We start from the raw sequence: 57,671 nt of genomic DNA, 5'->3' as shown, positions 1-57,671 counted from the left end.
CTCACCGCAGCATCTTGTACTTTGAGTCTGAAGTTATGGATTTTTTTATTCTTTTATCGCTTGGTAAAATTCTTTTTTTCTCAAAAGAAAAATAAGTCTCTTCTTAAAGAAAAAACCAAAAATGATGGCTAAAACGATACCCCCAAATACGCTCAAGCACTTTACTTCTCCCCCATATCCATTGATGCAACCACAGCAACTTTTCTTAAAAACATTCTGCTTAGATAAAAGCATAAAAACACACCAACCCCCATGTGCCCTTCATGAATATACCAAAGGCCACCCATTTCACTGCTCTCTTACGCACAAGTCAAAGCCCACTTCTTCACTTTTCTCTCTCATTTTCATGAATAAGAATGAGTGGGGCTTTTTTCTGTTCAATTTCTTCTTCCAGTTGTAGGATCATTTTCTTCAATTGACGATTTACAATAAAAAGAAGAATAAAAACAATTTGTTAAGAATAAAAAAGCACAGGCAAGAATCCAAGCCAATGGCTCTAATACAGCCGCAGAAAAAAGTCTTTCCTTCTCCATACCTTAACGATAATCGTTATAATTGTCGGCAATGTTACCATGACAGTTGAAAAATAGAATATTCTTTTATAGTCGGCCCAAGTAAGCGAAAACCCAAGTAAGCGAAAGCTTTTTTATCTCAAAGAGCGAAGGGGTTTTTTTCATTTTTGGGTAATCTGTTTTAAGGCGCTATCGCGTTCATGCAGCACACATTTCAGTTCTTTTTTCACGCGACAATAGAGCCTTGCACGCTTGATAAACAGATAATAAATGGTAAAAATCGGCACCCATATTAAAACACTTAAAAACGTAAAAAACAGAAAAGAAAAGGCTGTTAATGTTATCAGACTACTGGTCATTTAGTCCCCCCTGCTCTTTTTGATTTCGCGCATTTTTCATACGGATTGCCTGATCGCGCTGTTCTATTGCTTCATCTAATTGTTGAAGCATTTTCTTTAATTTTCGCGTTAATTTTATGCCCATTATGGCAATGATCGGAAAAATAAGAAAAATCCCTAGCCATATAAGGCTATAAATAATGCTCATCCTTGAAAACGGCGTTATAACGCTGATCACATGATATTTCCACCATACTAATTTTGCGATAGAAAAAGCAAATTGTAGAAGAGAAATAAGAATAAAGATACAAAGGATTATCTTACATTCTTTTGGATAAAGAGGCAGAGATTCTTTGAAATTAAGCAAGCGTATCTTGGCATCCAAGGTTTCACGCACAAGATTTTGTCTTTTCATTTCTTCCGGATCATTACGCAATTGTTGTATGGTACCCTTTTGTTGCGTTGTACTCTTTTTCAATTCTTGCGCAAGCTTAAAGGACAAGCCCATATGCTTGACCAACAGGTAAGGAAGCCTGATCATGACCATCAACATTAAAATGACAATAATGATGCCCCCTAAAACAGCCAAATATTCTATCATAACGCTCTCTTTGTCCCCTAATCATTTGGATATGAAATCATCATTTTTATTCTTCTTCTCAAACCAATGTTTCTAATCTCTTGACTGTTTTTTTCACGCCATAATGAAGGAAACTATGGAGAATTAAAATGACCGGTAAAGTGAAGACACTAAAAAGCAAAATAAGCGCAAACGGCAGCCCACCAATAGCAAGAAAAGCCAATGCACCATTCTGTGGAACCGTGGTATATTTTGTAAGAAGAGATAACAACAGCGCACCACATGCGAAAAGAGCAATCACAATGAAAGTTATCCAAGAGATTATTTTATACTCTTTTCTTGAGAGGAACAAAGATTCTTTAAAAGAAAGGGCATTAAACTGTGTTGCAAGAACGATATTGGCCCCCCTGTTCTCTGCCTGATAATGGCGCAAATTCTGCGTTGCACTTTTTTTGAGTTTTCGCCGCATCTTCCATAACAAGATTGTCCGTTTTATCAAAGAAAAATAAAGTGCCAAAATAACCTTCACGGTAGAAAAGAGCACCATGACCCATGCGGCATAAATAAAGAGACCTATCCCGAAGGAGATCAATAATAAAATTATTAAAAAATTGCTCACTTTTCCCCCCTATCGTATTTTGTCAAGAGATTGCTTGCCGGAGTGTTGTTTCTCTGAAACTGTTTCCCATTGCAGCATCATTTCCTTCACATCCCGTTTCAATATGGCGTAAAAGAAAGAAAAGAGTGGAAAGAGCACCAAAAGCCCCCCTAAAATGACCTGCGGTAAAAAACAGAAAAAAGCCCAAACACTGTTCCACCCAACATTACGAAGAAATTCGATCGCAGGATTGTTTTGAAAGGACCGCATAAGACTTTCTTGCATCAGCTCTTCAAAACTTTGTTGCTTCATTGCTTGCAGCTGTTCTTTGGATATAAAGTAAAAAGAATCCCAAACCTTCATATAGACAGTCGCCGCAACAATCACCAACAAAAGGATAGCCAAGCCACAAATGATGACATAATCTTTTGTTGAAAAAAACATTCCTTTTTTGAAAGCGGACAATTGATCCAACATTGACTGTGAGATAGTAGGCTGTGAGATAAAAGCCTTATTTCCCTCATGGGCAGATTGGCTTTGTGTTTTATCTTTGATCATATGAATACCCCCCACTTAATTAAAACGCCCGTAAAATACCCGCCTGTCATATTTGATAACACGCAAACCAGCGCGACGAAATCGCTTAGCATTCTTTTCACCATGAAGCAAGCGCTAATAATCCCTTGAAATATTTTCTTAAATTCTTCAACACGTTCAAAACCCTTTCACGCTGACAAGCGACAAGGTGCCCCCCTTTCCCCCTCAAGGTCGATGACATGAACCTCAAGGAACTGGAGGCTTTTTACATCATCCATAACAGCCTAAAAGTTTTTAAATAAAAAACATCTCCTGCATAAAATATCATGCATCAAATTGTACCGGTTCACCTTCCCCAAACCGTATGAGATAACCCCGATCATTTTCAACAATGCCGGTTTACCCTCACCCAATCCTTTAAAGAGACAGCATCAAGACATAAAAAGAAGAGTAAGGAAACGAAAAAAACATCCCCAGAACAAACAGCCCCCCATCACAAAAGCCCCTTGCATTGTTACCATTCCACACACCAAAATTGCGCCACCAACAAAGCTTTGACTTCAAAGCTTTGGCCTCCGCCCTTCCCCATGGAACAGAGGCTCTCCATACCGCTCTCATACGTCTCAAAAACCACCCTCTCCTGCTTTTCTCAAAACAGATCGGATCTGCCGCTCCCACCCCCTTTGCTGATGAGTTGGATGCCATTCCGCACACCAAAATTGCACCCCCAACAAATCTTTGACCACAAAGCTTTGGCCTCCGCCCTTCCCCATGGAACAGAGGCTCTCCACACCGCTCTCATAGTCTGGACACCACCCTCTCCTGCTTTTCTCAAAGCAGATCGCTATTCCATACCTCTTTGCTTATGGTTTTTACTGGGATTTATGATTACCGCATCTCCAAGGCATCTCAAAGGAGCAATGGATGAACGGCGACAGAAGGCTTCTATAAGCAAGATAGGGCCTGAAGGTTTACCCCCATAGGCCCCACTAACCATAGGCCCCACTAAAAAACATCTTATGTGGAAAATAAAGACATCTCATGAAACAAATATAAGAGAGGCTTATATCTCAGTGTCTTAAACGATACCTCTTTCCAACATATGTTTTACAGTATTTAAAGCATATGTTTTATGGCACAAGTTTTACTGCGCAGGGGATTTTCCCGCACATTTACCACACAGTAGAAATTTGATTTTATATTACCTTTCAAGCTCTTCTCTCAATTTCTGATCTAAGCTGTAATAGGCTTTTACCCGTTTGTAAAAAAAGTAATAAACACCCACAAGAACCATACTGTTTAAAACAGCAATGATAATAAGTCCAAAAAAAGCAAGAATGCCTAATAATATTGTAAAAGCAATCATTTATTCCCCCTATTTTGTTTGTGTACGAACAAGTTCATCTTGCTGGTTCGGTGTTTTTTCCAAATTTTGGATTATTTTTTTTAAACGACGATCCAATAGGAAGTGCAAGACCAAAATGATCGGTAAAAATATGATCGAAAGTTCCCAAATAAAAGTTGGTAAGAACAGAATAAAATCTGTAAAACTATCTCCCCCGCCATAAATGCCGCCAGCAAACAAATACAAGATTGACATTGGCAAATAGGCTATACGAAAAGCACCTAAGATTAACAAAACGATAGAGATACAAAAAATGATTTTATAATCTCTTATACAAAGCACCATAGATTTTTTTAAGGAAAAGAGCTGCGATTTTTTATCGGAATCTAAATGAGATATAGTCTCTGTATCTTTCTGCATCTGCGCAGATTGGTGTTGTGAATTATCTGTTGTCATGCCAGCATTACCCCGCTTTCTTATTTAAAAACTGCCCATCTTAAAAGGCGCGCTTAAAGCGCCTCTTGTCTTTCACATATCACTCATGTATTAGAAAAAAAATTCCCCCATAAAATCATATGCTTGTTACACAAACAAAAGGCTACCCCAAAATGCATAGCCCCTCTTTGCACTGCCCCCTTTACCTTGATAAATCAACCAAATACGATTCACATCCAAATACAATGCACCTGGAGACCTGAGGCACCTGGAGACCTGAGCTACTTTTAGCATTATAGAAACCTATAGTAATCTTTACAAAAATTTTCAACCTATTCTTTAAATTTTTTTAATAAAAAATAAATATATTATCTCTTAACCGAAATTCTCCCGCCTTGATACCTTCCTTTCCCCCTATCAAAATAACTGCTGTTGAGAGAAAATCTCTTTGACTTTAGATGACATTTCAGCCTCTTTTCGTTTTGCCTCTTTATCATGAATAAGATCCATAAAAACAGCAACAGAGTTTTTATTTTCTATATTTTATTCTCTATAAAGGATAGATAAAGAAAGATTCCAAACCAGATCACCAAACAACATCACCGACCAGATCATTAACCCTATCACCAACCAGATCAGCCTGACCGCTTCCCCTTTATTTTAAGCCAACACACGATATTTTATTTGAAAATAAAGCCTATCTTATGTTACAATAAGGAAAGTGGATAAATTTGTTTTTTACAGCTCTTAACCACGAAACATGCAGATAAAATACCACGCAGCGCCTGCAGATAAAGTCCTTTTATAAAGGGATAAAATCCTCTATAAAGGAGAGAGGTTATAAAGGAAAAGTTATAAAAGAGAGTAACATGCTGAACAGTCTGATGTGGAGCAGACTTCTTGCTCCAGCACGTAAGAATGAAGAATAAGACAACAAAATAAGAAGAAAAACAAGACAACAGGGAAAAAAGAGAAAAGAAGAAAAAACAAGAATAAAGTTCCCCTACAAAAATATCCTCCTACAAGAGCATTCAAGAATACCCCCCAAATAACCCCTAAGAACAAAACAATATCTTTTCAAAGGAGAAGTAAAAATCAAAGGAGAAATTGAAAAATTTCTACAAAGTACGCGTAAAAAAGGCGCGTAAAAAAGGGTGCGTATAAATAAAGCCTAATGCTCCATAATCTCCCCTAATCATTCCTTCTAATAGTTTCCCCAATAACTCTATGAAAAAAAACACCACAAAAGATAAGGAAAGCTCCATGAAACTTTATTTTTTACATTTGACAAACATTTCTTTTCACTTTTTCCAGCAAGGTTTGAGAAATTTTTAGAAAGCGAATAATTGGCAATCAATAAAAAGTAAGCAGAATAGAGGAAAAATAATTCCAGATAACATCAAAAAAAGGGGGGCTTCTTAAAAAATGTTTTTTTACTCCACAGCGTTGCTGTTCCCGACAACCTTCCACTTCCCGATAACGTTACACGTCCCATAACCTTCTACTTGCCGATAACGTTTCACTTCCCATAATATTTCACCTCATTGTGCTTAAAGACTTCATTTATTTTTTGCTCTGCAACGGCTTACATCCCCCCCAGTACTTTCTCCTCCCTAGTATGCTTCCCCAGTATTGTTCCCCCTAATATTTTCTTCAGTGCTTTTTACATTCCCTGTCCCCCAACAACAGACAGTTTATTTTTCATTCAAATGGTTTAAGTTCATGAAAATAAGTAAAAAACGCGGTAGACCGAAAATAACAGGTAAACTTAGAGAACCCAATGGCCGTATTTCGCGTGCCAAAAGCCCTCGCAACTCTGCGTCTCAATCAGCCCATCAATCAGCTATTGAAATGCGTGCAAAACACTTTGGTTTAAGCTTCGAAGAAGCCAAAAACCCGCTTGTGGGAACCTATATTGGGCGTCTTTGTTTGCTTGGTTATAAAGAAGATTCATCCGGTATCAGTAAAGAGCAATATGACACAGCACAACAATACTTACAAATCAGAAACGACTATTTATGTGCCAAAGGTTTACCAAACGGCTATTATGACGGCTTTAAGCACAGTAGCTGTGATGAGAAAGCCAAAAAGCAATGGGTTGAAAGAGCAACACAACACTATGAAGAGATGCAAGCAGCAATTAAGGAAGCTCAGTATCAGCATCGTCAACACAACTTTCATGCGGCATTACAATATCTTGTGATAGAAGATCAACCCCTGCCAACGCTTGTTGGTTCACTGCGCATTATTCTTGATGCCCTTTATAAACATTTTGACTGTTCTAACAAAAAGAGCCTTTCTAACAAAAAGAAGCTTCGCTAAAAACACGCACTGTCCCCCCCCTTTCAAAGGCTAGAACATCTCAAAACCACACCCGTAAACAAACAAATCTAGACACTTGAGTTCCACAAAGAGCCTCCCTTCTCATCCATTTTACAGATAAAAAACCCCACACCACAAACAAGCCTAAAGACAAGCCCCCGCTCTTCAAAAACACCGTCAACCGGTCAAAGCAGCCACCCTCAAAAAAAAACTTTATGGCATGAACAAGACGAGTTCCCTCTCTGCAAACAGCCAACATTCCCCCTATCGCCCTACTCCCTATCGCCTCTATTGCAACACACGACATCTATCATACATGTTTTCCCTCAATGAAGCGATCGCCATAACCTAAACACTTGAGTTCCACAAAGAACCTCCCCTCTCATCCATTTTACAGATAAAAAACCCCACACCACAAACAAGCCTAAAGACAAGCCCCCGCTCTTAAAAACACCATTAACCGGTCAAAGCAGCCACCCTCAAAAAATAAAAAGACAATACGAGCATGAATAAAAGATAACACATTCATTTATGATGCCAATCTAACGTTATTCAGGTTGAATGAGAGCGCTGAGTATCGTAAGTTTTTCTCATTTCAAATCTGTTGATCTTAAAAACAAGCAAAATCATATCGCTTGCACACCACAAGTAGGGCTCATGTGTGGGTAACATTGACCCAAAAAACATACATTTTATGAAAAGTCGAGCAGTTCCAGAGGAAACATAACATTGGGGACAAAGATGTATGATGGTATCAGCTTGCTCTTTTTATGATGCGTAAAGAGGGGAAACGCTATAGACTTTATAGTATTTATAGAGGCATTCCCGTCCATGCATGCTTGGCGCCATAAAATTCGTCTATTGATGATCAGTGCCATGAAATAGATTTGGTGTCTTTTAAAACAAGCTCGTGAATGTGCAACATACCTATATTTCATGGGAGGCATTCTATTTTACATGCAAGGTGTGGTCCTCCCAAAAGATACGTGAAAAAAAGTGTGAGACCATACACTCTCTTTATTGATGTAAAGGACATAGGCTCTAAAGACTTTTACAAACTGTAAAGCTAACTTTAAAAATGATCGTAAATTTGATCTTTAAAACTTTATATTCTTCCAAAATTCAAGCTTTCTGCCCGTTTCAGAAATTATCCAAACAGACCCTATCCCTCGTCAAACATTCTCCCTATCGCCTCTATTGCAACACACCACCTTTATCATACATGTTTTCCCAATAATAAGGTTTCCACAACCTTAACATTTAAGACAGTTCCTTATAGGCCTTTTGAATCTTTGCTTATACAATTTTAATATAGATTTCTTTCTCTTAAAGGACGGACAAAAAACATGGCTGTGATTACAGCATAGATTTTCAATGAAAAGTTTTTACGATATTTGGTTTTTTCATTATAAATGAAGAAAAAAGTTATTATAACACCCTGCAGTTTTTATAAAATGACAAGCATGATCTTTTAAACCAAAGAAAACACCATCACCTTACCCCCCAGCCATACCGCCCCATACCGCCCCATACCACCCCATACCAACATTGACAAACCAACCCCATCACGCCCCCGTTCACACGATAGCCATCCCAGCACCAGTTGCCAACACAACCGCATAATCTACGCCTTGGCAATCACCCCAACATCTGTCATCCCCACAATACCTGCCAACCAAAGGTTTCATGTCCTCCATAAAAGGAAACCACCCGGTAGCGTTTCACCACCCTATATCATCCCCCACCTCTTGTGCCTCCCTCTTTTCACAAAAGAAAAAATGTCCTTTACCGCATTTAAAAAACATTCCCCTGTAAGACAGTATATTGTGCTGCACAGTCAATAAATGAGCTTTAAATGAGCTTTTTTCTGGCAATTTTTTTTCCGCGATAAGAAGGAAAAATTACTGTTTTTTGTTGACAGAATATGAAAAATCGTATTTAATAATAGGTGCGGTAAAGGGGTATTTGTGTCTTCATTTCATCATTAAATAAGCCTTAAGCTTGTCATCACAGAAATCTTAAATCTATTCACGTAAATCTTAAACGTATAATGCCTCCTAAAGGCTTAGCTTTTGCACTCAAAGCAATGCTCGAAAACGACATGAAATCTTTGAGATCAATCGTTAACGTATAAGATAACTATTGGATATTGTTGATCAGTTTTTGTATTGTTACAAACTTAAGCAAAGCCTGATATTGTGGTAAAATCTGTTATAAAACAGTGTGTTTTGCAAGAATATATGGAATTGTACAACAATATATACCATTATACAGCAATCAATATATGAAGGTGTATAGCAATATATGCGCATGTACGAAATATATGGGTGTATGAAATTTTATTGTTTTAAGGGGCCTTTTGCTTGTTTTAAGTTGTTTTTCTTTTATGTCACTAACCACCATATAATTGTAAAATATTTAGAAGAAACAATCTTCAATAGAAGCTCCCATACCCCAGCACCACCATAAAATATCCCCATAAAATACTGTTACCATACATCACAGAAGCGGTAAACAATACATGCTCAGAAATAAGATCGCTCTCTCGTGTTGACACGTAGCATATTTTAGCCTGCACCCCATCCCTCTAAGGAAAAGGATTTTTAACCGATATCATGAAAAAGGGATGTCTCAAGGTGCACTAACAATCCACAAACCTTTCCCCCCTTAGCGTTTTCTCATGATAAGCATTTACTAAAAACAAGCCAAACACAATCCACCACATCATAAAAAACACTTCAATATATCAAAAAAGACAGCTCCCTCAAAGGACAGTACAAGCATGAACAAAACAGCCCTCTCTTCAAAATACCCCTCTGTTATACCACACCGCCGCCCCCACCACACACGTTGCCTCCAATAGGTAATGTCGCAGACAACCTGAACATTGCACTCTACATAAAGCCTACCCTTTCACCAGACTTGCAAACTTAAAACACCTATCAATAAGCCTAAACACGACCCCCTCACACCGTCTCCACAATAACCACACTCATCCCCCTAGCAACAGCTCTATTGGCAAAAATCTTATCCGTCACACCAGCTTATACGACAGCCCCCCAATCACCAGGTCTCAAAACCAATCACTCATCATCTCGTAGAAGCCCTCTCGAACAATCCCTATTCCCCTGCAAAACACTTAACTCTTTCGCACCACAGCCCCTTTTTTCAAAAGAGAATATGACACACAACAAAACCTTTAGGAGAAGGTTTTATAGACAGCAGCCAATCAACAGCCATGCGACAAACAACAATACCTTTTAAAATATTAAAAACATTTCAAAGAGGCTTGCCTTATATCATAACTAAAAGAACAATATTTGACGGTATCAATAGGATGATTTGATACCCTATGATGAAACATCTTTAAAAAAAATCAAAAGAAGCTTTTAAAAAAGAGGCATCATTATATATCCCTGCTGTTCTGTATGATGTTCTTTTTTCACACGAATAACGATCAAAAATAGGGAATTATTGAAAATAGACTGTTGTCTTCCCATTGAAATGCGCCATGCCATAAAAGCAACTGAAACCATAAAGATACCGTCAATGCATCCAGACTTTTTACCGCCTTGAAAGATTTTACAGCCGTAAAAAAACACACGGATTTTTAAAACTCAAAAATTTCTCCATGGGGTATAAAAATGAGCTCTTCTTATAAAAATGACGAACAGAGACCTTGTTCCTTTCAAACGACAAAGGCTTTTTTTCAAAACATTGTTTAGCCAAAATGTAAGAAAATAATATTGTCTCTCCATTGTAACCAAGGAGGTTCATATCATGAAAGAACAAGATTCAAAAAACCTGTCCTCTCATTCACCACTCCCCGAAGGAGCAAGCGCCCCAGAAGGAGCAAGTGCCCCAGAAGCTGCAAAGACACCAGAAGAGACGCATACCAATGACCCCTTAGAAAGCCTTGCAGCACATTTAGAACGGCTTAACATCGAGAAAATACAAAATACCCCTTTCAATCGTAGGGAATTAAAAGATATTATTGCAGGCTTAGAACAGCATAATGCCGATGGAAGTTGGATCAAAAACTATTATGATGTTTTAGATCTTTACATGATGCCCGCTTTGGTCGACCAGGCAAATCGTAAATATCCAGAGATGAATCTTAAACTTACCACCCCCCCTGATGGTTTTGCTCTTGCACTTAAAGATACCCTTGAGAGCGGTGTAAAATCGTCCAGATTGATCGTTAATGCGTACGATAACGGTATCCATTTTGCGGTTGTTGATCATCAAACGATTGATGGTCAAACATCTTTGATCTTTTTAGAACCAACCTTACTGCGTGACACCCTTCCCCGATCACTCGCATTAAGGACACAACAAGCCCTTGAATATTATCAAGGGCCTCCTATTCATTTTGCCATGGCCGAAATGAATATTCAACGAAGCTCTTCTGAATGTGGAATGTTTAGCTTAAGCCTTGCCAAAAAGCTGTATCTCGAAGCTGAAAAATTAGAAAGACTCCATAGAGATAATATTAAGGGCATCTTATGTGAACCGGATACGCCTTTACCGGCTGAAAAGTTAGATCCCTATCTTCCCTCCCGTTTATACAAACACGTACAAGGAAGAAGACGTCTTGAAGAATATTTAAAAGCCAATCCACAAGCAGCGCATGAAAAAGTCAACAAAAAGCAAGAGACTCTTGTTGAGAGATTTGAGAAAAGCTTAATGACAACAGAGGGAAAAACGGTCTCGGTTTCACAACATAGAAAAAGAGCGACGGAATACAAATCTCTGATGCTGTAATTGTCTTTGATGATATCGTTGACGTTATTTCCTCTTCATAAAGAATGAAACTCTGCGGCTTTACAGCTGAAGGTGCTTTTGTCACGCTTCATTTCTATTTTTTTTAAATACTCTGTTTGAAAGAAAGTAAGACGCAAAACAGTAAGCCAACAATCTCTGTAAAGACAAAAGATTAAACCCCGTAAAGACAAAAGATTAAACATTGTGATTCAATCAAGACCATCCCATTTTAAAGCCTCTATTTTAAGGCTTTAGAGAAAACACAAAAGCACAATAATTTTTTCAAGTATTCTTGAAAGGATTTTTGAAAGGATCTGGCGTTTTCTCATAAAACTTTTTAAGCACGACACCCTGCCTTCATTGCTTCATCTTTCAAAAGACAAAGGCGCTCTCCCAACCATTGTTTAGCCAAAATGAAAGAAAATAATATTGTCTCCCGATCATTAACTACGGAGATTCATATCATGAAGCCAGAAGATTCATCCCCCTCTCGTTTATCCCCAACACAAGAAGGCGCAAGCGCACAAGAAGGGGCAGCTGAAAATGAATCCTTAGAAAGCCTTCTAGCCCGTTTAGAACAACTCAATGCTCCGCAAGAAGAAGAAGAAAGTATTGCTCCTCATTCTGAAGAATTACAAGCCATTATTGCAAGCTTAGAAGATGATCTTGTCACGGGTCGTTGGCTCAATGCTTATTATGCAGATACAGATCTTAAACTGATGCCCGCTTTGGTCGAACAAGCAAACCGTAAATATCCAGAAATGAATCTGAAATTGGTTCTTACAGCAGACGAATTTACCTCCACACTCAAAGAAACCGTTGAGAGCGGAGTGCAATCTTGCCGATTTCTCGTCAATCTGGAGAGCAGAATCCATTTTGCAGCGATAGATTATAAAACTGTTGATGACAAAATCTCTTTGATCATGTTTGAACCGACAACCTTTAATAATATTAGTGCTGGAAAACTTGGGATAAAAATCAATCAAGCTCTTCAAGATAGTCAACTGCCTCCCTATTCTTTTACGATGGCCGAAATGGATATTCAGCGAAGCTCTTCTGAATGTGGGATCTTCAGTTTAGCGCTTGCCAAAAAACTTCATCTTGAATCTGAAAAGTTAGGAAAAATGCATACGGATAATGTTAAGGGTGTCTTATGTGAACCAAATACGCCCTTACCGGCTGAAAAGTTAGATTCCTATCTTCCCGTCAGTTTATACAAACACACACAAGGAAGAAGACGTCTTGAAGACTATCTAAAAGCCAATCCAGAAGCAGCGCATGCAAAAGTCAACAAAAAGCAAGAAACCCTCACCGAAAGGTTTGAAAAAAACTTAAAGGAAAAAGAAGACAAAATGGTCTCGGTTTCTCCCCACAGAAAAAGGATAACAGAATACAAATCTCTGATGATGTAATAAACGTTATTTCCTCTTCATAAAGAATGAAACTCTGTAGCTTTACGGCTGAATGTGTTTTTGTCACGCTTCATTTCTGTTTGTAAAGTATTCTGTTTGTAAGACGCAAAACAGTAAGCCAACAACCTCTGTAAAGACAAAAGATTAAACCCCGTAAAGACAAAAGATTAAACATTGTGATTCAATCAAGACCATCCCATTTTAAAGCCCCTATTTTAAGGCTTTAGAGAAAACACAAAAGCACAATAATTTTTGCAAGTATTTTTGAAAAGATCTGGCATTTTCTCATAAAACTTTTTAAGCACGACACCCTACCTTCATCGCTTCATCTTTCAAAAGACAAAGGCTCTTTCCAACCATTATTTAGCCCAAATGGAAGAAAATAATATTGTCTCCCGATCATGAACCACGGAGATTCATCTCATGAAACCAGCAGATTCAAAAAATCCCCCCCCTCATACATCACCAACACAAGAAGGCGCAAGCGCAAGTGGTGCTACAGGAAATCTTGCGACCCATTTAGAACAGCCCAACAACGAAAAAGAGCAAAATATCCCCTTCAATCGTGAAAAGTTACAAGATATTATTGTCGGTTTAGAAGAAGACATCGAAACAGGCCGCTGGTTTAAAGCTGATTATGCAAGTACAGATCTTAAACTAATGCCAGCCTTGGTCGATCAAGCAAACCGCAAATATCCGGACATGAATCTTCAATTAGTAGACTCATCTCATAACTTTGCTCTTGCACTTAAAGACACACTCGAAAATGGCGTTCAATCTTCCAGATTTATCATTTACACAAAGGATAGAGGAATCCATTTTTCAGTGATTGACCATCAAACTATCGAAGACCAAACATCCATAATATTTTTTGAACCTACAACACTCAACAGTATGAAACCAGCAGTTCTCGCATTAAGAACACAATTGGCCCTTAAAGCGCATGAAGTGCCTAATTGTTCTTTTACGATGGCCGAAATGGATATTCAGCGAAGCTCTTCTGAATGTGGGATGTTTTGTTTAGCGCTTGCCAAAAAGCTTTATCTCGAAACTCATAAATTAGAGAGGCTCCATAAAGATAATATTAAAGGTGTCTTATGTGAACCAGACACACCCTTACCGGCTGAAAAGTTAGATCCCTATCTTCCCCCTCGTTTATACAAACACGTACAAGGAAGCAGACGTCTTGATCAATATCTAAAAGCCAATCCAGAAGCCGCCCATGAAAAAGTCAACAAAAAGCACGAAACACTCACCGAAAGGTTTGAGAAAAACTTAAAGGAAAAAGAGGGAAAAATGGTTTCGGTTTCACAACATAGAAAAAGAGCCACGGAATACAAATCTCTGATGATGTAATCAATACTTAAAGTCTCTTCATAAAAAGAAAGCGATATTGCTTGAGAGCTAAAATTGCTCTCACGCAAAGCAGTTTTTCCGTTTATAAAACAAAAACAGCAAACAACATCTTTCTTAAAGAGAAAGCGTCATTATTCTATTCTATCAAAATCAACCTATTTTAAAGCGCATCTGTTAAAACGTTGAAGGAACAGAAAGCACGCAAGTTTTAAAAAAGCTTCCCCCACGCTTTCTTATAAACTTATAAAAACAGCTTAAAAAGATTTTTTCCTTAATTTTCAAGAGACAAAATATTTCTTTCAAAACATTATTTAGCCCAAATGGAAGAAAATAATATTGCCTCTCAAAGTATATAAACACACAGTTTCATATCATGAAGCCAGAAGATTCATCTCCCCCTCGTTTATCACCAACGCAAGAAGGTAGAAGTGCCCCCGCAAGTGCAAGCGCACAAGAAGCTACAAAAACACAAGAAGGGGCAGCTGAAGCTGAAAATGAATCCTTAGAAAGTCTTATCGCTCGTTTAAAGCAACATTCTCTCCAAGAGGAAGAAAATGTTGCTCCTCATTCCGAAGAGTTAAAAGCTATTATTGCAGGCTTAGAAGATGATCTTGTCACAGGTCGTTGGGTTTTTGCGGATTATGAAGATACAGATATTAGACTGATGCCCGCTCTTGTCGAACAAGCAAACCGCAAATATCCAGAAATGAATCTGAAATTGGCTCTTACAGCAGAAGACTTGACCTACGCGCTCAAAGAAACCGTTGAGCACAAAGCACAATCTTCCCGATTTATTATCAATCTAGGGAGCAGAATTCATTTTGCGGCAATGGATTATAAAATTGTTGATGACAAAATCTCTTTAATCATGTTTGAACCGACAACGTTCAATAATATTAGTGCTGGAAGACTAGGAATAAAAATCAATCAAACCCTGCAATGTCTTCAACTGCCTCCCTATTCTTTTGCCATGGCAGAAATGGATATTCAACGAAGCTCTTCTGAATGTGGGATCTTTAGTTTAGCGCTTGCTAAAAAACTTTATCTTGAATCTGAAAAATTAGGAAAAATGCACACGGATAATATTAAAGGTGTCTTATGTAAACCAGATACCGCCTTACCGGCTGAAAAGTTAGATTCCTATCTTCCCGCTACATTTTATAAACATGCACAAGGAAAAAGACGTCTTGATCAATATCTAAAAGCCAATCCAGAAGCAGTGCATGAAAAAGTCAACAAAAAGCAAGAAACCCTCACCGAGAGATTTGAAAAAAACTTAGTTCAATCTGAGAGCAGAATGGTCTCAGTTTCTCCCCACAGAAAAAGGATAACGGAATACAAATCGCTGATGATGTAAGTGTCTTTGATGATATCGTTGACGTTATTTCCTCTTCATAAAGAATGAAACTCTGCGGCTTTATGGCAGAGCATAATGTGCTTTTATCACTCTTTATTTCTGTTTTTTTTAATATTCTATTTGAAAAAAGGCAAGACGCAAAAACAATAAGCCGTTGACCTCTTAAGAACAAAAAAAACCGTTGTCCTATCAAAACCAGCCCCTCTTAAAAGTGTCTGAAAATTCTAAAGCTCTTATTAACCCAAAGCTTTTATTAGCAATAAGACTATTTGACAATACAGAACACAGGGTTGATTAAAATATTTGATGCTTTTTCCTTCAGTGAAAGCCTTCTTCCATTTTTCTAGGGGGGATTGCTGTATCTCAAAAACCTCCATACCCAACAAAATCGCCATGGACCACACTTATCGTACCTCAACCCAACACTTGTCACACCAACAAGCCTCCATGCAAAACCAGCACACGAAGGAAATCTCAAAACCAAACCATCAGCCAAGAAAAAACATTATCATCCAGCCCCTTCCCGCAATTTTTCCCCAACATCCACCCCTCACCACAATGAATACGCACCACCTCACCCGCACGCACAGGGCCCTCTAAAATTTCATAAAGATTCCTCTTACGTCAAACCCATGCCTCCATCCCCTCACATCTCCCCACAAACAGCCATGCCCCCATAAACAGCCATATCCCCCACAAAAAACCATGACGATACACCCGCCCTTGTGCAACCAACATGAATTTCTCAACAAACCAAGCCAAAATATCATCTCCCCTCTCTCCCGTAAATAATGCCCCTATCCTTAAAAAACCACTGCTCCTTTTTCACCACGGACTCTTTTCTCAAAAGAAGAAAATAAGACACGCAATACAACCTTTATGGAAAAAATTTATAGATAAGAGCCAATAAACAGCCACAACGCCCCTCACACTCCCACCCCGCGATAACCACAGCAGTTCCCTCTCATCACCCCCTCTATCTATCATCATCTCATCCGTCACACACCACCAGTAATTCGAAAGACACCACGGGCTCCACTCACCAACAGCACTCATAACCCCAACAAAACCGCCATGGACCACACTTACTTATCCATTAACCCAATGCAAAGCCCGCCCCCACAAGACTCCATGACAAAACCAATACAAAGCTCTCAAAACCAACACGAAACCATCAGTCAAGGAAAAACATAACAAACAATCCCCCTATCCCTTAAGATGCCCACTGGAGACATCATAACCAACTCTTTGATTTCATTAAAGTTTTACGTCTCTTCTCAAAGAGATGAAAAACACATTTTTAATCGATCAACTCAGCCTCACTTTCAATGTGAGGCTTTATTTTATGGAGAAGCAAATGAGAAAAATATCATCAACAGGACTTGCACTTATTAAACAATGGGAAGGCTTACGTTTACAAGCCTATCAAGATGCCATCGGGGTGTGGACAATCGGTTATGGCCATACCAGTAAGGCTGGCAAACCGTTTATTCATAAGGGCATGATCATCACAGAAAAACAAGCCGAAGAAATTCTTTCTCAAGATTTAAGACAATTTGAAAATACCGTTGAAAAAAATGTGACGGTTTCCTTAACAGATGAACAATTCGCTGCTCTCGTATCGTTTTGCTATAATGTAGGAACAACGGCTTTTTGTAAGTCAACCTTGCTTAAAAAGCTTAATAACGGCGAATATGAAGCCGTCCCTGCTGAATTACAAAAATGGACCAAAGCAGGCGGAAAACGTCTTCACGGTCTTGTCCACCGTCGTGCAGCAGAAGCGGGCTTATGGGTAAAAGGGGCTTATGTTGCTTCCAACTATCACACCGTGGAAACGAAAGACCCCATAGGATTTTTCAAAGCAGAAGCGCTAACCCCCATTATTGGTTCTTTTTCTGGACTTGGTGGCTTATTGGCCGGCAATGGTCCCATCCAATGGGCCTTGGCCACCATTATGGTTTTAGCCGCCGGTGTTGGCATTTTCTTTGTCGCAAAACGCTTTGAGGAGCAACGTTTATGATAGGATGGCTGAAAAAAAATCTGATGATGACAGGAGCGGTTTTGACCGCTTTTTTTATCGCTTTAGCAAAAGCTTTTAGGCTTGGAAAAAAGATTGAACAGCAAAAACAAATAGAAAAAATACTAAAATCATCAACAACACGGCTAGAGGTGGAAAATGACATTAATCAAAAAAGTGACGCTGATGTGCGTGCTGCTCTTAGCAACTGGTTGCGCCATAAAAACAATCAATGAGCCTTCATCTTGCGTTGGTTGGCTGCCTATTTATTTAGACAAAACAGATCTCAAAAACATCAGCTCAAATCTCGCCAGAGATATTTTAAAACATAACAAACAAGGGGAAGGCTTGTGTGGGTGGAAACATGGCTAAAAAACAAACAGAGCTTACAGAAAAGGAAAAAGAAATTCTACAGGAAATTATTATGACTTATAAAAGTATAAAAGTCATGTCACGCTATACGAAATGGGTTATATTCATCATTTTCTTATTAGCGCTTGATTTTTCACGTATTATGGATGCCTTAATCAATATTTTTACACAAAAATCGAATATTCAATTCTAAAATAAGCACAATAAACAATGAAACATGAGACGTGTCCAATCTTTTAAAGCCCTCCGTTATTTTTTGAAAAAACGGAGACCTTATTGATGATTTTTCACGTCTCATGAGCCATTTCACACGCTTCACAAACGCCATGATGAAACAAATTTTAGGCATTCTAATGGCATTTATTAATTCTAGCGACATTAAAAGCGATTTTTAAAAAACGCATGCGTAAAAAAACTTAAACGGACACATAAAATAATCTTGGAAAATGATCATGCCAACGTGCACACTTTTTAAATCACCTATTGATACCCAAAGAATTTTATCCTCTTGCACAAAACACCGCAGAATTTAATAATCATTAAAAGTTTTTTTAAAGAAGAACATCCTAAACACCAGCATACGATCATCTTGCCTATAAGCATACACTTCCCTCTTTACGCTAAAAAAAGATCAAATACCCTTTGCCCATCCCCAATATTTATATTTATATAAAAACCGTTTGTGACACCCCAATACGTTGATTATTTGAACCTTTTCATAAAACTCTTCATAAAAGGCCTTTTTATTTTCTTTAAATATTTCAACACTCCCCACGTGTAGAGCCATAAGAAATTGCTTAATCATACAAACGAGATGGGTTGTGTAAAACGATAGAAAAAAAGACATATCTCTCCTAAAATCGCCTCAAAGCCTTGAAAGCTGTCACAACATTTTAGAGCAGGCAAAAATGTAACAGCCCCAAACGTGTGTGATGATGCTCGCTTATTTCTTTAAAAACATTAAAAAGATCCATACTCTCTAAGTTTCATAGACGTCATAGGGGCATTATACCACACACCAGCCCCCCTACCACGCACCACCCCCCTGCTCCACGCACCAACCTCCGCACCATGCACCAGCCCTCCTACCACGACACCTTCCCCCGCACCACGGCACCAACCCTCGTACCCCCCCACACTACGCACCTTCCCCCGTACCATGCACCTCCACCCCCTGCACACAAACCCCCACCGATAAATGGACTTGAAAGCACAATGTCTCTTTAAAACAACTTCGTGAATATGACCGACAAGAATAGGGCGTCAAAAACCGTAATATATTCCTTATCTCATCTTGCACTTGTTATGATTTAAAGGAAATTGATACAAATCAATAACTTTTGATGACTGGAATGATGATGACGATAATGACCATGATGATGAGAAAAAAATTTGCTTATTTTCTGTAAATTTTTAAAATCGTAAAAACGTGAAACTTCAAAATAAACCGTAAGAAAGTGCACTTTATAAGAAGAATGACACATCTGGGAAGGTTGGGAAAAATGCGCAAATAGAAAAGATGGACCTGCTATTCATGGAAGAAGCAGAGCCGTAATATATTAAGAACCATAGGGGCAGTATATTTCTACTCTCACTTTACGCTTGTCATGGTTTGAAGAAAACTAAACCCTGCACCAGCCCCCATACCATACACAAACTCTCGCACCACGCACAAACCCCATACCACACACTAACCCCCATACCATGCACCAACCCTCGCACCACGCACCATCCCCCGTACCACTCACCAACCCTCGTACCACGCACCAGCCCTCCTACCACGACACCTTCCCCCGCACCACGGCACCAACCCTCGTACCCCCCCCACACTACGCACCTTCCCCCGTACCATGCACCTCCACCCCCTGCACACAAACCCCCACCGATAAATGGACTTGAAAGCACAATGTCTCTTTAAAACAACTTCGTGAATATGACCGACAAGAATAGGGCGTCAAAAACCGTAATATATTCCTTACCTCATCTTGCACTTGTTATGATTTAAAGGAAATTGATACAAATCAATAACTTTTGATGACTGGAATGATGATGACGATAATGACCATGATGATGAGAAAAAATTTGCTTTTTTCTGTAAATTTGTAAAATCGTAAAAATGTGGAACTGTAAAATAAACCGTAAGAAAGTGCGCTTTATAAGAAGAATAACGGATCTGAAGATGGTCGAGAAAAATGTGCAAATGGAAGGGATGGGCCTGCTATTCATGGAGGAAGCAGAGCCGTAATATATTAAGAACCATAGGGGCAGTATATTTCTACTCTCACTTTACGCTTGTCATGGTTTGAAGAAAACTAAACCCTGCACCAGCCCCCATACCATACACAAACTCTCGCACCACGCACAAACCCTCGCACGACACACTAACCCCCATACCATGCACCAACCCTCGCACCACGCACCATCCCCCGTACCACTCACCAGCCCTCGTACCACGCACCAGCCCTCCTACCACGACACCTTCCCCCGTACCATGCACCTCCACCCCCTGCACACAAACCCCCACCGATAAATGGACTTGAAAGCACAATGTCTCTTTAAAACAACTTCGTGAATATGACCGACAAGAATAGGGCGTCAAAAGCCGTAATATATTGTTTTTACGCGCTCATTTTATACTTATTATGATTTGAAGGAAGCTGAACCACCATCGATCCTCGTACCACACAACACCCCCACACCACACACCAGCCCTCGCATCACGCACACCCTCTCACACTACGCACCATGCACACCCCCGTACAATGTAACAGCCCCAAACGCGTGTAATGGTACTCACTTATTTCTTGACAAGCATTCAAGAGATCCGTGCTCTATAAATTTCATACACATCATAGGGGCATTATACCACGCACAAACCCTCGCACCACGCACCACCCCCCGTACCACTCACCAGCCCTCGTACCACGACACCTTCCCCCCTGCACATCAATCCCCACCGATAAATGGACTTGAAAGCACAATGTCTCTTTAAAACAACTTCGTGAATATGCTCGACAAGAATAGGGCGTCAAAAACCGTAATATATTCCTTATCTCACTTTACGCTTGTTGTGATTTGAATAAAATTAATGCAAATCAATAACTTTTGATGACTGGAATGATGATGACGATAATGACCATGATGATGAGAAAAAATTTGCTTTTTTTCTGTAAATTTGTAAAATCGTAAAAATGTGGAACTGTAAAATAAACCGTAAGAAAGTGCGCTTTATAAGAAGAATAACGGATCTGAAGATGGTCGAGAAAAATATGCAAATAGAAAGGATGGACCTGCTATTCATGGAAGCAGCAGAGCCGTAATATATTAAGGACCATAGGGAAAAAACCATGAGAGATAGAAAACAAAGAGGGAGTATTGGAGTCTTCTTTTCTACCTGAAAGATTTACAAAAAATGTGAGAAACAAAAAAATAGACAAAAAAAACGGGTCAAAAAGACCCGTTTCTTTATTCTCTCTAGGGAAAAGAACTTAGAAATCCATTCCGCCCATTCCACCCATTCCACCAGCTGGCATTGGAGGCATTGGAGCATCTTTCTTTGGAACTTCAGCAACCATTGCTTCTGTTGTAATCAAAAGGCTTGCAATTGACGCCGCATTTTGAAGAGCAGAACGCACCACTTTCACAGGATCAACAATTCCCAAAGCAATCAAATCACCAAATTCACCGGTTGCGGTGTTGTAACCAAATGTGTCAGCATTATTTTCCAATACCTTGCCAACGATAATCGCTGCTTCTTCACCGGCATTGGTTGCGATTTGACGGGCTGGTGCTTGAAGAGCACGACGCACGATATTAATACCGGCTTCTTGGTCAGGATTGCTTCCCTTAACGGTCAACGCACTTGCTGCACGCAACAATGCGGTACCACCACCAGCAACAATACCTTCTTCCACAGCTGCCCGTGTTGCATTCAATGCATCATCCACACGGTCTTTCTTTTCTTTCACTTCAACTTCTGTTGCACCACCCACACGGATAACAGCAACACCACCAGCCAATTTAGCCAGTCTTTCTTGCAATTTTTCACGATCATAGTCAGAAGTTGTTTCTTCAATCTGCGCTTTAATCTGATTAACGCGTGCGGTAATTTCAGCCTTTTGTCCAGCACCATCAATAATGGTGGTGTTTTCTTTAGAAATATTCACTTTCTTTGCGCGTCCAAGCATATCCAAGGTGACATTTTCAAGCTTAATACCCACATCTTCAGAAATAACCTGTCCAGAGGTCAAGATAGCGATATCTTCAAGCATGGCTTTACGACGATCACCAAATCCAGGTGCTTTTACAGCCGCAATTTTCAAACCACCGCGCAACTTGTTAACCACGAGTGTTGCCAAAGCTTCGCCTTCCACATCTTCAGCGATAATAAGAAGGGGTTTTCCAGACTGAACAACAGCTTCCAAAACTGGAAGTAAGGATTGCAAATTAGACAGTTTCTTTTCGTGAATAAGAATGTAAGGATCATCAAGATCAGCAACCATTTTCTCCGCATTTGTAACAAAATAAGGAGAAAGATAGCCGCGGTCAAATTGCATTCCTTCGACAACTTCCAATTCCGTTTCAGCAGTTTTTGCTTCTTCCACGGTAATGACGCCTTCATTGCCTACTTTTTCCATGGCATCTGCAATCATTTTACCGACTTCAGCCGCACCATTCGCAGAAATGGTTCCCACTTGTGCAATTTCTGCTGAAGTTTGGATTTTTTTAGCCTTTTTGAAAAGATTAGCCACCACTTCATCAACAGCAGCATCAATTCCGCGCTTAAGGTCCATTGGGTTCATACCAGCAGCCACGGCTTTAACACCTTCTTGCACAATAGCATGTCCCAAAACTGTTGCCGTTGTGGTTCCATCACCAGCAATATCGTTGGTTTTAGAAGCAACTTCACGCAACATTTGCGCACCCATATTTTCGAACTTATCTTCCAGTTCGATTTCCTTTGCAACGGATACACCATCTTTTGTGATGCGCGGCGCACCAAATGATTTATCAATCACCACATTGCGCCCTTTAGGGCCGAGTGTCACCTTCACCGCATTAGCAAGGATGTCGACACCGCGCAACAAACGCTCACGCGCTTCACGGCCAAATTTGACTTCTTTAGCAGCCATTTAATTTCTCCTTGGAGTTTTTTTCACAATAGTACAAGAATGAAAAAATGAGCGCTTCTCAATTAGCCCATAATTCCCATAATGTCCGATTCTTTCATGATTAAGAGGTCTTCGCCATTAATCTTGACTTCAGTTCCAGACCATTTTCCAAATAAAATACGGTCTCCTGTTTTGACTTCTAAAGGCACGCGCTTTCCGTTATCATCCAGAGCGCCATTGCCAACCGCAATAACTTCGCCTTCTTGTGGTTTTTCTTTTGCTGTATCAGGAATGATAATCCCACCAGCAGTTTTATTTTCAGATTCAACCCGACGGACAACGACACGATCGTGAAGCGGGCGGAATTGTATATTAGCCATGTTTTAAATCCTTAAAACTGAACATAATTGCATTAATCTTAGAAAGTTCTTGCTAGCACTCTATACATGTGAGTGCTAACACTATCCAAGATATAAAATCGGCCTTTCTCGATGTCAAGGATAGCCATAAAATAATTTCTCTTAAATAAAGCTTCCACATCTTGCTTCTTCTTGTACTTTCGCGTTATTTAGCTTTTTTAAGAACCCGTGAACAAAAAAGGATCTTAATCATGGTTGAAACACGTCAGGAAACGGATAGCTTTGGAACGATTGCGGTACGCCAAGATCGTTATTGGGGTGCACAAACTGAACGTTCTCTGCATAATTTTAATATTGGCAGTGAAAAGCAGCCTCTTGCCATTATTTATGCCTTAAGCCTTATCAAAAAAGCCGCAGCTCTTGTCAATATGGACAAAGGAAAACTCCCGCAAAACATTGGAAAAGCCATTGTTACCGCCGCTGATGAAGTTCTTTCTGGCGCTTTTGATGAGCATTTTCCCCTTTCTGTTTGGCAAACAGGCTCTGGTACGCAAAGCAATATGAATGTCAATGAAGTGATTGCCAACCATGCCAGCATGCTTTTGGGAGGAAAGTTGGGAAGTAAAAAGCCCGTTCATCCCAATGACCATGTCAATATGAGTCAATCCTCCAACGATTCTTTTCCCACGGCACTTCACATTGCCACCACATTGCAGACGCGCCAACATCTCTTTCCCATTCTTGAAGCGCTCATTTCCACTTTAAAGAAAAAGGAAGAAGAATTTGCCGATATCATTAAAATTGGCCGCACCCATACACAAGATGCAACACCCTTAACGCTTGCACAAGAGTTTTCAGGTTATCGGGTTGCTCTAGAAGCCAATCTTCAGCGTATTGAAACAGCCCTTACCGATGTTCAAATGCTGGCGCAAGGTGGAACAGCTGTTGGAACAGGGCTCAATGCCCCCAAAGGTTTTGATGTTGCCTTTGCCGAAACAATCAGTGCCCTCACTGGGATATCCTTTAAGACGGCACCCAATAAATTTGAAGCACTTGCGCATCATGGCGCTCTTGCGCATTTCCATGGAAGCTTAAATGCTCTCGCCGCGGATCTGTTTAAAATTGCCAATGACATTCGGTTTTTAGGCTCTGGTCCGCGTTCTGGTTTAGGTGAATTAAGTCTGCCTGAAAATGAACCCGGCTCTTCTATCATGCCTGGCAAGGTCAACCCCACCCAATGTGAAGCCATGACCATGGTTGCAGCCCAAGTTTTTGGCAATCACACCAGCGTTACCTTTGCTGCAAGTCAAGGACATTTTGAACTCAATGTTTATAAGCCTCTTATTGGCTATAATGTCTTGCAATCCATTACCCTTCTTGGGGATTGCATGCGCTCTTTTGATCTCCATTGTGTCCAAGGACTGCGTGCCAATCGTGTTCATATTCACGCACTCATGGAGCGTTCACTGATGTTGGTCACAGCCCTTGCCCCAGAAATTGGCTATGAAAAAGCCGCTGAAATTGCCAAAGCTGCCCATAAAAATGATACAACTTTGCGCACCGAAGCTCTTAAAGCAGGCGTTTCTGGAGAAGATTATGACCGTCTGGTTGACCCCAAAAAGATGATCGCGCCCCAATAAAGAGCCCAATTAAAGAAGAGGCAAAGCTCTCTAAACCGTGATCCATCAAAAACATCGGGGCCCCATGCCCCGATGATGATGATAACCCACAGTATTCATTTTCAATTTCGGTCCTTATTCCTCCAGCTTTTAATCCAAAGTGGAACGGCTGTTGGAACAGGGCTCTTAGACTCTCGTCTTAGATGCTCCCCATCACCCCACTTGAAAATAATTGCATGCGCTCTTTTGATCTCCATTGTGTCCAAGGATTGCGTGCCAATCGTGTTCATATTCACGCACTCATGGAGCGTTCACTGATGTTGGTCACAGCCCTTGCCCCAGAAATTGGCTATGAAAAAGCCGCTGAAATTGCCAAAGCTGCCCATAAAAATGATACAACTTTGCGCACCGAAGCTCTTAAAGCAGGCGTTTCTGGAGAAGATTATGACCGTCTGGTTGACCCCAAAAAGATGATCGCGCCCCAATAAAGAGCCCAATTAAAGAAGAGGCAAAGCTCTCTAAACCGTGATCCATCAAAAACATCGGGGCCCCATGCCCCGATGATGATGATAACCCACAGTATTCATTTTCAATTTCGGTCCTTATTCCTCCAGCTTTTAATCCAAAGTGGAACGGCTGTTGGAACAGGGCTCTTAGACTCTCGTCTTAGATGCTCCCCATCACCCCACTTGAAAATAATTGCATGCGCTCTTTTGATCTCCATTGCATCCCAATGTTTTGTCTAAGGACTTGCGTAACAATCGTGTTCATATTCACGTGCTCATAGGAATGCTCACTGATGTTGGTCACAGCCCTTGCCCCCAAAATTGCCCCAGAAATTAACTATGAAAAAGCCGCTGAAATTGCCAAAGCTGCCCATAAAAATGATACAACTTTGCGCACACAAGCTCTTAAAGCCGGCGTTTTTAGGAGAAGATTATGACCGTCTGGTTGACCTTAAAAAAGATGATCGCGCCCCAATAAAGAGCCCAATTAAAGAAGAGGCAAAGCTCTCTAAACCGTGATCCATCAAAAACATCGGGGCACCATGCCCCGATGATGATGATAACCCACAGTATTCATTTTAAATTTCGGTCCTTATTCCTCCAGCTTTTAATCCAAGGTGGAACGGCTGTTGGAACAGGGCTCTTAGACTCTCGTCTTAGATGCTCCCCATCACCCCACTTGAAATAACAGCTTTGACAACGTCTCTTTGACAAAGTGAAAAAGAAAGACGACACGTCTTGGGAGCTATAATCGATAACAACCTATTGATTTGTAATAATATTTGCATTATTCAATTTGAATAAAAACCAAGATACCATAAAGATTTTCTTATTTTAAATCTCTCTCATGGTGCCCCCATCAAAATTATCTGTTTGCACACCACAAGATAATTGCACATCACAAGACAAAAGAGCCGTGTGAAGCAAAACGATACAGGAAAGACATGCCTTTTCATAAACCGTCGAGAAATGCGAAGGGAAGCGCGGCACATCTTAGAGCAAACTCAAGTGTGTATTTTAGGGCAGATTCAAGTGTGTGAAAATGACAACTTTCTTTTTCACAAACGCAAAAGTGAGAAAACAATAGATTTTATATTATTTCTAGAACGAGCTTTATCGTTATATCCTTTATGGTTGGTGCCATAAAATGGGCATAGATACATTGAAAGACTTATTTAAAACAGCCAGCAAAGATGCAATAGACCTAATATTCCATTTTAAGCGTTCCATGCTTCATGAAGGACGTCCCCCAAAAGGACACGAGAGAAACAAAAATAAGGCAATGCGTAATCTGCACGCCATTACCTGCACGCCATGAGAAAGACAGCGTTTCGCTTTCAAAAGCCTAAAGCAGACGTAAAAGGATAAAGATCAAATAATAAACTCGTTCATTCTCTCCAATCCCTAAAGCTATTACACTATAAGAACATTCATAATATTGGAAACGCGTAAAAAATATAAAAATGCCATCGTACACTTTTTAATATTAATTGAAGACGAGGCATAAAAGTAATAACCATAATAGAATATTTATTTGAAACTAAAATAAATAATGTTTTTAATTTCTATAAAATTAACAGCATTTCAAACGCATAAAAAGCGCATTTATTACGCCATAATGTTTCAAATAATGTTTTTAACATATAGAAATAACCAGAGAAATAGAGGGGAAAATAGTAAAAAATACATTAAACAAACGATTAACAATGAATAATCATAGATTTTTTAAATATTTTATTTTTCATAATGAAATTAAGTATAGATTTTTTTAACCAATTTATATACAATACATTACGTATTATAAATAAATTGGGGATGTTTTTATGAACACAAAATGTTTACTTGCACTTTCTCTTTTCACTTTTATGACTGTTTCAACAGCGCACGCAGCCGATACGGTCGTTTTTAAGCCATCAAAGGCCAATATTTCATTATCAAATATTTCATCTGTTTCATCGCCACGGATCTCTCCAATTATTGGAATTGAACCTTTTTCTTGGTCTGGTTTTTATTTTGGAGGACAAATTGGCTATTTTTCCAGTAACAACACTTTAAATTATGCACAAAACGCACAGAGTGGAAAATGGGCTTGGGTTGATAGAAGTTTATCCCCCAAACCATCAGGATTAAGAGCAGGTGTTTATGTGGGGTCTAATTTTGATCTAGGCAATAACGTTGTTCTTGGTTTTGATACGGACATTGTCTTTTCTGGAAGGAAAAATACGCAAACAGGCGATGATCAGAGAATTATAGATGAATTAGACACAATTAACGAAGCCTTTCAAGAAGCTGGAATTCCTATTATAAAACCTGCTGCTCAAGATGAAAGGATTCCCAACTATGGTAACATTGTTGTCAGCAGTGTGACCTTGAAAGAAAAATTATCTGGCGCTGCACGCGCGCGTATTGGTTTTGCTTCCCATCGTCTTATGCCTTATATTGCAGGGGGGATAACCTACACACAGATACAATATATCCAGTCACTTTTAACAAAATCGCAAGAAGCTCCGATAGTATTTGCCTCTGGGGATGTATTAGATGAAACAAAAACAATGACGGGTTATACTGTTGGTGGTGGTTTTGATCTTGCCATGACAAACAATATTATCATGCGTACAGAATATCGCTATTCCGATTTTTTTAAACAGAAATTTGCAAATGATGAGCTGCAAATCTCCTCTCAAACCCATGACTTTCGCCTTGGCATTGCTTATAAATTCTAATGTCTTGTAGAAAAAATTAAATAATTTAAAAACCCTGTTAAACCAGGGTTTTTTTGTGTTTCCCTCCCCTTAAAGGACCAGGATTCTAAAAAGGAAAGATAAATAATCCATCAATAGTTGCAAAATAATTCAGCTTCTAGAAAGTTTTTATCCTTTCATCTCATATTTTCACCTCATATAAGGGCATTTGGAATATAAGAACTTTACCCCCATACCATGAACGCCATCACGCAATAAATGAGAACATTGATATTTCTTGAAAACAAGACAAATACTGCCCATCAATTACTACTGATGATGATAACGTAACAGCATAAAAAACACACTGTACGTGCTCATTTTTCAATCTCTTCTTCACATCTTCCAAAGTAAAGCAAAACCATCAACAAACAACCTGGTTTTTCAGTATTCATTCACCGTTTTCCTCCTTTTTCCTTAATGAGATTACTTTATAGGATATATGCCTTTATATAAACCGTGGAGAAATGCTCAGGGATGCTCTACAGCATCTTAGAGAAGGCTCAAAAGTGTGTGAAGACGACAGCTTTCATCTTCACAAACGTAAAAGTGGGGGTACAATAGATTTTATACTATTTTTAGAGCGAGCTTTATCATTATGCCCTTTATGGTCAATGCCATAAAATAGACTTGAATACATTGAAAGACTTTATTTAAAACAGCCCGTGAATATGCAATAGACCTATATTCCATTTTGAGCGTTCTATACTTCGTGAGAGACGCCCCCCAAAAGACACAAGAGAAACAAAAGCATGTGGCAATGCGTAACCTGCACGCTTATGAAGAAGCAAGCCGGCACCATCATTATATTTGCCAGCGCCCAATGTTGCGACAGACCTTGGCATGTAAGACGGTTCATGAAAAACCATTTAAAATCCTTTCTTATACAAATTTATCCACACACTCATCCCGCTTGTTATGTGCAAATGAGTCGTTTTGATTGATTCAACATGGGACAGATTTGAAATGAGAGCATCTTACGTTATTCGGGACTCTCATTCAATATACAAAACAGTGAATTATCATTATAAATCAATGTCTTGTACGCCATTAGAAAAACAGTGTTTGATCTTTCAAACTCTGTCTTTTCAAGAAAGGAGTGATGTATTGCCGCAAGCCTTTATTACTCACATGTCTGGATTTACACCCCTCATGTCATAAAAGAGCTCCCCAAACCAAACACACGAGAGGGAACCAATCACTCTACCCATGGCTCATTGGCGGGCTTATTTTCAAGAAAAATTACCCCACTCCCCTTTCACAACAGCATTCATGAAAGGCTGTCATGGTCAATTGCCCATGAAATAATATAAACACCTTCCCATTTTTACACTTCAATAAAAAAAACAGGCATCATTACCTCCTTAGCCTCCAATAGTGCAGACCGCTCTTTGGTAAAGGTTCATGAATTGGCATTTTATTGTACAGTTTCACTCTAAATGACTCATACGGCTTGTACACGTGCAAGAAACATGGTTTTTGTCGATTGACGATAAACAGACTTGAAATGAAAGTACCCTACGATATTCGAGGCCGTTCACGCAAAAAGCAAAACCATCAACACTCTTTGATCAATGCCAACGTTTTATAAGTTCCAACGTGCGTTAATATGTGCGTCATAATAAGATAAAGGGAAATATTCATAAAAAGGATACGGTTTTGATAAACCATAATCCTGCTTCATCCGCATGATTGAGCTTTAGACAATTTTTTTAAATAACGCAGATCATCTATCACGTGTTCTTGTTTCCCTAGTCACTTTTCAAACCACCTTTTCAAACCACCTTTTGAAGGGCACTTTCGGCAGATTCATCCGATATCAAAACCGTCGATAAAAGACAATGAAGGACAGAAAAACAATCACTTATAAATGAAATGGGATAAACAACGACATCACGTGATATTGTATAGAATCTATAAGTGGTGCGGGTGGTCGGACTCGAACCGACACTCCTCTCGGAACCAGATTTTGAGTCTGGCGCGTCTACCAGTTCCACCACACCCGCACTTGTGCTATAAAAAACTAAAGCTATAAAAGACACACTTGTCGATTATTTCTCTGCACTATATGAAGAAGCACAGATTCGTCAACAGTAGACTTCTTATTTTTTAAGAATTCCTCTCTTTTTCTTCTCTTTTTTTATGGAATATTTTCTTTATCGAACTTATAGAAAGCACATTTGTAAAGTTTTTACCTCTTAAATTTATAAAAAACGCATGATATTAAATAAATTAAAGCTTTGGACGATTTCTTTAGCAAATCGGCGTACAGCACCACACTGGCTTGGTTTCATTGCCTTTATTGAAAGTTCTGTTTTTCCAATTCCCGTTGATGTTTTATACATCCCGCTGCTGCTTATCCGTCAAAAGCAGGTTTATCGCTATGCTTTGATTGCGACGGCCTGCTCTGTTTTAGGAGGCATTGTTGGTTGGTTTATCGGACATTTTGCCTATGACATCCTTGCCAAACCCATTTTAGAATTTTACGGTAAAGTTGAAAGTTTTGAATCTCTAAAAAACAGTGCAACCCTACAATTTCTGATTATTTTACTGATTACATCGGGTGCCTTTCATCTTCCCCCCATAAAAATTGTCACAATTTTGGCCGGTGTCATGAGTGTACACCTTGAACTTTTCATTCTCATTTGTATCTTTGCTCGAGGAGCTCGTTTTTATCTTCTCGCATGGTTTATTAAACATTTTGGACAAAAAACAATGAACTTTCTAAGACAACATTTCAAATGGATTATTCTCTTTAGTTTTGTTAGTCTTCTTTTAATTTATGGGATTTTTATAGCTTTTTTTAATAAGCAGCTTTTATAAGGAATAGACCCCATGGCATATTTTTTGTCCTCACATCCCCTTTTAAACAAACATCTTCATTGTGACCCCAGCAGAAAAGAACAAAGTTTATGGGCTTTTTTTCTTGCATTGTGCTTATCAAGCGCCATAGGTCTTGCTCTTGGTTTTGAACATCTTGGCGGGTATCTTCCTTGCGATTTATGTCTCATAGAGCGTTTTCCCTATTACGGTGCCATACCCTTTTTGCTCTTAGCAGGTTTTGGTGCATGGTTTTTTCGCATGTCTTCTTGGGTACAACTTTCATTTTTATGTGTTTTTGTCTTAATGAGCCTCAGCCTTGTTTTAGCCATTTATCATGCCGGTGTTGAATATGGCTTTTGGGAAGCGCCGCTTAGTTGTGGTTTAAATGCTGTGCGAAAAACCTCAAAGGTTAACCAACTGCTTAACCAATTAAACAACATTCAGCCTTCTTCTTGTTCTGAAGCCCCCACACATTTTCTTTTTCTCTCATTTGCTGGTTGGAATGTTGTTGCCAGCCTCCTTTTCACCCTTATGAGCCTCTATATTGCTTCAAAAGGCATTCTTTCAGGCCATAAAACATAACCCCCACAAAACAGTATCATTGCTCTAAAAAAAATCATGAAGCCCCATGGTCTCCACAGCAAAAACACGCAACACAAAGCCCCCAAAACACAAAAAATGATCTCCTTAACACAGCCTCCATAAACACCCTCTTCTCATCAAACGTTCCCCCAAATTTTAACGGATGAAATAACGTTTATTGTATCCTTGTGTTTTCTTTTTCTCTCATGTGCAGGTTTAATGTTGCTCCTCTTCCAAAGAAAGGAAAAATAATAAAAACAACAAATGTCTGTATTTTATGTTTTGCTTTTCTGTATTTATCAGCAATATTTTGATAGAAGCGAACAATGAAAAAGTGATCACATAGGTAAATGAGGAAACCGATAAATATTGAATGGTCGACCATGCCTAAGAATAAAAACACAACGCCTCCCACTCCCCCGCTCACGCCTTTAAATATCTGTCACCTTGCAGCCTCGCATACTGCGATGAAACATGATCACGCCGCCTGGCGAAAACATGAGAAATTAGGAGATTTAAACGCTCCTTACACCAAGCCCCGTCATATAAAACCTTAACTCAAATCAGCCCCTCGCATTCGACACGTTTTTTTGATGCAATCTTCCTCATAATTCAATCTTACCTGAATTTCAGAAAAATATCCTGTTTTCGTGCTCTCTAAAGAATGCAAAACTCTACAGTAACGTGACGGTTTTGCCATTTTCGACAAAATCGCAACCGAACAGTCCTTATGCTCTAAAATCTCTGATAGAACATAAAAAAGCATGGATTATCTGCAATGATGTAACAACAGTTTAAGTTGTCTTAGTTGCTCACATAGGGGCGCCCCAAGGTTATCGGAGGAAGAATTTCATCAAGTTGTTGCTCTTATGCTGAAACATTTACCGCATTTACACCATTGGCTTTTTAAAGAAATAAGCGTATATAAATAAGCATATATGGCATCAGTAATGGTGGCCGCTTCCCCGCAAGGGGAGATAGGAACGAAGGAGTGGGAAACCGCTCCTGTCGTCATTTAAGTGCTCCTAGCTCTCCCTCATTTAAACGCTCCCATTTAAATTCTCCTCCCCGTTTAAGCACTCCTAAACATGCCCTTTAATTTAAGATATCCAATGATATCACAACCCTCATCACACAAAAGGAACGATAAACAAACTGAGGTCTTACCCGATAACAAAGATTATAATTCTCCCTCAATTGTTCCTCTAGAGAACGATAATAAACAGCTCGCAGAGTATATGCTTTTTTCTCGATCCCCTTGAAAGCCCCTATTATTCTTCAATTATTATTCTTCAAGTGTCATTCCTCAACATGTGACCACCATCACCATAGAACAAAAGCTTATGCAGCACGCCCCTTGGCCAGAGATCAATTGACAAGAGATAAACTGGAATATCGATCATCATCTAGACAGTCATATTCTTTCAGTGTGCCCACGCCATACAAGCATTTTTCTTTTTGTATTTTCATCATGAGAAAACATGAAAATATTCTTTTCCTATTGTAGCATCTCCTATTGTACCATCGAGCAGATTTTTCTATGACGCAAATTTTTCAAGAGAAATCCTTCACCCAGCGATAGAGAACAAGGTTTCTTTAGGGAGAGCAAGCATGGCGCCGCGCTTTGACCTTTTCCACCACAATGATAAGTTCAAGCTTTAACCAAAACGATAATACCCCTATTCTCAATGATTTTCGCACCACCTCATCCGCAACAGGCTGCTCCAATATCGATCCATTTATCGGCGCATCTCCTTGAGAGTTTTTTGCGCTTTTGCGTCTTGTCAAAAAAGAAAAGATGTGTTTCATATTGAATACCTTTTTTAATGCCTTTGCATTTTCAACTTCATTTCAGTTGATTCGAATGATTTGAATTAAACAATGCCCAAAAAAATCCAATAAAAATAGAGAGTTAAGTTATGAAAAAGAGAGGGTAAGTTTTACTGCCCAACAATATCTATTTTTCCCCCTCTAAACAGTCATTGAAATTCGATAAAATATTTTCTTATTTAAAAACAATAAGTTATAATCTAGGGGAGAAAGGTAAAAAACTTCCCCCTAAATAGGAAAGCATCCTCAAAATAACCCAAAAAAACGACGTAATTTCATTGATTTTTTTTGTTTTTTTCTGATAGAATTAATCGTCAGCTACCTTAGGAGGTGCCCCTCCGGTAGGTTCCCAATGAGCGACAGCTGCTAATTCCTTAATGAGCTTCTCTCTTGGTCGATTATCCTTATCGACCAACTTGTATTGAGCGGCGTGTTCACGAAGCCACTTTATAAGCGCTTTTTTAACAGTTTTACCTGGTCCAGACTTGCTCACCGCCTCCCATGCTGCCACAATAGCCGCAAGTTTTGGAACATAGTGTGGATGATTTGGATCTTGAAACGCATATTTCTGATCCTTAATTTCATCAGAATCATTCTTAGGGAAAAAATTCAGGATAAAAATCGCGCAAGAAAAACCAACAAAAAATAAGGGGGTAAGTTATGAAAACTATAGGGGAGGTTTCAGTCTTATGTGCGGTTTTTTCACCCTAACTTATTGTTACAAAAAACGTTTTTAAAAAGATAAAGAATATTTATTATGTAAAAACAATTACTTATAACCTAGGGGGAAGTTTAATCTATCCTCCCCCCTAGAAAGGCATTTCTGAATCATTAAAAGGAACAGAACAAACAGAATGATCACTTTTTTTAGTGTCTTTTTTGTCTGATAAAGAAACGCTAGCTTTTTTCGCAGGAGCGCCTCCTTCAGGTTTCCAGTTAGCAACACTTGAAACCTGCTCAATGAAATCCTTTGTTAATTCACCATTTTTCTTTACATATTTTTTAGCATTCTCTTGCAGCCATTCTGCAAGCGTTGCTTTAACGCTTGTACCACTCTCAGCCTCACTCACCGCTTCCCACGCCGCAACAGCTGCAGCAAGCTTTGGAGCATAACGCGGATGATTTGGATCTTGAAACGCATATTTTTGATCTTTAATTTTATCAGAATCATTCTTAGGAAAGAAAAATGCAGGGCGCAGCCCCCGTGATAAAAGCCATTCTTTTAAATCTTCAACCTTAACTGTCGTTTGAGATTCATCATAATTCCATGAATATGTTCTTAAACTCTCTGACTTTACCGCCAGCAAAATAGAGGAATAGACCGCTCTAAATTTTGCCGATAATAACTTATTATTATTATCATCATCATAGATATCACTCTCCAATAGACGCGAACGATCCTCAAACCTGCACTTTGCAGGGTTCATCCCAGCAATCAACAAAGCGGCATTTACCAACGTAATGGGATCAGAAAGTCGCCAATAATCCAAACTTTCATCAATTTCCATATATGCTCCCTTTTTTCTACACAAATTAATTCTTTTTTTAAATGCTAAAAGTAATCATCTATAAAGATTGCGCACTTCTCACATTGCAACTCATCCCATTGATCAAAATGAAGACTTCTCCCTTCCCTTGATCCGCAAGCAAATGATTGTGATTGATTCAATATAAGAAGTTTTGAAATAAGAGAATCCTACTGAATTTGGGGCTTTCATGCAAGATATAAGGTAAGGGGGACAAGGCGAACAATGCCCCTTTATAAAGCATAAATTTTCCTACTGCATTCCACAATTTAATAGAGAGTATCTCTTCTCTCGTTTATGCATTCCAACCTTTAAAACCAGTCCCAATTACAATACAAAAGATAATTTGTTAGACACAAATAAATCCACCTCAATGCCCATAATATCCTAAGAGGACAGACCTGCACTTAAAGCGAGATGCGAGGCGTGAAAACTATCCAATAAAAATGCCTTCTCATGAACCATGCTAAAGGCTGTCGCAAACATTGAGAACTAAGATTAAGTGATGACATTGGCATGTTCTTTTATGAAGCATCAAGATGTGAAGACTCAAAGTATTTCATGGGGAGAGCTTATATGATTTCATAGAGGGAATTTATAGTCTTTCACAAAATGACGCTTATATAATGTCATGGAGACTTTAGCGCTATACCCCTTCACGTGCGCCCTTGCGAAAAGGAATTTTGAAGCATTGAGAGAGATTTTTCAACAAATGCTCTCAAATTTCAAGAATTGCTATCGTCTTTTTGAACGCATCAAATAAATGATCGTGTGAATGATAGCGCTGGCTTATTTCTTGCCATACATTCTCAAACCTAAATCCATTGGCTCTCGTACAATATAATTGGAATGCTCCATTGAAATATTCTTTTTAGCAAAATCAAAGCCTATTTTCTTTTCAATTCTTAATCACGCCTCCCTCTCAACACCCCTTGATAAATCTCTTTTGTTTTCTTGATTTGCCTGATTTATTTTCATGAGCTCTCTGCATTCTTTTTTTCAGTGCAACCTTTTTGCCATTTTGAAGTTTTTCATTTTTAGGTTGACTTTCAGTTTATTTTTTATATTTTAGAATTATTCTAAAGTGCAAAGGAACAGGGAATGTTTAAATCGTTTTTTTCATTTGTACAACGTAAAGCTCTGTTCTTTCGTTCAGCACAAAAAATGATGCTTCAAGCGCTCAAAGCGAAAGAGCAGCATGCTGCACTCTATTTAGGATATGCAAAAGCTCTAGAACCTTATTCCTCTAAGGACGCCGCGGTTTTTACGGCTATGGGTCTTCAAGAGCTTGAAAATTATAAACAACTTTTGTGTCTTTCTTGCCATAATCGTGCACACACAGCCGATGGATTGTGTGAGCAAACTTCTTTTATGAAAAGGCAAAGGCTTATAAACAATAAAGGCAGCCATTCCACCGCAAAAACAACAGCAGCCAATCAGACAAAAAAGCCTTCGAAAGCGGAAAAACAAACATTATTGACATGGATTCAACCTGGTCTTGCAGGATTAATGGATGGCTCTGTCTCCACCCTTGCCCCCATTTTTGCCGCCGCTTTTGCCACAGGAGAAACGCATCAAACTTTTTTGATCGGGCTTTCAGCTTCCATTGGTGCGGGACTTTCAATGGGATTTACAGAAGCAGCCCATGATGATGGAAAATTATCAGGACGTGGTTCACCCTTGAAAAGAGGCCTTGCCAGCGGCATTATGACAACATTAGGGGGATTAGGTCATACGCTTCCCTATTTGATCAATTCTTTTTATGTCGCAACAGTGATTGCCTGTATCATTGTTTTTTTCGAACTCGGTGCTATCGTCTGGATCCAGAACAAATTCATGTCGACCCCTTTTTGGCGCGCCTCTTTACAAGTCATCATTGGGGGAGCTTTGGTTTTTGCCACAGGGATTATTATCGGCAGTATTTGAAAAAAATACAAATCCGTACAAATCCGTCATTGAGCTCTCTCTTAAGATCCTCCCTTTAGGAACATCGCGTATAGGGGCATCAAACCATCGTTGGCAATGCTCCTATTGAAAAAATGGTTAATAGTGCCATCGTCTGAATTCAAAACAAATTCATGTCGATCGCTTTTTGGCGCGCCTCTTTACTTTTTAGTGCGCCTCTTTACAAGTCATCATTGGAGAAGCTTTGTTTTTTGCCACAGGGATTATTAAGAGATTATTATCGGCGATATTAAAAAAAATACACGCCCTCCATAGCTTTGGTAACAACATATTGATTGAGATAATCTAGCGTTATTCAACTTGAATGAGAAACCCGAATACCGTAAAATTCTTTCATTTCAACTCTCTCACACATTACATCAACCATATCTCTTGCACGTTACAAGTGGGAAAAATTCATGTAGATAAAACGATATAATAAAAACATCTTTTCATGAATTGTTGAGAAATGCCAAGGTCTGTCGGCAACACGCAAAGGCTGGTACAAATCGTGTGATCATGCCCACTTTTACGCTACAAGCGTAAAAGTGAGGAAGGCGCGATAAATTTATCTTTATACCATTCACAAACCACCGCCGTGAAATGGGTGTGACGTGCACTTTGAGAAATGTTTTTTTAACAAGTGCATAAATGTGCAGCGCTCTCTCTTAAAATCCTCCCTTTGTACAAGAACATCGTACAGGGACCGCGTAGAGGGGCATCGTATAGAGGGCATCAAATCATCGTTGGCAATACTCAAAGGGCTCTTAGAACCTAAAGAGCTCTTAGAATGTTTCGGCATGCTTTGAAGTCTTGTGGATCAACAAGAGAAGATAGCCAAGCTCTGGGGACAACCTATATCAAAAAACCTTTATCGGCTTGTTTTATGGATATCTTTTGTTAAAGTGTTATTTTTCTAGCCTTCATATTTTGGAAATACCTTGATCATGCCGCATACACAAACCAACGCACCGCAAAACAACCAAGAAAATTGTGTTTCTTCAAAAACTGCACAATCCATAACTTTATCCGTCGAGATTCTTGAACACGGACAAGGTTTAGAGCTTCCTCACTACGCAACAGAAGGTTCTGCCGGTCTTGATCTACGTGCCGCCCTTGGCGAAGAAGAAACGCTCACCCTTGCACCAGGGCAGCGTGCTCTTATTCCAACAGGTCTCATTTTTCATTTATCACCAGGGTATGAAGCACAAATACGTCCACGCTCTGGTTTGGCTTTAAAGCACGGTATTACATGCCTCAACACCCCAGGAACGATTGATAGTGATTACCGTGGCGAAGTCAAAGTGCTTCTCATCAATTGTGGTCAGGAAGACTTTTTAATTGAGCGCGGTATGCGCATTGCCCAAACAGTCATCGCCCCTGTCACAAAAGTTAATGTTTGCACCATTGAACCAGAGCAAAAAGACAACCAAAGCCATACCCAAAGCCGTGGAACAGGAGGTTTTGGTTCAACAGGACATACTTAAAACACTCTCAAAAAATCTTTACCCTTGAAAACCATACCCTTATTCCAACAGATCTTTCCTTAATCACTTGATTTTTTGGAGTTCCCTTGGGAGGTGTGAAGCATAAATACGTCCACGTGTCTCACAAAACTTTAAAACACGGGCATCACATGCCTCAACATACCAGACACGATTGAGTGTGATGATCCAGAAGCGAAGTAAAAATCCTTCTCATCAATTGTGGTCAGGAAGACTTTTTAATTGAACACGATATGCGCATTGCTCAAACAGTCATTGCCCCCGTCACAAAAGTTAATGTTTGCGCCATTGAACCAGAGAAAAAAGACAACCAAAGCCATACCCAAAGCCGTGGAACAGGAGGTTTTGGTTCAACAGGACATACTTAAAACACTCTCAAAAAAATCTTTACCCTTGAAAACCATACCCTCATTCCAACAGATCTTTCCTTAATCACTTGATTTTTTGGGGTTCCCTTGGGAGGTGTGAAGCATAAATACGTCCACGTGTCTCACAAAACTTTAAAACATGGGCATCACATGCCTCAACACGCGAGGCACGATTGAGTGTAATGATCCGGAAGACACATCATCTTAATTGGATTAGGAAGCATTCATGGTCTTAATTAAAATAAGCAATCCAAAGGTCATAAGATTTTCTCACTGCCGATCTGTTTTTTCATCAATCAAAACCACCTGGATATTACAAGTGGAGCTAGCCAAATAGATAAAAACGAAAGAAAAAACGAAAAATGCTTCTACACATATGCCAAGAATGAGCGCATTGAGAAAAACAGCAAAGCGTATAGTGACGTCTCCCTTACTCTTTTATGAGACAAAAAGATGATAAAGCATCAAGATTGTAGCGCTCAATAGATTTATTCTTATTTTATAAGAACATTACACCCTTCATGAGCACCGTTGCAACAGCTTTAAAGTCATGAAAACACATAAGAACAATAACAGTAATTGTTTTTATGATTGATCTCACCTCTTACAGCAATTATGAAAAAATTTTACAAATCCGATAAGACCTATTTACCATATCCCGACAGGCATATTTGGCTTAATCAATCGATGATAATCTCATCATCAATTTCACTCTATGATTTTGATGAAAGTGCTTTATTTCCTTCAAAAAAGGCTATTTTTTTCTCACGGGGCAGAAGCCGTTCCAGAAATATGAGCGTTTCTTGGCTCATTTACCGTCATCGCCTGCCCCACCACATTAGCCCCCACGCCTTCAACAGCACCGTTTGTCACAACAGTCCCCCCTGTCCCTGTTTCATCAACTGTTTTATGATTACCCCCACCCCTTGCAGCAAGATTAGGAGAATTTTGTAATCCAACAAGACCGATTTTACCATATCCCGCCATGCGGATTTGGTTTAATAAATCGATGACAATGCCATAATCAATTTCACTATCGGCTTTAATTAAAATTTTTGTCTCTAAATTTTGCTTGGTCTCCCTCAACAAATTTTCTCTTAAAGCGGCTTGTTCTATCAGACGATCACCAATGTAAAGAGAACGGTCTTTTTGCAAAGTCACATACAAAGGCTCCTCCGGCTGAACCACTGAAGGCGCTTGCGTTATCGAAGGAAGCTGAACAGGAATAACAGATGTTGCCAAGGGCGCAGCAACCATAAAAACAATCAGCAACACCAACACAACATCAATAAAGGGCGTTACATTGATTTCACTGTGTAACCCACTCTCATCTGTCTCCAAATCATCATTAAAGCTTGCTTTCATTTTTTATGACTTTTCTGTTGTCTTTGTCGATCAAGTTCACGGCTCAAAAGCCTTTCAAGAGCCGCAGCGATATCCCCCAAATCACTGCGATACCCATTCAAAGCACGCATAAGGCTATTATACATAACAACGGCAGGAATCGCTACAAAAAGCCCAATCGCGGTTGCAAATAAGGCTTCAGCAATTCCAGGAGCCACCACATCAAGGCGCGTTGTTTGCGATTGCGCAATCCCAATAAAAGAATTCATAATTCCCCAAACCGTTGCAAAAAGACCCACAAAGGGTGCAATAGCACCAATGGTTGCCAGAACAGCGCTTCCACATGCAATACGACGTGTTGCAGAAAGCAAGCAGCGCGACAAAAGCGAATGAACCCTTTCTTTTAAACCCTCATGCACATCGCGAACATAAACATCGCGAGAAACATCTCCATATTGATCATTTTCCTCATAAAAGAGAATATCTTCAAGCGTTTGTGCACTTTTCCTTGGATTGCTTCTCTCACCAGCGCTTTCACTTGTCCCTTCAGGAACAATAAAATGAACCTGTTGTGTCGAAAGATAGACCTCTTTTAGAACTTCTTTGAGAAAAAACACCCCAGCCCCTTTGCTTTCTTTCAAACTAGCAGCCAAACGCGTAAGAGTCTGAGCATTCAAAACCAATCGTAGTTCTTGACGCACGCGTCGTTTTGCCACAGTGATCTCAATAATTTTTACAAAAGCAATGGTCCAAGACATCAAAGAAGCAAGCAGCAAAATAATGATAACAGCCTTCACCACAAAATCAGCAGCCATAAACATCGAAAAAGGAGAGAAATCATGCACGGCCAATACAGCAGAACTATTCTCTAAAGGGACTGTTTCAGATTCCATTTTTGTCTTACACTTTCGTGGTCTTATCTTTTTTATATTTTATGCATTCAACCGTCATCCCGCAGAGCATCACTCTTCCACAATGCTACTTCCCTTGTAACGTTACTTCCGCATTCCTCTTAAGAAAGAAAATTTGATAAATCAAGTATAGTTTTATTTTCCAAATTCTCTCTATTCTTCAAAGAGATCCCTCAAGATTTTTTTATACGCCTTCAACAAGTTTATCTTACTTTAGTCAATTTACTGCGTAAATTTGGCAAAATGATAGACTTATAAGAAATATTTCATATAATATTTTAATAAGCAAGAATAACGCCTCATCTTTCTACTTACAAGCCATTGACTTATAAGAATAATTTATCTTCCTTCCTGTTGAAGAAAATTCTTCATGTCGCAAGCTTTTCTCATTTCCACTTCTCTTTATAAACCCAACACAACATTGGCTAACATGGGATAATTTGTACGCGATCCGCAACCAAGATCAAAGATGGCACTCTTAAGAATATTTACTCCTTTAAAAATCAGGGTTCTGAAGCTTTCCTCTCACCATTAAAAATATGCTATCCGTATTTTCAACAAGAACAAGGAATAGATTGATTTAATAATGATACTATATAGCGTTATTCAACGTGAATGAGAATTTTTAAGTACCGTAAAATTCTCTCATTTCAAATCTCTTGCTGTTTCATCAATTAAAATCATGCCCCATTTTACAGCATCAATCAGGAATGTGATAACAGAAAAAACACGCATATATCATCTTTTCAGCCTTCAACCATCATCCAACCCCATCATAATAATCACCCCTCATCACAATATTTACCTTGCGCAGCAATGCCTTATAAAGACGGTTTATAACCTTATGAATTCTCCTCGTTGGCCTTTTCATCCCCTTTTTAGAGAGCCTTAAATTTTGAATATGGATTTTTTAAATTCTTAATTTTTTATTTCATCATAAAAAGCTATAAGCATCTCTCTATCTTGATAGACTTTGCTTCTCATGGTTCAAGCCTTAAGATATTTAAAAAAAACCTTTTATTAAAAAAACATACACCATGAGAAGCTGAAAAAAGACGCTGAATACCTTGAAAGTCCTAAATTTCAACAGCTGGGATGTCTTACGAACAAGGCCCCTCTTATAGGCTGAGTTACAGATGAGATTTATTTTATCAAAAACAGTTTTAAATTGTACAAAACGAAGGGAACCAAAAAAAACTTTTAGCGTTACCCCAGCAGTAAAAATTTTCACTCCAATGCAAATAATTACGCTGAACACACCAACACAAATATATTAAAATATATCCAGAGAGGGAAAGAATATCATGGCCAATAATAAAACAACACAAAACAATAAAACAGCGGCAGAAAAAGACCTACAAAAAGATCTCCAGGGACAATTAGAAACGTTACGCCATGAAGTTTCAGGGATGGCTTCAACACTGACGGATCTTGGTGCAAAAAAACTCAATGTAGCAAAAGACAAAGCGGAAAAACTGTATCACTCAGCCAAAGAAAGCAGTGAAGACATCATGTCTCAAGCAAAAGACAAAATCAGTGATCTTGAACAAACGATGAATGAATGCGTTCGCAAAAATCCTGGCAAAAGTGTTTTGTTTGCCGCAGGCGTTGGTTTTATTCTTTCTCAATTACTGCGTCGTTAAGCAATGCATAAGTTTATCGCTCCTCTTTTAAATCATCTTGTCGGTGGAGGGCTTAAAAGCACAGTCAAACAAGTGCGCCTTCAAGCCATTTGCTGTGGGATCATTGGCATTTCATTTTTCATGGCTTTGCTTTTTTTATGCATCATCGGTTTTATTGCCTTATGTTCTATGATGACGCCTCTTGCCGCCGCTAGTATCATGTTTTTAATTTGGCTTTTTCTTGCAGGATTAGCGCTTATCATCAACCGTGTTCTCAAGGCTTATCAACGCTATGATCAACAAAAAAAGACCGAAGAACAACGCCATAAACTCATGACAGATGCGACTGTTTCCAGCCTTGCTGTTCTCAGTCAACATCTCCCTTTTGCCAAATTGAGTGTTCCCATTCTCGGACTTGCGACTTATTTTTTATGGAAAAAAGATAAAAAAGACCGCTTTTCAGAGTAAAATTTGTAATGTCACTCGTCTAATTCCCCTGAAGTGCTTTCTTTTATAATAAAGAAAGCACTTCTTTCGTTTTTTTAGCTTCTTCAAACGCTTGAGAAAAAAATCCCTTTTCATTTGAGCTAAAAATTCCATAAAACCGCTTCAATACTTTTCACACAGCAACCCATGTAAACATGAAACAATACTTCATCTAAAAGTTTTAATTTGAAGTGATTGATTGTTTTTTTTAGAAAAAAGCTGTTTTGCTTGTCTTTATATTTTCATCAGCCCTTTTACCACAACCGAAGATCATCTCACTAATTTGAATGTGGTCTGATTATTCTGAACACGCATATTTTCCTTATATACACTTCAAGAATTTTTCCCCTTCTCAAGAGGCTTGTTCTAGCACACACACCAAAATCCTCTTATTTTCCTCCCCAAGCATCAAAACATCATCAAAGGTCAATCGCTTCTACTCAATGAACTTTCCTCCAACAGCTCATTCCAAAAGCCCCCTTCTGTTTTTTTTAAAATGACCTAATCGCTTATATCTTTAAAAAATTCAAGTTTCCTCAAGTGCTGCCCCCACACTTGCATCATGATAGGTGATCACATCCATCAACTCTCTCACGACTGTGTCCAATATGTCTCGTGCATCCCCTTCAGCCATAAGGCGGATCACCGGCTCAGTTCCAGAAGCACGGATCACCAACCGTGCCTCTTTTCCCAGCCGCTTTTCTGCTTGTTCAATGGCTGTTTTGACGGGATTTTTTTTCAAAACATTTTTATTTTTAATCGTTACATTTTTTAGAATTTGCGGGACAGGTTCAAACCGTTTACACAATTGGCTCATAGGACTTTGACTTTCCTTCATACAAGCTAAAATCTGCAAAGCCGCCACCAACCCATCACCCGTTGTTCCAAAATCACTAAGCACAATATGCCCAGAAGCCTCACCGCCAACATTATATCCCTTTTGACGCATAGCATCGACAACATAACGATCTCCGACTTTTGTCCTGATAAGATCCAACCCTTTGCCGTTCAAAAACCGCTCCAACCCTAAATTAGACATAATCGTTGTAACAACGCCATTGCACCGTAATCGTCCCATTTGATGCCAATTTTCAGCAATTACAGCAATCAACTGATCCCCATCAACCGTTTGTGCTTTTTCATCAACAATGAGAACACGATCACCATCTCCATCAAGAGCAATCCCTACATCAGCACGCACTTCATGTACTTTACGTTTTAAAGAGCTTAAATCCGTTGAGCCACATTTTTGATTAATGTTGGTCCCATTAGGTTCATCGTGAATAGCAAAAACCTCAGCCCCCAACTCCCATAAAGCACGGGGTGCTGCTTTATAAGCAGCCCCATTGGCACAATCCACAACAATACGCACAGCATCTAAGCGAACATCACGCGGCAACGTGCGTTTGGCATATTCAATATAACGATAAATATCCCCCTCAACCCGTTTTGCATAACCAATTTCAGCAGAACTTGCTAAAGATTTCGAAAGATCGGTATCGATTAATTGTTCAATTTTCGCTTCCATATCATCTGAAAGTTTAAAACCATCCGGACCAAAAAGCTTAATTCCATTATCATAAAAAGGATTATGAGAAGCAGAAATCATCACCCCAAGATCCGCGCGCAGTGAGCGACAAAGCATGGCAACAGCAGGGGTCGGCACAGGGCCCAATAAAAAAGCTTCCATCCCCGCAGCCGTCAACCCTGAAACCAAAGCATTTTCCAACATATAGCCAGATAATCGGGTATCCTTGCCAATCACCACACGACGCGATTGATGTTGTGAACGGAATAAAATCCCCACAGCCATCCCTACCTTCATGGCAAAATCGGGTGTCATAGGAAATGAATTGGCTTTTCCCCGAATTCCATCTGTACCAAAATATTTTTGTACCATGCCTCTTTCCTTTATCTTTCTTCCCTTGGCTTTTTTAAAAACTCAAACAATCCCCCTTGGTACAATAGATCCCCTCACCATATTCCCTTCCCCCTATAAGTAAGACCATTGAACGCGCCCCTCATCTTTTTAGATCATCAAAAACCTCTTTATCATCTACATAACCTAAACCACTCTCAACCAATAATGTTTCTACACCGCACATATAAAACAATATTATCTCCTAAAAAAGCTTTACATATCCCTTAAACAGCAACCAAAGAATATTTCATGGCTTGAAGCAAATTTGTATAGCAATCCATTGTTAAGCCTCTCACCTGACCCCAAATCTGCACGGCTCCCCACCATCAAACCTCTCATCTTTACCAAATAGACAACCAGCACTCCATCATCTCACCTCAAACCCTGCTAAATACGAAAAGAGCACTCCAGTGTTAAACCTCCCACCCTTGACCCCAAATTCGCACGGCTCCCCACCATCAAACCTCTCACCTTTGCCAAATAGACAACCAGCAATCCATCAGCTCACTTCAAACCCTGCTAAATACGAAAAGAGTGCTCTATCGCCAAGTCTCACAACCCTTTTTCCAAGGCCACAAAGCAATCTATCGCTTCCCCTCGAACACTTTTTGCCAAATCCGCAAGGGAACAGACCACCTTATCCTTTGCTAAAGCCATCATAATACAACGGTTTTATACAACAGCTTTGCTTAATTTTTTGCTTCCATATTTTGACAAATATTACATCAAAGGCGCAAGCATTGCCTGCGCCTTTCTCAAAAAATTTAGAAATTTTTTTCAAAACATAGCCACTCAAGCGTTCTTAAAAAGCTTTTATTTTTCTTTATCAGATTCTGCAGGTTTTGGCTTTTTTCCAGCGCTGCTTTTACTTTGAGAACGATTAACTGACTTTGTAGAACTTTTTGCGCTTTGTGATTTTTTCTGAGCTTCATCCGGTTGCGCCTTTTTAGACTCAGTCTCCTTGGATTTAGGATCACTGGATTTTGCTGTTTTCTTTCCACCAGCGCCTTCTGTTTTGCTGTCCTCACCTTGAACGCTCTCTGCTTTATGGGCTGCTGTTTTAGCGTCTTTTTCATCAACTACAGAGTCCTCTGCCTTCACTGTTCCAGTTTTTGGAACAGAGGAAGTTCGCGGTGCAGCATTTTCATCTTTTTGTGTGCGTGAAGGGGGCTTTCCTGCAATGACTTCGTTAATTTCAGCGCCTGTTAAAGTTTCATATTCCAACAAGCCTTGAGCCAAAGCAAACCATTCTTTTCTTTTTGTTTTCAAAATTTCCGTAGCACTTTTATAGGCATCATCAATAAGCTTACGCACTTCCATATCAATCATACGGGCTGTTTCTTCAGAGATGTTTTGTGTTCGCGCAACAGAATGACCTAAAAAGACTTCATCTTGGTTATCGCCATAAGCGACATTCCCAAGCAGATCAGAAAATCCCCACCGTGTGATCATGGCACGCGCTAATTTGGTTGCTTGCTCAATATCAGAAGAAGCCCCCGATGTGATATTTTCCTTTCCAAATTTCAATTCTTCAGCCACACGTCCCCCCATCATAATGGCCAAACGAGAAATCATCCAGCGATAACTCATGGAATAGCGATCACCTTCTGGCAATTGCATCACCATTCCCAATGCTCTTCCCCTTGGAACGATTGTTGCTTTGTGGACAGGATCAGCAACCGGCACATTGAGAGCCACGATAGCATGTCCGGCTTCATGATAAGCCGTGAGCTCTTTTTCCTCTTGTGTCATGGCAGTTGAACGGCGTTCAGCCCCCATCATCACCTTATCTTTTGCATCTTCGAATTCTTGCATTGTCACCACTCTTTTATTACGGCTTGCAGCCATAAGAGCAGCTTCATTGACAAGATTCATCAAATCTGCACCGGAAAATCCTGGAGTTCCTCTTGCTAAAACTTTCAGATCAACATTAGGCGCTAAAGGAACATTGCGCACATGCACTTTCAAAATTTGCTCACGTCCAGAAACATCTGGATTTGGCACAACAACTTGTCGATCAAAGCGCCCTGGTCTCAATAAAGCAGGATCAAGCACATCAGGACGGTTTGTTGCGGCAATCAGAATAATACTTTCATTGGGCTCAAACCCATCCATTTCGACCAGCAACTGATTTAAAGTTTGCTCGCGTTCATCGTTTCCACCCCCCAGTCCAGCCCCCCGATGGCGTCCAACAGCATCGATTTCATCGATAAAAATAATACAAGGCGCATTTTTTTTAGCCTGTTCAAACATATCCCGCACACGGCTTGCCCCAACACCGACAAACATTTCAACAAAATCAGATCCTGAAATGGTAAAGAAAGGCACATTGGCTTCACCCGCCACCGAGCGTGCTAACAGCGTTTTACCGGTTCCTGGAGGACCAACAAGCAAAACACCACGTGGAATACGCCCTCCTAAGCGTTGAAATTTTTGTGGTTCACGTAAAAATTCAACAATTTCTTGCAGATCTTGTTTTGCTTCTTCAACACCAGCAACATCCTTAAAGGTAACACGTCCTTGTGCTTCATTAAGCAATCTTGCTTTCGATTTGCCAAATCCCATTGCGCCGCGAGATCCATTTTGCATTTGTCGCATAAAAAAGACCCACGCCCCAACGATAATAAAAACAGGCAGTAAGGAAAAAAGAAGATTAAGGAATATACTATTTCCAGAGCTTTCAGGAATAGCTTTAACATTGACGTTTTTGCTTTCCAATTTTTGTATCAAACCAGGATCACGGGGTGCAAAAGTTGAAACAGTTCTACGTTCGACAGTTTGTCCTGTTAATTTTTGACCTTGAATGGTCACCGATTTTAGCTCGTTATTCTCAACTTTTTGCAAAAACTCAGAATAGGAGACTTCTCCACCACCAGAACGTTGACTATCTCCATTAAAGAGAGAAAACGACACAATCAAAATCAAGGCAATAACTCCCCAAATGAGGAGAGAGCGGTAATTGGAATTCATATTCAGCCCACTTAATCAAATATAGATTTCAAACAGTTCCCCTTAACATATAACCTTGTCAGCCCCTTGCCAAGAGATGAGAAGCTGTTTATTCTCTTTTAGCGTTATTTTTCTTTATCTTTTCACCTCAAGATTAAAAAAAGGTTCCATAACATTCACCAACGCAGCATCTTCCCGTGAGGAAAGCCAATTGAAAGGCGCCATAATTCGCTTGATGATAACATTTTTATAAACAACTGCTTGAGAAATCAACTCTGGAATATCATATCCTTTGTCATGTGAAATCATCAGCAGCGATTGTAAAGAGGGGAAATGAGGTTTTTTAAGATAAAAGTCGCTGTTTTTCAATAAAGATTTCAGCTGTTCTAAATGAGCCGCTCCAACCTTTATTGCTTCAGATCCATGATTGATAACCTGATAGCGTCCATCCCATATGAGCGTTTTATTAGGCTCAACAAGAGCCTCTTTCATATTTCGTCCTTCACGCCAAAAAGCGATTCCCCTTTTATTATATTCAATCACACAGCCAGCATAAGTAAAACGCTTTTTTTCTGAAGAATGAAGACAGATTTTTTGAACAAGCCTGCTCAATTTTTGCTTAGGGAGCAAATAGAATCCCCCACCCATAAGCACCGCAAAAAGCCCGATAACGAAAGGAAAACAGGAATGTTTCTGTAAAAATGGTGCAGGCTTTACGATGAAACAACGCCCATGTTGCACCGTAATATCCAGCGCTGAGATCAAATCGGCCATATTTTGCGCTTGTTGACGACGTTGTAATGCGGCTTCATTTATTTTTTGAGCAATATCAGCAAGCTTTTGCGAAGAAAGAGATTGACGCACACGCACACGTTCAAAATTGCGATCTTCGTTTGTGGGATCCTCAATCCATGTTTTTCCTTGTGAGCGTAAATAATGCCGCAATGTTTGACGTTTGACACCAAGAAGCGGCCGAATCAAACGCACTTTTCTATGCAACAATGCCTCACGTGGAATACAAGATAAACCACGTGCATAGAGGGCTCCATAACTTTTTTCGGCAATATCGTTTCTCGTTTTTCTGGCATGACCTTCATCATGCAACACACCAGCAAAACCGTCCGCAGGAACATCCTCACGCAGAGCACCCGCTTTATCACCCAACGCACCAGCAAAACCGTCCGCAGGAATACCCTCACGCAGAGCACCCGCTTTATCACCCAACGCACCAGCAAAACCGTCTGCAGAAATACCCTCACGCAGAGCACCCGCTTCATCACCTAACGCACTGGTAAAACCACCCGCAGGAACACTATCATGCACGGCACCAGTTTCACCGTGCAAAGCAGCCCTACTCTTTTGGAGACGTTGATACCGCATTTGATAGGTTTCAACCTGATCATTGAGTGTATGACCCGTCATAATAAGGGAGGCACCTTGTTTTTGTGCCTCCAGAACCAAAAGATCATAGCGTGCAACACGGGCGCTGGAAGCAATATGCGTCTTTGGTTTTTCGCCCTCCCACCGCACAGTGATATGTTTAATGCGATGGGTTCGACAAATTTCCGCAACAATTTCCGCTTCACGTGCTGATTCTTTACGCAATTGATGATCAACCGTGACAGCAATTATTTCTGGGGAAACAGCGAGGGTTTCCAAATGTTCCTTGACTAAAAACATCAAAGCCAAAGAATCACTTCCCCCTGAGACGGCAAGAATCACGCGTCGACACTGAATAAAATCCGATGTTTTAAAGAGGTTTCTTGCCAATCTAACACACACCGAACATGACCTCGCTGCTTATTTTGCAGATTTACAAAACACTGACTCTAACATTTGATGATGTTTTGATTTTTTCATAAAATGCGCACAATCCCCCTTATTGGGTTCAAGAGCGATCATACTTCTTGCTAATTTCAACAAAATCTCGGAAGTATAGAGTTTCTTTTTATCGGCATACCATGCGCTTAGATAAACTTGTGCTGCTTCATGATAACGTTTTTGTCCCAACAAAGATTCAGCCAACCAAAATAAAGCATCATCACTCAAAGGATCTTTTTTGTAGCGATTTTGAAAAGCACAAAAGCTTTTTTCAGCATCAACATAATTGGCAGAACGAATAAAATCATACCCTTCCTTATACAAAGCTTTGGAAGAAGAAAGAGCGTCACTCTGATGTGATTCGACATGAGCACTTACATCATGATCCTTCACATCAGCAACCTTTGTCTGATCATCAGCACTATGTTCCTGCTCCATCTTTTCTTCTACAGTTTGGGATTTTTCATCCAAAGCGGCATTTTCAGAGGAACAAGAATAAACAGAAGTGTCTTTTTTATCAAAAAGCTCATGAAACTGCTTGCTAACATCTTTTAGATTATTATGCTCAAGTACCGTTCGTATCTTATGTAAAAGCTTATCTAAGTCATAATCTTTAAATAAAGCCTGCTGATTCTCTAAAATAATTCCTTGATGTTCCGAAATACCAGAAGCTTTTTCTATCCCCTCAGAAGCAGCTTTATTAGCGGCATCAGTGGCTTTTTTCACCGCATCGGAGGCAGCCTTATCAGCGGCATCAGTGGCTTTTTTCACCGCATCAGAAGCAGCCTTATCAGCGGCATCAGTGGCTTTTTTCGCTGCATCGGAAGCAGCCTTATCAGCAGCGTCAGTGGCTTTTTCCACCGCATCGGAAGCCTTATCAGCAGCGTCAGAAGCTTTTTTCGCTGCATCGGAAGCAGCCTTATCAGCGGCATCAGTGGCTTTTTTCGCTGCATCGGAAGCTTTATCAGCAGCATCAGTGGCTTTTTCCACTGCATCGGAAGCAGCCTTATCAGCAGCATCAGTGGCTTTTTCCACTGCATCGGAAGCAGCCTTATCAGCAGCGTCAGTGGCTTTTTTCGCTGCATCGGAAGCTTTATCAGCGGCATCAGTGGCTTTTTTCACCGCATCGGAAGCAGCCTTATCAGCGGCATCAGTGGCTTTTTCCACCGCATCGGAAGCAGCCTTATCAGCGGCATCAGAAGCTTTCTTCACCGCATCGGAAGCCTTATCAGCGGCATCCGTGGCTTTCTCCACCGCATCGGAAGCAGCCTTATCAGCGGCATCCGTGGCTTTCTTCACCGCATCGGAAGCCTTATCAGCGGCATCAGAAGCTTTTTTCGCTGCATCGGAAGCAGCCTTATCAGCAGCATCCGTGGCTTTTTTCACTGCATCGGAAGCCTTATCAGCGGCATCAGTGGCTTTTTTCGCTGCATCAGAAGCAGCCTTATCAGCGGCATCAGTGGCTTTTTCCACCGTATCGGAAGCTTTATCAGCGGCATCAGGTGCGTTTTTCTCTGTATCGGAAGCGGCTTTATCAGCGGTGCCAGCTTTATCCGTCTCATGTGCAGGATATTCCGAAGTCTTTCGCGCCGCACTTTCAGCAAATGAAAGTGAACAAGCTACGAAAACCGCCATATAAAAAATCGTTTTCCAATTTATTTTACGATACATTCTTTTCTCCCCTTAAGAGCTTATTGAATGGTTGAAATAAACAATTTTCTTTCTTTAACGACTATTCATGTCATTCAGCGTTGTCACAGCACGTCGATTTTGATTCCAACAGGAAATATCATCACACACCGCCACAGGCCTTTCTTTTCCATAAGAAATTGTTTGAATCCGTTGTGCAGACACACCAAGAGATACCAAATAGTTTCGCACAGCAACAGCACGGCGCTGTCCAAGTGCCAAGTTATATTCACGTGTTCCCCTCTCATCGGCATGACCTTCGATCATAATAGAATAATAAGGATAATGAAGCAACCATTCTGCTTGGCGTGTTAAAATACGTTCAGCATCTGCATCAAGTGAAGAAGAATCGAGACTAAAAAACACGCGATCTCCCACATTAACGGTAAATTCTTGCCCTGAACCTGGTGACACTTGATTGAAACCAGCATCATTCATATAGGCGCCATTCATACCGTTCAATGCCCCGATATTTTTTTTACCACACCCACTCAAACATAGAGAGACAAAAAAGAGAAGAGCAAAAGAATGAAAAAGGGTATTTTGGGTAAAGCGCATAGTCCGTTTCTCCTTGAATTTCGTAAAGAAGGGTAAATTCTTAAAAATATTTCTTAAGAATAACTGTTAATTCCTAATGAAGACGAAATTTTTTTACTTTTGTCATCATTTTTTAGTCTCTACCAATTTTTCTTCTCTCCAGCCATTCCTCTTGCATTTTTATGAGAAATGTTACCCACGTCATGCTGTTTACGCATCCTCTTGATCTTGATGATTTTTTTGCAGCGCATTCAACTTTGCAAATACTTTATCAGCATCAAAAGTCTTGCTTTGATTTTCTTCACTCTCATTTTCCTCTAGAGCAGCGTTTTCTGTCACAGAAGCAGGAAGCAACGACCTATCTTCTTCTGCAGCAACAGGGCGATTTTTTGCCGCACGCTGGAGTTCAAAATCTAAATCGATTTGTGAACACAAGCCAAGTCCTACAGGATCAAGAGGAGACAAATTTGCACTATTCCAATGGGTTCGAAGGCGGATTTGTTCAATCGTTGCTTTTGTTGTTCCAATCAACCGTGCAATTTGTGCATCTTTCAACTCAGGATGATTTGTAACCAACCATAAAATACCATTGGGACGATCTTGACGACGAGAAAGAGGGATATAACGCGCCCCTTTCCGTTTTTTTTCAGGAATGTGCACTCTCGATTGAGAAATTTTCAAGCGTGCATTTTGATCGGCCTCCACCCGTGCAATTTCACTGCGTGTCAACTGTCCAGAACTAATTGGATCGAGACCTTTAATACCATAAGCTGCCTCCCCATCGGCAATAGCTTTTACTTCCAAAACATGCAATTTACAAAATTCTGCAATCTGCTCAAAAGAAAGAGCTGTATTATCAACCAACCAAACAGCTGTCGCTTTGGGCATCAAAAGTTGCGTTGCCATTTTTATAAATCCTCTTCTGCGCCTCTTCTATTCTATGAGGCAGGTTACCGCCCACTCAAGAGCACTGAAATCTTTGTTATATGTCAGTTTTTCCCACCCACTCTTAAAAACAAAGCGAGGCATGGAATAAACCATTTTGCCATGAGATTATATTTTGTTATAGCGTGATTTTTGCTCAACGACAAGAGACCTCTCTTATCATGATCCTTAAGTAAGGGGATCTTTACCTTTAAGATGAATTTTCTTATAAAGGGTTTATTCGATTATTTCACCGCATGCTGTGGCACATTTATTCTGGTGGGATGCGTGGTTTTATCGCCTTGAAATTCTAAAGAATATCCAACTGGAAAGACAGCCCTTGAAACAGGAAGGAAAACTATGGCCGGTCATTCACAATTTAAAAATATTATGCACCGTAAAGGGCGTCAAGATGCAATGCGCTCAAAAATATTTTCTAAGCTTGCACGCGAAATTACCGTAGCAGCAAAACAAGGTGCACCTGATCCAGCCATGAATCCACGTTTAAGGCTGGCTGTCCAAAATGCCAAAGCACAGTCGATGCCGAAAGATAATATCGAACGCGCGATTAAAAAAGCTTCCGGCACCGATGTCGAAAATTATGATGAAGTCCGCTATGAGGGTTATGGACCAGGCGGTGTTGCCGTCATTGTTGAAGCATTAACAGACAACCGTAACCGCACCGCTTCAAACGTACGCGCCGCCTTCACCAAATCCGGAGGAGCCCTAGGAGAAACAGGGTCTGTAAGCTTTATGTTTAATCGGATTGGGGAAATAATTTATAAGCCAGAAGCAGGAACAGCAGACAACATCATGGAGGCAGCCATTGAAGCCGGTGCTGAAGATGTACAATCAGAAGAAACCGGACATCATATTACCTGCGCATTTGAAGATATTGGTGAAGTTTCAAAAACACTTGAAGCAAAACTGGGTGAAGCAGAATCAATTAAAACAATTTGGAAAGCCACCACCCTTGCTCCCATAGATGAAGAAAAAGCTTTATCCGTTTTACGGCTGATTTCAACATTAGAAGAAGATGATGATGTGCAAAATGTTTATGCGAATTTTGATGTCAGCGATGAGATTTTGGCAAAACTGTCCGTATAATTCTCATCATTGGGCTTTCGCTTTACCCCCTCGCTTTACCCATGAGGGACTGAAAAAACATCTCTTTCCTCTTTAGACATACATATCATGTATATACAAAAACCCCGCGTCAACAGCGGGGTTTATCATTGACAATAAATTGATTTATAATGATAAATTACTGTTTTATATGTTGAATGAGAGCCTTTAAAGAGTGTCAAATTCTCTCATTTCAAATCTCTCTGATGTTGAATCAATCAAAACGACTTAGCTTACACATAAAAAGCTAAAGAGAACCATGTGGATAAAAACTGTTTAAAGAAAAGACTAAAAATGCCATTTCATGAACCGCCCTCAAAGCCAAGAGCTATCGCAACACTAAAAAGCTAGCAAAATGTATGATAGTGCCGGCTTGCTTCTTCACAAACTTCAAAGATGGCAGTACCCAATGGCTTTATCGTTATACCATTCATAGTCAACGCCGTTAAATGAGTGTGATACGCGTTGAGAGATGTTTCTTTAAAATAAGCCCATGAATGTGCAGCCCAATGGCGTTTCATTTTTACACAGCCAAAAAAACCACAATCAATGGCAAAAAATAGAACCCATTACCCCAAAAAAGGCATTGAAAAAAAACATAAAGCAAACATCCTCCAACTCTCAAACAGTTTTGACGATAAAAGCCAAGACTTCGTACGCTCACGCTTTACTTATATATTCTATCTGTATTCTAAGAATGCCCCTACCCCTCTCTAATTTGTTGTTTAAGATTAACCTTATCCGCTCTCCCCTCAAGTGATAAAAATTTTACCCCAATCTGGTCTGTAAACAATTTGGATTTTCTAAGACGCACTCCTTTTCTCACGCATGAGATTTACTTGCAACTGCAGGAAATATACCTTATCATATTGATTTATAAAAAGAGTTTAGCGTTATTAAACTTAAATGATAGCCTTTAAAGAGCGTCAAATTCTCTCATTCCCAATCTATCTATTGAGACAATTAAAATCATGCGCTTACACATTATATTATTAAACAGAAAAATCCCGTGTGCCATAAAACTTAAAAGGTTAAAAATACCATTTCATGAACTACCTTAAAAGGCTGTAAGTCTATTGCAACATTCTAGAGCTTGTATAATGCTCGCCTTACGCTTTCATTGAAGCATCTAAAATTTCTGGAGTCATTCAACGTTTTTTTAAAAGACGTGCTCCACAGTCTTTAAGATAGGATTTTCCCCTAGGGTGTTTTCTCATTCGTTAAAGAAAAACACATCAGCAGAAAAGCTAAAGAAAGCCTGCTTGACCACAAGCTGGCCTCTGAGCCAACCAGATCAGAGGGAGTGTCAAAAACATCTATAGCGATAGCTTGAAGAATAAAGGCAATCTAAAAACCTCAAAACAGCGATCTTTTTTAAGGAAATTGTTTTTTAAAAACGTTTTCCTCTCAAGAAAGTTTCATGACCACGACAGCCAAAGCTGAGTAAAACTGACAAAAGCTCCTGTAACAAATTCTTGCTTTTAAATTCTTAAAGACCATGGAAACTGTGTAGATTTTGGACTTTATATATTTTCTCTATATTCTGTATTTTCATCAAGCATTTTTTTATTGTATTTTTTTATTGTACATTGAGCAATGGCGACCATGCTGGATCAGAAGCATCATTGGGTGTGGGGAGTTGACGTTCATTGCGTCCTGTAATGTCAATGGTATAAATTTTAGGTCCCATACCGGGATTTTTACGAAAAAACATCAACACACGACCATTAGGAGCCCAAGTCGGTCCTTCATTATGAAACCCTGTGGTTAAAATTCGTTCTCCTTGTCCATCAGGGCGCATAACACCGATAGAAAATTGTCCGGCTAATTGTTTTGTAAAGGCGATATAATCACCCCGTGGCGACCAAATGGGTGTCGAATAACTCCCCTCGTTTGAAGAAATCCGCTGAATATTAGTGCCATCGGCATTCATTTTATAGATTTGCGGCTTTCCGCTACGGTCTGAAGAAAAGACGATTTGTTTTCCATCCGGAGAATAAGAAGCAGAAGTATCAATAGCAGAAGTTGTTGTCAGCCGTGTCATTGTACGGGTTCGCAAATCCATGGTGTAAAGATTTGCACTTCCATCATTTTGCAACAAACTCATGATGACTTTTTGTCCATCAGAAGAAAAACGGGGAGCAATTGTCATGTTATTAAACGTTCCGATTAACTCTCTTTGCCCCATTTCAATTTGTTGGAGATAAACATGCGGGATTTGATTATCCTCATAAGCCATATAGGTAATTTCTTGTCTTCTGGGGGAAAAACGCGGCGTCAGCACCAATTCACTTCCATCAGACATATAAATCAAATTTGCGCCATCTTGATCCATCATGGCTAAACGTTTAATGCGTGCATTTTGGGGGCCTGTCTCATCGATAAAAACAATTCGTGTATCAAAATAACCACTTTCCCCGGTCATCTCACTATAAATCTCATCTGCGATCATATGCGCCACACGTCTCCAACGTTCTGTTGCGGTATAAAAACGCCGCCCTTTCAGTTGTCGTTGCCCAAAAACATCCCATAAACGAAAATCAACCCTCAAACGCCCGTCGTTTTCTCTCATGACTTGCCCCGTCACCAAACCTTGGGCTTTTATTTTCTGCCAAGAAGCAAAATGCGGTTGTTTATTAGGGTTCAAAATTCTTTCAAAAAATTTTTCCTTATCAAGTGGTAAAAAAAGCCCCGAGCGTTCAAGATCAGCTGACACCACAGCCGATATTTTCAATCCAATCGAATCATTGGAAATAAAATCCGTAATGGCAATAGGAATGGGATTAAAATCAGCACTCGAAATCGTTCCTTTCAATTGCGCATAAACTGATGAGGAACTGAAAAGCCACAAACCACAAGTGACAATACACCACGTAAAAACTTTATGTCTCGTTGTACTTATCATGGAATTTGTCCTTTCATAGCCGATTTCTCTTTTCTTTTGTCATCTTATTTCTTGGAGGGGATCAACATTAAAGTCAAAACCCTGCCCCCACAGGTCATATTGATCACGCGGAAGATCCGCATAAGGTTGGCATGAAAAGACAGCCGCATATACCTGCCTTATCATAATTGCTTGTTGGCTCTCAAGACCGCTTACGGGATCAATGATAGGATCGCCCATAACCATCCCGTCACGGTCTAAATAAAAGCGCAACCGCACAACAGGACGGTTTTTTAAATCGCCACCAAGCGCAACAAGTTTAAGCTTCTGTTGAATACATCCCCCCGCAATATTGACCAATGTTTGTGCCATTTTTGTGGTATCATTAATGTTTTTTCTTGCCCCCATTGCTTCTGGTGTATCAGAACGTTTTGCGCCCCCTCCCTGTGTTCGTGCACGATTGAGCAAATTATTTTCTTCCATCGCTAAAATATCTTCAATGGTTTGTTTTTCTTGATTTTTCTTGTTAGACTTTGGCGTCTTTTGATTTAATGTAGCCCCATTCTTCATTGAGGATTCTTTGTCAAACTTTGGCTTAA

General features: G+C 39.7%; 47 protein-coding genes, 1 tRNA gene and 4 pseudogenes (1 of these 52 cut by a window edge). 23 read left to right on the top strand and 29 right to left on the bottom strand.

Annotated elements, in window-relative coordinates; genetic code table 11:
* Positions 1-673: 673 nt before the first annotated feature.
* The 4 genes from AC6ER8_RS01645 to AC6ER8_RS01630 are packed head-to-tail and all read right to left on the bottom strand — an operon-like array spanning position 674 to position 2,586.
* On the bottom strand, positions 674-871 hold the full coding sequence (locus AC6ER8_RS01645) for a hypothetical protein (RefSeq protein WP_497078800.1): 198 nt from the start codon (positions 869-871) through the stop codon (positions 674-676).
* Complete coding sequence (locus tag AC6ER8_RS01640; protein WP_497078798.1) at positions 861-1,451, bottom strand: hypothetical protein; 591 nt, start codon at positions 1,449-1,451, stop codon at positions 861-863. Before AC6ER8_RS01640 ends, AC6ER8_RS01645 begins: the two co-directional genes overlap by 11 nt.
* Before the next feature lie 58 nt (positions 1,452-1,509).
* Positions 1,510-2,049, bottom strand: a complete 540-nt coding sequence (locus tag AC6ER8_RS01635) for a hypothetical protein (protein WP_497074842.1) — start codon at positions 2,047-2,049, stop codon at positions 1,510-1,512.
* Between the two features lie 9 nt (positions 2,050-2,058).
* Positions 2,059-2,586: a hypothetical protein gene (locus AC6ER8_RS01630; protein WP_497078796.1), complete on the bottom strand. Its 528-nt coding sequence runs from the start codon at positions 2,584-2,586 to the stop codon at positions 2,059-2,061.
* Between the two features lie 677 nt (positions 2,587-3,263).
* Between AC6ER8_RS01630 and AC6ER8_RS01625 the strand changes: the two genes are divergently transcribed.
* Positions 3,264-3,548 (top strand): hypothetical protein, encoded by a 285-nt coding sequence (locus AC6ER8_RS01625; protein ID WP_497078794.1) that lies wholly within the window; start codon positions 3,264-3,266, stop codon positions 3,546-3,548.
* Positions 3,549-3,766: 218 nt separating this feature from the next.
* Here AC6ER8_RS01625 and AC6ER8_RS01620 read toward each other — a convergent pair whose 3' ends face one another.
* Both AC6ER8_RS01620 and AC6ER8_RS01615 read right to left on the bottom strand, forming a co-directional pair.
* Positions 3,767-3,931: a hypothetical protein gene (locus tag AC6ER8_RS01620; protein WP_497078792.1), complete on the bottom strand. Its 165-nt coding sequence runs from the start codon at positions 3,929-3,931 to the stop codon at positions 3,767-3,769.
* A 9-nt stretch (positions 3,932-3,940) separates the two neighbouring features.
* A complete protein-coding gene (locus AC6ER8_RS01615) occupies positions 3,941-4,366 on the bottom strand; it encodes a hypothetical protein (protein WP_497078790.1) in 426 nt (141 codons plus the stop codon).
* 1,701 nt (positions 4,367-6,067) lie between these two features.
* Between AC6ER8_RS01615 and AC6ER8_RS01610 the strand changes: the two genes are divergently transcribed.
* Positions 6,068-6,667, top strand: a complete 600-nt coding sequence (locus AC6ER8_RS01610; protein ID WP_497078789.1) for a hypothetical protein — start codon at positions 6,068-6,070, stop codon at positions 6,665-6,667.
* 1,471 nt (positions 6,668-8,138) lie between these two features.
* On the opposite strand, the gene AC6ER8_RS01605 is transcribed toward AC6ER8_RS01610, so the two are convergent.
* Positions 8,139-8,288: a hypothetical protein gene (locus AC6ER8_RS01605; RefSeq protein WP_497078787.1), complete on the bottom strand. Its 150-nt coding sequence runs from the start codon at positions 8,286-8,288 to the stop codon at positions 8,139-8,141.
* 2,159 nt (positions 8,289-10,447) lie between these two features.
* On the opposite strand from AC6ER8_RS01605, the gene AC6ER8_RS01600 reads away from it, so the two are divergent.
* From AC6ER8_RS01600 to AC6ER8_RS01585, 4 genes are all read left to right on the top strand, one after another.
* Positions 10,448-11,431, top strand: a complete 984-nt coding sequence (locus tag AC6ER8_RS01600; RefSeq protein WP_497078785.1) for a YopJ/AvrA family T3SS effector serine/threonine acetyltransferase — start codon at positions 10,448-10,450, stop codon at positions 11,429-11,431.
* Positions 11,432-11,895: 464 nt separating this feature from the next.
* Complete coding sequence (locus AC6ER8_RS01595) at positions 11,896-12,843, top strand: YopJ/AvrA family T3SS effector serine/threonine acetyltransferase (RefSeq protein ID WP_497078783.1); 948 nt, start codon at positions 11,896-11,898, stop codon at positions 12,841-12,843.
* 423 nt (positions 12,844-13,266) lie between these two features.
* Positions 13,267-14,199, top strand: a complete 933-nt coding sequence (locus AC6ER8_RS01590) for a YopJ/AvrA family T3SS effector serine/threonine acetyltransferase (RefSeq protein WP_497078781.1) — start codon at positions 13,267-13,269, stop codon at positions 14,197-14,199.
* A 373-nt stretch (positions 14,200-14,572) separates the two neighbouring features.
* Positions 14,573-15,556: a YopJ/AvrA family T3SS effector serine/threonine acetyltransferase gene (locus tag AC6ER8_RS01585; protein ID WP_497078780.1), complete on the top strand. Its 984-nt coding sequence runs from the start codon at positions 14,573-14,575 to the stop codon at positions 15,554-15,556.
* A 624-nt stretch (positions 15,557-16,180) separates the two neighbouring features.
* Here the strand turns inward: AC6ER8_RS01585 and AC6ER8_RS01580 are convergent.
* Positions 16,181-16,318: a hypothetical protein gene (locus AC6ER8_RS01580; protein ID WP_497078778.1), complete on the bottom strand. Its 138-nt coding sequence runs from the start codon at positions 16,316-16,318 to the stop codon at positions 16,181-16,183.
* Between the two features lie 81 nt (positions 16,319-16,399).
* The gene (locus tag AC6ER8_RS01575) at positions 16,400-16,639 is read right to left on the bottom strand and encodes a hypothetical protein (protein ID WP_497078776.1); all 240 of its coding nucleotides are present in this window, start codon (positions 16,637-16,639) and stop codon (positions 16,400-16,402) included.
* A gap of 274 nt (positions 16,640-16,913) precedes the next feature.
* On the opposite strand from AC6ER8_RS01575, the gene bgtA reads away from it, so the two are divergent.
* From bgtA to AC6ER8_RS01555, 4 genes are read left to right on the top strand one after another with little or no spacing between them, the layout of a single operon-like run.
* Positions 16,914-17,576 (top strand): gene transfer agent endolysin BgtA, encoded by a 663-nt coding sequence (gene bgtA, locus AC6ER8_RS01570; protein ID WP_497078774.1) that lies wholly within the window; start codon positions 16,914-16,916, stop codon positions 17,574-17,576.
* Positions 17,573-17,809, top strand: coding sequence for a hypothetical protein (locus tag AC6ER8_RS01565; protein WP_497078772.1), 237 nt, complete (start codon positions 17,573-17,575; stop codon positions 17,807-17,809). The genes bgtA and AC6ER8_RS01565 overlap by 4 nt, the downstream gene beginning before the upstream one ends.
* Positions 17,733-17,945 (top strand): hypothetical protein, encoded by a 213-nt coding sequence (locus tag AC6ER8_RS01560; RefSeq protein WP_497078770.1) that lies wholly within the window; start codon positions 17,733-17,735, stop codon positions 17,943-17,945. The genes AC6ER8_RS01565 and AC6ER8_RS01560 overlap by 77 nt, the downstream gene beginning before the upstream one ends.
* The gene (locus AC6ER8_RS01555) at positions 17,938-18,138 is read left to right on the top strand and encodes a hypothetical protein (protein WP_497078768.1); all 201 of its coding nucleotides are present in this window, start codon (positions 17,938-17,940) and stop codon (positions 18,136-18,138) included. Before AC6ER8_RS01560 ends, AC6ER8_RS01555 begins: the two co-directional genes overlap by 8 nt.
* A gap of 767 nt (positions 18,139-18,905) precedes the next feature.
* On the opposite strand, the gene AC6ER8_RS01550 is transcribed toward AC6ER8_RS01555, so the two are convergent.
* The 5 genes from AC6ER8_RS01550 to groES form a co-directional block, all read right to left on the bottom strand.
* On the bottom strand, positions 18,906-19,106 hold the full coding sequence (locus tag AC6ER8_RS01550) for a hypothetical protein (RefSeq protein ID WP_497078766.1): 201 nt from the start codon (positions 19,104-19,106) through the stop codon (positions 18,906-18,908).
* A 444-nt stretch (positions 19,107-19,550) separates the two neighbouring features.
* Positions 19,551-19,850, bottom strand: coding sequence for a hypothetical protein (locus tag AC6ER8_RS01545; protein ID WP_497078764.1), 300 nt, complete (start codon positions 19,848-19,850; stop codon positions 19,551-19,553).
* A 376-nt stretch (positions 19,851-20,226) separates the two neighbouring features.
* The gene (locus AC6ER8_RS01540) at positions 20,227-20,493 is read right to left on the bottom strand and encodes a hypothetical protein (protein WP_497078763.1); all 267 of its coding nucleotides are present in this window, start codon (positions 20,491-20,493) and stop codon (positions 20,227-20,229) included.
* A gap of 940 nt (positions 20,494-21,433) precedes the next feature.
* Positions 21,434-23,077, bottom strand: a complete 1,644-nt coding sequence (groL, locus tag AC6ER8_RS01535; RefSeq protein WP_497078761.1) for a chaperonin GroEL — start codon at positions 23,075-23,077, stop codon at positions 21,434-21,436.
* Positions 23,078-23,139: 62 nt separating this feature from the next.
* Positions 23,140-23,436, bottom strand: coding sequence for a co-chaperone GroES (gene groES / locus AC6ER8_RS01530; protein WP_005774667.1), 297 nt, complete (start codon positions 23,434-23,436; stop codon positions 23,140-23,142).
* Between the two features lie 230 nt (positions 23,437-23,666).
* Between groES and fumC (AC6ER8_RS01525) the strand changes: the two genes are divergently transcribed.
* The 4 genes and pseudogenes from fumC (AC6ER8_RS01525) to AC6ER8_RS01510 all read left to right on the top strand — a co-directional run bounded on the left by fumC (AC6ER8_RS01525) (position 23,667) and on the right by AC6ER8_RS01510 (position 28,263).
* Positions 23,667-25,055 (top strand): class II fumarate hydratase, encoded by a 1,389-nt coding sequence (gene fumC / locus AC6ER8_RS01525; RefSeq protein WP_497078759.1) that lies wholly within the window; start codon positions 23,667-23,669, stop codon positions 25,053-25,055.
* Positions 25,056-25,255: 200 nt separating this feature from the next.
* Positions 25,256-25,522 (top strand): annotated as a pseudogene (gene fumC, locus AC6ER8_RS01520) (class II fumarate hydratase); the annotation flags it as partial.
* Between the two features lie 200 nt (positions 25,523-25,722).
* A pseudogene (gene fumC / locus AC6ER8_RS01515) lies at positions 25,723-26,018 on the top strand (class II fumarate hydratase); the annotation flags it as partial.
* Positions 26,019-27,363: 1,345 nt separating this feature from the next.
* Positions 27,364-28,263, top strand: coding sequence for an outer membrane protein (locus tag AC6ER8_RS01510; RefSeq protein WP_497078757.1), 900 nt, complete (start codon positions 27,364-27,366; stop codon positions 28,261-28,263).
* A gap of 671 nt (positions 28,264-28,934) precedes the next feature.
* On the opposite strand, the gene AC6ER8_RS01505 is transcribed toward AC6ER8_RS01510, so the two are convergent.
* On the bottom strand, positions 28,935-29,150 hold the full coding sequence (locus tag AC6ER8_RS01505; RefSeq protein ID WP_497079711.1) for a hypothetical protein: 216 nt from the start codon (positions 29,148-29,150) through the stop codon (positions 28,935-28,937).
* Positions 29,151-30,202: 1,052 nt separating this feature from the next.
* A tRNA-Leu gene (locus tag AC6ER8_RS01500) sits at positions 30,203-30,287 on the bottom strand.
* A gap of 211 nt (positions 30,288-30,498) precedes the next feature.
* Here AC6ER8_RS01500 and AC6ER8_RS01495 point away from each other — a divergent pair.
* From AC6ER8_RS01495 to AC6ER8_RS01485, 3 genes and pseudogenes are all read left to right on the top strand, one after another.
* Complete coding sequence (locus AC6ER8_RS01495) at positions 30,499-31,104, top strand: YqaA family protein (RefSeq protein ID WP_497078755.1); 606 nt, start codon at positions 30,499-30,501, stop codon at positions 31,102-31,104.
* Positions 31,105-31,116: 12 nt separating this feature from the next.
* On the top strand, positions 31,117-31,686 hold the full coding sequence (locus AC6ER8_RS01490; protein ID WP_497078753.1) for a disulfide bond formation protein B: 570 nt from the start codon (positions 31,117-31,119) through the stop codon (positions 31,684-31,686).
* Between the two features lie 383 nt (positions 31,687-32,069).
* Positions 32,070-32,618, top strand: a pseudogene (locus AC6ER8_RS01485) (type II toxin-antitoxin system PemK/MazF family toxin).
* Between the two features lie 664 nt (positions 32,619-33,282).
* Here the strand turns inward: AC6ER8_RS01485 and AC6ER8_RS01480 are convergent.
* The 3 genes from AC6ER8_RS01480 to AC6ER8_RS01470 form a co-directional block, all read right to left on the bottom strand.
* The gene (locus AC6ER8_RS01480) at positions 33,283-33,495 is read right to left on the bottom strand and encodes a hypothetical protein (RefSeq protein WP_497078752.1); all 213 of its coding nucleotides are present in this window, start codon (positions 33,493-33,495) and stop codon (positions 33,283-33,285) included.
* A gap of 328 nt (positions 33,496-33,823) precedes the next feature.
* Positions 33,824-34,027 (bottom strand): hypothetical protein, encoded by a 204-nt coding sequence (locus AC6ER8_RS01475; RefSeq protein ID WP_497078750.1) that lies wholly within the window; start codon positions 34,025-34,027, stop codon positions 33,824-33,826.
* 298 nt (positions 34,028-34,325) lie between these two features.
* The gene (locus AC6ER8_RS01470; RefSeq protein ID WP_497078748.1) at positions 34,326-35,024 is read right to left on the bottom strand and encodes a hypothetical protein; all 699 of its coding nucleotides are present in this window, start codon (positions 35,022-35,024) and stop codon (positions 34,326-34,328) included.
* A 1,119-nt stretch (positions 35,025-36,143) separates the two neighbouring features.
* On the opposite strand from AC6ER8_RS01470, the gene AC6ER8_RS01465 reads away from it, so the two are divergent.
* The 3 genes and pseudogenes from AC6ER8_RS01465 to AC6ER8_RS01455 form a co-directional block, all read left to right on the top strand.
* A complete protein-coding gene (locus AC6ER8_RS01465) occupies positions 36,144-36,968 on the top strand; it encodes a VIT1/CCC1 transporter family protein (RefSeq protein WP_497078747.1) in 825 nt (274 codons plus the stop codon).
* Between the two features lie 965 nt (positions 36,969-37,933).
* Positions 37,934-38,473: a dUTP diphosphatase gene (dut, locus tag AC6ER8_RS01460; RefSeq protein WP_497078745.1), complete on the top strand. Its 540-nt coding sequence runs from the start codon at positions 37,934-37,936 to the stop codon at positions 38,471-38,473.
* Between the two features lie 141 nt (positions 38,474-38,614).
* A pseudogene (locus AC6ER8_RS01455) lies at positions 38,615-38,859 on the top strand (dCTP deaminase/dUTPase family protein); the annotation flags it as partial.
* A 765-nt stretch (positions 38,860-39,624) separates the two neighbouring features.
* Here the strand turns inward: AC6ER8_RS01455 and AC6ER8_RS01450 are convergent.
* Entirely contained in the window at positions 39,625-40,224 is a 600-nt protein-coding gene (locus tag AC6ER8_RS01450) for a biopolymer transporter ExbD (protein WP_497078743.1), read from the bottom strand.
* Positions 40,221-41,096 (bottom strand): MotA/TolQ/ExbB proton channel family protein, encoded by an 876-nt coding sequence (locus AC6ER8_RS01445; RefSeq protein WP_497078742.1) that lies wholly within the window; start codon positions 41,094-41,096, stop codon positions 40,221-40,223. The genes AC6ER8_RS01450 and AC6ER8_RS01445 overlap by 4 nt, the downstream gene beginning before the upstream one ends.
* A 1,322-nt stretch (positions 41,097-42,418) precedes the next feature.
* Between AC6ER8_RS01445 and AC6ER8_RS01440 the strand changes: the two genes are divergently transcribed.
* Positions 42,419-42,757: an ElaB/YgaM/YqjD family protein gene (locus AC6ER8_RS01440; RefSeq protein WP_497078741.1), complete on the top strand. Its 339-nt coding sequence runs from the start codon at positions 42,419-42,421 to the stop codon at positions 42,755-42,757.
* A gap of 3 nt (positions 42,758-42,760) precedes the next feature.
* Positions 42,761-43,204: a hypothetical protein gene (locus AC6ER8_RS01435; RefSeq protein ID WP_497078739.1), complete on the top strand. Its 444-nt coding sequence runs from the start codon at positions 42,761-42,763 to the stop codon at positions 43,202-43,204.
* A 544-nt stretch (positions 43,205-43,748) separates the two neighbouring features.
* On the opposite strand, the gene glmM is transcribed toward AC6ER8_RS01435, so the two are convergent.
* The 6 genes from glmM to AC6ER8_RS01405 all read right to left on the bottom strand — a co-directional run bounded on the left by glmM (position 43,749) and on the right by AC6ER8_RS01405 (position 53,045).
* Complete coding sequence (gene glmM / locus AC6ER8_RS01430; protein ID WP_497078737.1) at positions 43,749-45,122, bottom strand: phosphoglucosamine mutase; 1,374 nt, start codon at positions 45,120-45,122, stop codon at positions 43,749-43,751.
* Positions 45,123-45,956: 834 nt separating this feature from the next.
* The gene (ftsH, locus tag AC6ER8_RS01425) at positions 45,957-48,113 is read right to left on the bottom strand and encodes an ATP-dependent zinc metalloprotease FtsH (RefSeq protein WP_497078735.1); all 2,157 of its coding nucleotides are present in this window, start codon (positions 48,111-48,113) and stop codon (positions 45,957-45,959) included.
* 114 nt (positions 48,114-48,227) lie between these two features.
* Complete coding sequence (gene tilS / locus AC6ER8_RS01420; protein ID WP_497078733.1) at positions 48,228-49,874, bottom strand: tRNA lysidine(34) synthetase TilS; 1,647 nt, start codon at positions 49,872-49,874, stop codon at positions 48,228-48,230.
* Positions 49,875-49,892: 18 nt separating this feature from the next.
* Positions 49,893-51,584, bottom strand: a complete 1,692-nt coding sequence (locus tag AC6ER8_RS01415; RefSeq protein WP_497078731.1) for a tol-pal system YbgF family protein — start codon at positions 51,582-51,584, stop codon at positions 49,893-49,895.
* A gap of 54 nt (positions 51,585-51,638) precedes the next feature.
* Positions 51,639-52,160 (bottom strand): peptidoglycan-associated lipoprotein Pal, encoded by a 522-nt coding sequence (pal, locus tag AC6ER8_RS01410; RefSeq protein ID WP_497078729.1) that lies wholly within the window; start codon positions 52,158-52,160, stop codon positions 51,639-51,641.
* A 189-nt stretch (positions 52,161-52,349) separates the two neighbouring features.
* On the bottom strand, positions 52,350-53,045 hold the full coding sequence (locus AC6ER8_RS01405) for a DUF1013 domain-containing protein (protein WP_497078728.1): 696 nt from the start codon (positions 53,043-53,045) through the stop codon (positions 52,350-52,352).
* 378 nt (positions 53,046-53,423) lie between these two features.
* Between AC6ER8_RS01405 and AC6ER8_RS01400 the strand changes: the two genes are divergently transcribed.
* Positions 53,424-54,170 carry a YebC/PmpR family DNA-binding transcriptional regulator gene (locus AC6ER8_RS01400; protein ID WP_497078726.1) on the top strand — a complete coding sequence of 249 codons (747 nt, stop codon included), beginning with the start codon at positions 53,424-53,426 and terminating at the stop codon, positions 54,168-54,170.
* Positions 54,171-55,767: 1,597 nt separating this feature from the next.
* Here AC6ER8_RS01400 and tolB read toward each other — a convergent pair.
* Positions 55,768-57,093 carry a Tol-Pal system beta propeller repeat protein TolB gene (gene tolB, locus AC6ER8_RS01395; RefSeq protein ID WP_497078724.1) on the bottom strand — a complete coding sequence of 442 codons (1,326 nt, stop codon included), beginning with the start codon at positions 57,091-57,093 and terminating at the stop codon, positions 55,768-55,770.
* 39 nt (positions 57,094-57,132) lie between these two features.
* A protein-coding gene (gene tolA / locus AC6ER8_RS01390; RefSeq protein WP_497078722.1) for a cell envelope integrity protein TolA crosses the window boundary here: on the bottom strand, positions 57,133-57,671 show its 3' portion. Its footprint extends 802 nt past the window's final position; the window shows 539 of its 1,341 coding nt (coding positions 803-1,341); its start codon lies off the right edge, out of view; the stop codon is at positions 57,133-57,135.

This window comes from Bartonella sp. SL320 (assembly GCF_059687635.1).
This window is presented reverse-complemented; position numbering and strand designations above follow the sequence as displayed.

Coding starts and splice junctions, on each gene's coding strand:
- AC6ER8_RS01490 (WP_497078753.1), top strand. CDS start 31,117: ATGGCATATTTTTTGTCCTCACATCCCCTTTTAAACAAACATCTTCAT.
- AC6ER8_RS01445 (WP_497078742.1), bottom strand. CDS start 41,096: ATGGAATCTGAAACAGTCCCTTTAGAGAATAGTTCTGCTGTATTGGCC.
- AC6ER8_RS01415 (WP_497078731.1), bottom strand. CDS start 51,584: ATGTATCGTAAAATAAATTGGAAAACGATTTTTTATATGGCGGTTTTC.
- ftsH (WP_497078735.1), bottom strand. CDS start 48,113: ATGAATTCCAATTACCGCTCTCTCCTCATTTGGGGAGTTATTGCCTTG.
- AC6ER8_RS01630 (WP_497078796.1), bottom strand. CDS start 2,586: ATGATCAAAGATAAAACACAAAGCCAATCTGCCCATGAGGGAAATAAG.
- AC6ER8_RS01585 (WP_497078780.1), top strand. CDS start 14,573: ATGAAGCCAGAAGATTCATCTCCCCCTCGTTTATCACCAACGCAAGAA.
- AC6ER8_RS01440 (WP_497078741.1), top strand. CDS start 42,419: ATGGCCAATAATAAAACAACACAAAACAATAAAACAGCGGCAGAAAAA.
- groL (WP_497078761.1), bottom strand. CDS start 23,077: ATGGCTGCTAAAGAAGTCAAATTTGGCCGTGAAGCGCGTGAGCGTTTG.
- AC6ER8_RS01615 (WP_497078790.1), bottom strand. CDS start 4,366: ATGACAACAGATAATTCACAACACCAATCTGCGCAGATGCAGAAAGAT.
- AC6ER8_RS01565 (WP_497078772.1), top strand. CDS start 17,573: ATGATAGGATGGCTGAAAAAAAATCTGATGATGACAGGAGCGGTTTTG.
- glmM (WP_497078737.1), bottom strand. CDS start 45,122: ATGGTACAAAAATATTTTGGTACAGATGGAATTCGGGGAAAAGCCAAT.
- AC6ER8_RS01550 (WP_497078766.1), bottom strand. CDS start 19,106: ATGGTACGGGGGAAGGTGCGTAGTGTGGGGGGGTACGAGGGTTGGTGC.
- AC6ER8_RS01560 (WP_497078770.1), top strand. CDS start 17,733: ATGACATTAATCAAAAAAGTGACGCTGATGTGCGTGCTGCTCTTAGCA.
- bgtA (WP_497078774.1), top strand. CDS start 16,914: ATGAGAAAAATATCATCAACAGGACTTGCACTTATTAAACAATGGGAA.
- groES (WP_005774667.1), bottom strand. CDS start 23,436: ATGGCTAATATACAATTCCGCCCGCTTCACGATCGTGTCGTTGTCCGT.
- AC6ER8_RS01510 (WP_497078757.1), top strand. CDS start 27,364: ATGAACACAAAATGTTTACTTGCACTTTCTCTTTTCACTTTTATGACT.
- AC6ER8_RS01640 (WP_497078798.1), bottom strand. CDS start 1,451: ATGATAGAATATTTGGCTGTTTTAGGGGGCATCATTATTGTCATTTTA.
- tolB (WP_497078724.1), bottom strand. CDS start 57,093: ATGATAAGTACAACGAGACATAAAGTTTTTACGTGGTGTATTGTCACT.
- AC6ER8_RS01465 (WP_497078747.1), top strand. CDS start 36,144: ATGTTTAAATCGTTTTTTTCATTTGTACAACGTAAAGCTCTGTTCTTT.
- fumC (WP_497078759.1), top strand. CDS start 23,667: ATGGTTGAAACACGTCAGGAAACGGATAGCTTTGGAACGATTGCGGTA.
- AC6ER8_RS01450 (WP_497078743.1), bottom strand. CDS start 40,224: ATGAAAGCAAGCTTTAATGATGATTTGGAGACAGATGAGAGTGGGTTA.
- pal (WP_497078729.1), bottom strand. CDS start 52,160: ATGCGCTTTACCCAAAATACCCTTTTTCATTCTTTTGCTCTTCTCTTT.
- AC6ER8_RS01470 (WP_497078748.1), bottom strand. CDS start 35,024: ATGGAAATTGATGAAAGTTTGGATTATTGGCGACTTTCTGATCCCATT.
- AC6ER8_RS01495 (WP_497078755.1), top strand. CDS start 30,499: ATGATATTAAATAAATTAAAGCTTTGGACGATTTCTTTAGCAAATCGG.
- AC6ER8_RS01600 (WP_497078785.1), top strand. CDS start 10,448: ATGAAAGAACAAGATTCAAAAAACCTGTCCTCTCATTCACCACTCCCC.
- AC6ER8_RS01595 (WP_497078783.1), top strand. CDS start 11,896: ATGAAGCCAGAAGATTCATCCCCCTCTCGTTTATCCCCAACACAAGAA.
- AC6ER8_RS01480 (WP_497078752.1), bottom strand. CDS start 33,495: ATGAAACACATCTTTTCTTTTTTGACAAGACGCAAAAGCGCAAAAAAC.
- AC6ER8_RS01620 (WP_497078792.1), bottom strand. CDS start 3,931: ATGATTGCTTTTACAATATTATTAGGCATTCTTGCTTTTTTTGGACTT.
- AC6ER8_RS01605 (WP_497078787.1), bottom strand. CDS start 8,288: ATGCGGTTGTGTTGGCAACTGGTGCTGGGATGGCTATCGTGTGAACGG.
- AC6ER8_RS01505 (WP_497079711.1), bottom strand. CDS start 29,150: ATGGTTTTTCATGAACCGTCTTACATGCCAAGGTCTGTCGCAACATTG.
- AC6ER8_RS01400 (WP_497078726.1), top strand. CDS start 53,424: ATGGCCGGTCATTCACAATTTAAAAATATTATGCACCGTAAAGGGCGT.
- AC6ER8_RS01435 (WP_497078739.1), top strand. CDS start 42,761: ATGCATAAGTTTATCGCTCCTCTTTTAAATCATCTTGTCGGTGGAGGG.
- AC6ER8_RS01645 (WP_497078800.1), bottom strand. CDS start 871: ATGACCAGTAGTCTGATAACATTAACAGCCTTTTCTTTTCTGTTTTTT.
- dut (WP_497078745.1), top strand. CDS start 37,934: ATGCCGCATACACAAACCAACGCACCGCAAAACAACCAAGAAAATTGT.
- AC6ER8_RS01610 (WP_497078789.1), top strand. CDS start 6,068: ATGAAAATAAGTAAAAAACGCGGTAGACCGAAAATAACAGGTAAACTT.
- AC6ER8_RS01590 (WP_497078781.1), top strand. CDS start 13,267: ATGAAACCAGCAGATTCAAAAAATCCCCCCCCTCATACATCACCAACA.
- AC6ER8_RS01625 (WP_497078794.1), top strand. CDS start 3,264: ATGCCATTCCGCACACCAAAATTGCACCCCCAACAAATCTTTGACCAC.
- AC6ER8_RS01405 (WP_497078728.1), bottom strand. CDS start 53,045: ATGGCAACGCAACTTTTGATGCCCAAAGCGACAGCTGTTTGGTTGGTT.
- AC6ER8_RS01555 (WP_497078768.1), top strand. CDS start 17,938: ATGGCTAAAAAACAAACAGAGCTTACAGAAAAGGAAAAAGAAATTCTA.